44 protein-coding genes, 1 tRNA gene and 3 pseudogenes are annotated in these 55,398 nt (G+C 57.4%); 13 read left to right on the plus strand and 35 right to left on the minus strand.

Annotated features, from left to right (window positions below; translation table 11 throughout):
- Positions 1-220: 220 nt before the first annotated feature.
- Positions 221-616: a TIGR02611 family protein gene (locus HMPREF3011_RS06660; protein WP_038628495.1), complete on the plus strand. Its 396-nt coding sequence runs from the start codon at positions 221-223 to the stop codon at positions 614-616.
- Positions 617-667: 51 nt separating this feature from the next.
- On the opposite strand, the gene HMPREF3011_RS06665 is transcribed toward HMPREF3011_RS06660, so the two are convergent.
- Positions 668-1,717 (minus strand): co-chaperone YbbN, encoded by a 1,050-nt coding sequence (locus HMPREF3011_RS06665; RefSeq protein WP_070841310.1) that lies wholly within the window; start codon positions 1,715-1,717, stop codon positions 668-670.
- Between the two features lie 84 nt (positions 1,718-1,801).
- Positions 1,802-2,107, minus strand: coding sequence for a thiamine-binding protein (locus HMPREF3011_RS06670; RefSeq protein WP_049172056.1), 306 nt, complete (start codon positions 2,105-2,107; stop codon positions 1,802-1,804).
- Positions 2,108-2,138: 31 nt separating this feature from the next.
- Between HMPREF3011_RS06670 and mce the strand changes: the two genes are divergently transcribed.
- Complete coding sequence (gene mce, locus HMPREF3011_RS06675; RefSeq protein ID WP_005509354.1) at positions 2,139-2,591, plus strand: methylmalonyl-CoA epimerase; 453 nt, start codon at positions 2,139-2,141, stop codon at positions 2,589-2,591.
- A 364-nt stretch (positions 2,592-2,955) separates the two neighbouring features.
- Here the strand turns inward: mce and nucS are convergent, their stop codons facing one another.
- From nucS to rho, 16 genes are all read right to left on the minus strand, one after another.
- Positions 2,956-3,648, minus strand: a complete 693-nt coding sequence (gene nucS / locus HMPREF3011_RS06680; protein WP_005509457.1) for an endonuclease NucS — start codon at positions 3,646-3,648, stop codon at positions 2,956-2,958.
- Between the two features lie 77 nt (positions 3,649-3,725).
- Positions 3,726-4,229: a DUF2550 domain-containing protein gene (locus HMPREF3011_RS06685; RefSeq protein ID WP_070841311.1), complete on the minus strand. Its 504-nt coding sequence runs from the start codon at positions 4,227-4,229 to the stop codon at positions 3,726-3,728.
- A gap of 217 nt (positions 4,230-4,446) precedes the next feature.
- Positions 4,447-4,818 (minus strand): F0F1 ATP synthase subunit epsilon, encoded by a 372-nt coding sequence (locus tag HMPREF3011_RS06690; protein WP_016422459.1) that lies wholly within the window; start codon positions 4,816-4,818, stop codon positions 4,447-4,449.
- An 11-nt stretch (positions 4,819-4,829) separates the two neighbouring features.
- Positions 4,830-6,269: a F0F1 ATP synthase subunit beta gene (atpD, locus tag HMPREF3011_RS06695; protein WP_038628477.1), complete on the minus strand. Its 1,440-nt coding sequence runs from the start codon at positions 6,267-6,269 to the stop codon at positions 4,830-4,832.
- Positions 6,270-6,271: 2 nt separating this feature from the next.
- Positions 6,272-7,252 carry a F0F1 ATP synthase subunit gamma gene (locus HMPREF3011_RS06700; RefSeq protein ID WP_038628474.1) on the minus strand — a complete coding sequence of 327 codons (981 nt, stop codon included), beginning with the start codon at positions 7,250-7,252 and terminating at the stop codon, positions 6,272-6,274.
- A 53-nt stretch (positions 7,253-7,305) separates the two neighbouring features.
- On the minus strand, positions 7,306-8,949 hold the full coding sequence (atpA, locus tag HMPREF3011_RS06705) for a F0F1 ATP synthase subunit alpha (protein ID WP_005509387.1): 1,644 nt from the start codon (positions 8,947-8,949) through the stop codon (positions 7,306-7,308).
- A 54-nt stretch (positions 8,950-9,003) separates the two neighbouring features.
- A complete protein-coding gene (locus HMPREF3011_RS06710; RefSeq protein WP_070841312.1) occupies positions 9,004-9,822 on the minus strand; it encodes a F0F1 ATP synthase subunit delta in 819 nt (272 codons plus the stop codon).
- Positions 9,823-9,827: 5 nt separating this feature from the next.
- Complete coding sequence (locus tag HMPREF3011_RS06715; protein WP_070841313.1) at positions 9,828-10,391, minus strand: F0F1 ATP synthase subunit B; 564 nt, start codon at positions 10,389-10,391, stop codon at positions 9,828-9,830.
- 31 nt (positions 10,392-10,422) lie between these two features.
- Entirely contained in the window at positions 10,423-10,677 is a 255-nt protein-coding gene (locus HMPREF3011_RS06720; protein ID WP_005509463.1) for an ATP synthase F0 subunit C, read from the minus strand.
- Positions 10,678-10,818: 141 nt separating this feature from the next.
- Complete coding sequence (gene atpB, locus HMPREF3011_RS06725) at positions 10,819-11,613, minus strand: F0F1 ATP synthase subunit A (protein WP_016422455.1); 795 nt, start codon at positions 11,611-11,613, stop codon at positions 10,819-10,821.
- A 390-nt stretch (positions 11,614-12,003) separates the two neighbouring features.
- Complete coding sequence (locus tag HMPREF3011_RS06730) at positions 12,004-12,453, minus strand: Cg1360 family ATP-synthase-associated protein (protein ID WP_005509564.1); 450 nt, start codon at positions 12,451-12,453, stop codon at positions 12,004-12,006.
- Positions 12,450-13,682, minus strand: coding sequence for an MraY family glycosyltransferase (locus HMPREF3011_RS06735; protein ID WP_246821549.1), 1,233 nt, complete (start codon positions 13,680-13,682; stop codon positions 12,450-12,452). Before HMPREF3011_RS06735 ends, HMPREF3011_RS06730 begins: the two co-directional genes overlap by 4 nt.
- Positions 13,683-13,764: 82 nt before the next feature.
- On the minus strand, positions 13,765-14,421 hold the full coding sequence (locus HMPREF3011_RS06740) for an L-threonylcarbamoyladenylate synthase (RefSeq protein WP_005509411.1): 657 nt from the start codon (positions 14,419-14,421) through the stop codon (positions 13,765-13,767).
- A 31-nt stretch (positions 14,422-14,452) separates the two neighbouring features.
- A complete protein-coding gene (prmC, locus tag HMPREF3011_RS06745; protein ID WP_070841314.1) occupies positions 14,453-15,403 on the minus strand; it encodes a peptide chain release factor N(5)-glutamine methyltransferase in 951 nt (316 codons plus the stop codon).
- Complete coding sequence (gene prfA / locus HMPREF3011_RS06750) at positions 15,390-16,463, minus strand: peptide chain release factor 1 (protein WP_038628459.1); 1,074 nt, start codon at positions 16,461-16,463, stop codon at positions 15,390-15,392. The genes prmC and prfA overlap by 14 nt, the downstream gene beginning before the upstream one ends.
- Positions 16,464-16,577: 114 nt before the next feature.
- The gene (gene rho / locus HMPREF3011_RS06755; RefSeq protein WP_038628456.1) at positions 16,578-18,560 is read right to left on the minus strand and encodes a transcription termination factor Rho; all 1,983 of its coding nucleotides are present in this window, start codon (positions 18,558-18,560) and stop codon (positions 16,578-16,580) included.
- Between the two features lie 514 nt (positions 18,561-19,074).
- Between rho and HMPREF3011_RS06760 the strand changes: the two genes are divergently transcribed.
- The gene (locus HMPREF3011_RS06760) at positions 19,075-20,793 is read left to right on the plus strand and encodes a long-chain fatty-acid--CoA ligase (RefSeq protein ID WP_038628455.1); all 1,719 of its coding nucleotides are present in this window, start codon (positions 19,075-19,077) and stop codon (positions 20,791-20,793) included.
- Between the two features lie 45 nt (positions 20,794-20,838).
- Here HMPREF3011_RS06760 and thrB read toward each other — a convergent pair whose 3' ends face one another.
- From thrB to argS, 4 genes and pseudogenes are all read right to left on the minus strand, one after another.
- Entirely contained in the window at positions 20,839-21,765 is a 927-nt protein-coding gene (thrB, locus tag HMPREF3011_RS06765; RefSeq protein ID WP_038628453.1) for a homoserine kinase, read from the minus strand.
- Entirely contained in the window at positions 21,766-23,100 is a 1,335-nt protein-coding gene (locus HMPREF3011_RS06770) for a homoserine dehydrogenase (protein WP_070841315.1), read from the minus strand.
- Positions 23,097-24,514: pseudogene (gene lysA, locus HMPREF3011_RS06775) on the minus strand (diaminopimelate decarboxylase). The gene HMPREF3011_RS06770 and the pseudogene lysA overlap by 4 nt, the downstream one beginning before the upstream one ends.
- Before the next feature lie 65 nt (positions 24,515-24,579).
- On the minus strand, positions 24,580-26,181 hold the full coding sequence (gene argS / locus HMPREF3011_RS06780) for an arginine--tRNA ligase (protein ID WP_222867213.1): 1,602 nt from the start codon (positions 26,179-26,181) through the stop codon (positions 24,580-24,582).
- Positions 26,182-26,444: 263 nt separating this feature from the next.
- On the opposite strand from argS, the gene HMPREF3011_RS06785 reads away from it, so the two are divergent.
- The 3 genes from HMPREF3011_RS06785 to HMPREF3011_RS06795 are packed head-to-tail and all read left to right on the plus strand — an operon-like array spanning position 26,445 to position 29,541.
- Complete coding sequence (locus HMPREF3011_RS06785; protein WP_038628447.1) at positions 26,445-27,233, plus strand: (Fe-S)-binding protein; 789 nt, start codon at positions 26,445-26,447, stop codon at positions 27,231-27,233.
- Complete coding sequence (locus HMPREF3011_RS06790) at positions 27,233-28,807, plus strand: LutB/LldF family L-lactate oxidation iron-sulfur protein (protein WP_038628445.1); 1,575 nt, start codon at positions 27,233-27,235, stop codon at positions 28,805-28,807. The genes HMPREF3011_RS06785 and HMPREF3011_RS06790 overlap by 1 nt, the downstream gene beginning before the upstream one ends.
- A gap of 2 nt (positions 28,808-28,809) precedes the next feature.
- Positions 28,810-29,541 (plus strand): LutC/YkgG family protein, encoded by a 732-nt coding sequence (locus tag HMPREF3011_RS06795; RefSeq protein WP_038628444.1) that lies wholly within the window; start codon positions 28,810-28,812, stop codon positions 29,539-29,541.
- A 149-nt stretch (positions 29,542-29,690) separates the two neighbouring features.
- Here HMPREF3011_RS06795 and HMPREF3011_RS06800 read toward each other — a convergent pair.
- The 10 genes from HMPREF3011_RS06800 to HMPREF3011_RS06845 form a co-directional block, all read right to left on the minus strand.
- A tRNA-Arg gene (locus HMPREF3011_RS06800) sits at positions 29,691-29,763 on the minus strand.
- A 93-nt stretch (positions 29,764-29,856) separates the two neighbouring features.
- Positions 29,857-30,648, minus strand: a complete 792-nt coding sequence (locus HMPREF3011_RS06805; protein ID WP_038628441.1) for an ABC transporter ATP-binding protein — start codon at positions 30,646-30,648, stop codon at positions 29,857-29,859.
- Positions 30,648-31,823, minus strand: a complete 1,176-nt coding sequence (locus HMPREF3011_RS06810) for a FecCD family ABC transporter permease (protein ID WP_070841316.1) — start codon at positions 31,821-31,823, stop codon at positions 30,648-30,650. The genes HMPREF3011_RS06805 and HMPREF3011_RS06810 overlap by 1 nt, the downstream gene beginning before the upstream one ends.
- Before the next feature lie 30 nt (positions 31,824-31,853).
- On the minus strand, positions 31,854-33,056 hold the full coding sequence (locus HMPREF3011_RS06815) for an ABC transporter substrate-binding protein (RefSeq protein WP_038628435.1): 1,203 nt from the start codon (positions 33,054-33,056) through the stop codon (positions 31,854-31,856).
- Positions 33,057-33,225: 169 nt separating this feature from the next.
- Complete coding sequence (locus HMPREF3011_RS06820; protein ID WP_038628433.1) at positions 33,226-33,678, minus strand: MarR family winged helix-turn-helix transcriptional regulator; 453 nt, start codon at positions 33,676-33,678, stop codon at positions 33,226-33,228.
- Between the two features lie 69 nt (positions 33,679-33,747).
- A complete protein-coding gene (locus HMPREF3011_RS06825) occupies positions 33,748-34,239 on the minus strand; it encodes a MarR family winged helix-turn-helix transcriptional regulator (protein ID WP_038628431.1) in 492 nt (163 codons plus the stop codon).
- A 14-nt stretch (positions 34,240-34,253) separates the two neighbouring features.
- Positions 34,254-36,911 carry an ATP-binding protein gene (locus HMPREF3011_RS06830; RefSeq protein ID WP_049180812.1) on the minus strand — a complete coding sequence of 886 codons (2,658 nt, stop codon included), beginning with the start codon at positions 36,909-36,911 and terminating at the stop codon, positions 34,254-34,256.
- 3 nt (positions 36,912-36,914) lie between these two features.
- Complete coding sequence (locus HMPREF3011_RS06835; RefSeq protein ID WP_038628425.1) at positions 36,915-38,090, minus strand: metallophosphoesterase family protein; 1,176 nt, start codon at positions 38,088-38,090, stop codon at positions 36,915-36,917.
- Between the two features lie 2 nt (positions 38,091-38,092).
- A complete protein-coding gene (locus HMPREF3011_RS06840) occupies positions 38,093-39,151 on the minus strand; it encodes a hypothetical protein (RefSeq protein ID WP_038628422.1) in 1,059 nt (352 codons plus the stop codon).
- Complete coding sequence (locus tag HMPREF3011_RS06845; RefSeq protein WP_070841317.1) at positions 39,151-42,390, minus strand: DEAD/DEAH box helicase; 3,240 nt, start codon at positions 42,388-42,390, stop codon at positions 39,151-39,153. The genes HMPREF3011_RS06840 and HMPREF3011_RS06845 overlap by 1 nt, the downstream gene beginning before the upstream one ends.
- 592 nt (positions 42,391-42,982) lie before the next feature.
- Between HMPREF3011_RS06845 and putP the strand changes: the two genes are divergently transcribed.
- The 3 genes from putP (at position 42,983) to HMPREF3011_RS06860 (ending at position 45,853) form a co-directional block, all read left to right on the plus strand.
- Complete coding sequence (gene putP, locus HMPREF3011_RS06850; protein ID WP_080972811.1) at positions 42,983-44,506, plus strand: sodium/proline symporter PutP; 1,524 nt, start codon at positions 42,983-42,985, stop codon at positions 44,504-44,506.
- Positions 44,507-44,638: 132 nt separating this feature from the next.
- Positions 44,639-45,244, plus strand: coding sequence for an HNH endonuclease family protein (locus HMPREF3011_RS06855; RefSeq protein ID WP_235191244.1), 606 nt, complete (start codon positions 44,639-44,641; stop codon positions 45,242-45,244).
- Between the two features lie 108 nt (positions 45,245-45,352).
- Positions 45,353-45,853: a hypothetical protein gene (locus HMPREF3011_RS06860; RefSeq protein WP_038628410.1), complete on the plus strand. Its 501-nt coding sequence runs from the start codon at positions 45,353-45,355 to the stop codon at positions 45,851-45,853.
- 197 nt (positions 45,854-46,050) lie between these two features.
- Here HMPREF3011_RS06860 and HMPREF3011_RS06865 read toward each other — a convergent pair whose 3' ends face one another.
- Entirely contained in the window at positions 46,051-48,198 is a 2,148-nt protein-coding gene (locus tag HMPREF3011_RS06865) for a DEAD/DEAH box helicase (protein ID WP_038628407.1), read from the minus strand.
- 579 nt (positions 48,199-48,777) lie between these two features.
- On the opposite strand from HMPREF3011_RS06865, the gene HMPREF3011_RS06870 reads away from it, so the two are divergent.
- Positions 48,778-49,842: a bile acid:sodium symporter family protein gene (locus HMPREF3011_RS06870; protein WP_141737470.1), complete on the plus strand. Its 1,065-nt coding sequence runs from the start codon at positions 48,778-48,780 to the stop codon at positions 49,840-49,842.
- Here HMPREF3011_RS06870 and HMPREF3011_RS06875 read toward each other — a convergent pair.
- Positions 49,839-51,221: an MFS transporter gene (locus tag HMPREF3011_RS06875; protein ID WP_070431928.1), complete on the minus strand. Its 1,383-nt coding sequence runs from the start codon at positions 51,219-51,221 to the stop codon at positions 49,839-49,841. The genes HMPREF3011_RS06870 and HMPREF3011_RS06875 overlap by 4 nt on opposite strands.
- Positions 51,222-51,341: 120 nt before the next feature.
- Here HMPREF3011_RS06875 and HMPREF3011_RS06880 point away from each other — a divergent pair, with 120 nt between their 5' ends.
- The 3 genes and pseudogenes from HMPREF3011_RS06880 to HMPREF3011_RS11430 all read left to right on the plus strand — a co-directional run bounded on the left by HMPREF3011_RS06880 (position 51,342) and on the right by HMPREF3011_RS11430 (position 54,663).
- Positions 51,342-51,734: a (deoxy)nucleoside triphosphate pyrophosphohydrolase gene (locus tag HMPREF3011_RS06880; protein WP_038629499.1), complete on the plus strand. Its 393-nt coding sequence runs from the start codon at positions 51,342-51,344 to the stop codon at positions 51,732-51,734.
- Positions 51,735-52,048: 314 nt separating this feature from the next.
- Positions 52,049-52,561: pseudogene (locus HMPREF3011_RS11425) on the plus strand (DEAD/DEAH box helicase family protein); the annotation flags it as partial.
- A 149-nt stretch (positions 52,562-52,710) separates the two neighbouring features.
- Positions 52,711-54,663, plus strand: coding sequence for a DUF3427 domain-containing protein (locus tag HMPREF3011_RS11430; protein ID WP_256381047.1), 1,953 nt, complete (start codon positions 52,711-52,713; stop codon positions 54,661-54,663).
- A gap of 98 nt (positions 54,664-54,761) precedes the next feature.
- On the opposite strand, the pseudogene HMPREF3011_RS06890 reads toward HMPREF3011_RS11430, so the two are convergent.
- Positions 54,762-55,398: pseudogene (locus HMPREF3011_RS06890) on the minus strand (S1 family peptidase); the annotation flags it as partial.

Consider the following 55,398-nt stretch of genomic DNA (forward strand, 5'->3'; position numbering starts at 1 on the left):
GTTGGAAGATTACCACCTTCCGAAAAATCTCGTTGCACTGGGGCGCAACTTTTGTGCAACAATGGATTAAATATAGACATGATTAAAAATAGTCAATGTCCAACGGTGCACCCAGGCAGTTGAACTGCACATTTGATGTTTGTTGTGTCAACGATGCCTTGTTTTGAGACCGCTGCTAGGAGTACTACACGGCACCGAAAATCGGAGGAAGTGAATCGCAATGGAAGAAAAGGTACATCGCTTGATGGACCGCATGCAGATTCGCCATGCCCATATGCGTAACACCTGGTACGGACCGGTGCTCTCCCCAGTTCTTCTCGTCGCAGGCTTCGCACTGCTCATTGTTGGCATTATCATTTTGCCAACTCCTGCCCCCGGATGGCTCTGCATCTTTGTTGCACTGGGAATTCTCTCGTTGGTCCACCCACCGACACGTCGCCTGAACATCTGGTTGGCAGCAAAATTGGACGCCTTTTACGCCTGGTATGCGCAGCGCCATGTGGCAATGAAAGCAACGCTTTTCCTGTTGCTGATGGCGTTTATGGCCGCTGTAATGGGCAGCGTCTACTACTTCATGGCTCCGGATGCCTGGCCGTACACCGACGCTTCTAGCTAGGAGCCTGAGCGCTTTCCAGGCTCCTAGTACAGTGCCCCTAGTCCAGTACTCCTAGTACAGTGCGCTAGCCATCCTCCGGCGTGCATCCAATGCCACTGGATCTGCGGTATCGAATAGCACAAGCAGCTCTAGTAGACGCGACTTGATGGCCTCACGGTCATCGCCAAACACCTGCGGGAGCAACTTCAACAAACGATCGAGCGCCTTCGCTGGATCGTCGACAAGCATCGTGACATCCGCGGCATCGAGGGCGAGCGCGACGTCCTTCGGCGCTGCGTCGGCTTTTGCCATTGGATCTGCACTGCGATCAATTTTGGCAGCGCGGGCGAAGAAGGACACATTCGCGTGAGCGCGCTTCAGAACCTGATTTGCGGGCTCGGACTGCAGCATAGCGTCATACAACTCCAACGCCCCGTCGAAATTGCCCTCCTCGAGCAACTCTTCGGCCTGCTCCAAACGCGGGTCATCGGTGGGTACGGGATTGCCGAAGAAGTCAGTCGGCTCGGGAGCCTCCGGCTCGCTGCCCTCCCCAGCCATACGAGTTCCCGCCGGCAACCCCTTGAGACGCCCCCGAGTGGCCTCCATAACCTGCGCCAGCCACTGCTCCAGCCAATCCCTGGTTTTCTCGCCTACAAACATGCCAATGGGACTGCCCATAGCCACGGCCGTGACTGTCGGCACTGCCTGCACACCGAATGCCTGGGCCAGCTGCGGATGCTCCTCAGCATCCGCCCACGCCAGAATCCAGTTCAAATTGGCCTCACGGGCCATGCCTTCTAGCTCAGCCCGAAGACGTAGCGAATCAGCTGCTCCCGCCATGCCGATTAAGACAATTACCGGTACCTGCTCCGAGCGCAGAACGACTTCTGCCTCAAGGGTCTGCGGGGCAATCTCCACCACAGGAGGAAGCCCGTCTCCCTGATCACTGGTTGCCCGCTCGATCTCCTCTCGGCGCTTACGTTCGGCTTCGGCGCGCTGGTGGAGCTGCTCCAAATCAACCGTACCGGGCGGTGGTGGCGGGGTCGAGCACTCGCGGTGACCGTGTGCTCCATGCGAGTGACCATGAGAATGGCCATGTGCGTGACCATGTCCAGCTGGCATCGTCAAAGGGGTTCCTCTCCAGTGTCGTCGTAAAGCCTATGTAAAGACCTATGTAGAGCCTACGTGTCCAATCCGAACAAGAGACTAGTCGGTGGCTTTCAGCGCATCCTCGACCGCATCCACTTTCGCACGCAGCTGCCCGGTGTATCCGTTGCGAATGTCCGCTTTGATGACCAGAGAAGTACGCGGACTGACACGGCTGACTGCTTCCGTGGCTCGCTTAATGACATCCATCACCTCATCCCATTCGCCTTCAACAAGGGTGAACATGGCATTGGTCTCGTTGGGCAGGCCAGATTCGCGCACAACACGCACGGCTTCAGCAACGGCCTCAGCCATTCCCTGCTCAGGATCGGAGAAAGTGGGGGCAACAGAAAATGCGACAATCATGGCGCCGATAATAGCGAGTACCCTGGAAACTATGAGTGAGACACAGATTCCCGTTCCCCATAAGTACGTAGTCGCTGTTGATCACGTCGGCGTCGCAGTCCCGGATTTTGATGCCGCTATTGAGTGGTACCGCGCAAACCTTGGTTTCATCAACTACCACGATGAAGTCAATGAAGAGCAGGGTGTCCACGAGGCCATGGTCGGCCCGGCCGACAAGGTTGAAGGTGGCACTCTGGTTCAGATTCTCGCGCCACTGAATGACCAGTCCACGATTGCAAAGTACCTGGACAAGAAGGGTCCAGGAATCCAGCAGTACGCAGTTCGTGTCACTGATCTGGAGGCGCTGATGGCGCACCTGAAGGAGCAGGGCACCCGGGTGCTGTACCCGGAGCCGAAGATCGGTACCGCAGGTTCGCGCATCAACTTCATCCACCCGAAGGATGCCGGTGGCGTCCTGCTGGAGCTCGTTGAGCCGGCTAAGTAAATCTATCCCCAGCGGCGCGTGATAGTGCGGTGAGCTCTATTGCGCCAGCAGTTGGTGTGCCAATGGCGCCGGTCATCGGCGCCTGCACCATAATCCTGCGGCCATGCCACGATGTGCGAGGTCCCGGGCATGATTTCCTGGTCGCACCCCGGACAGCGATAAACCTTGTTCGACTGGCCAGCGCTGATGTTACGCACCGCAAAGTCCACGTCCTGCCAACCGGCAGGCCCAGATTCAGTGCGAGTGTTTTGGAAAGAACTGCCAAATGCGGGCAGGCTGCCGCGATTCTGGCCGTGGTTATTACGCCCGCCGCGTTGATTACCTCGTTGATTACCGCGCCGCTTGTGGTTTCGCCTAGGCATGGCTAGAACAACCGCAATTCATTGGACTCCAGGCCACGCAGGGCGTCGTAATCCACGGTCACACAGCGAATCCCACGATCCTCTGCCAGAGTCTTGGCCTGTGGCTTAATCTCCTGGGCAGCAAAAATCCCTTCCACCGGTGCCAGCAGCTCATCGCGGTTCAGCATCTCCAAGTAACGGGTTAGCTGCTCAACACCATCGATACCGCCCCGACGCTTAACCTCGACTGCAACGGTGGCGCCGTTTTCATCGCGGCCAAGCAGATCCACCGGTCCGATCGGGGTTGGGTATTCGCGCCTAATCAGGGTGTAGCCCTCGCCAAACGTTGTGAACTGATCTGCAAGGAGTTCCTGTAGATGCGCTTCTACCCCGTCCTTCTCCAGGCCAGGGTCCTCTCCCAGTTCGTACGTGCTATCAGCCAGCACCTTGCCGATAGTGATACGAAGTTGCTCGCCCTTCTTATTCTCAACGACCCAGAGCTTTTCACCAGTGTCTTCCCCCGACTCGTCGAGAATATCCTTCTCCGTCAGCGTGCACGGCGGTGTCATCCAGTTCAGAGGCTTATATGCACGGTCGTCGGCATGCACAGAAACTGACCCATCTGCTTTCACCAACAGCAAGCGCGGGGCATGAGGCAGATGGGCATTCAAGCGACCGACATAGTCAACAGTGCATTCAGCAATCACAAGGCGCATTCCCCTACCCTAACGTGACTGCCGCGCGGGAGAAAACAATACCCACTAGAGCCTTAGCAATAGCCTGTCGTAAGAGACTAGTACTGACTTCCCCGGCCACGGTTATAAGCCGAACGGAAGCGTCGCTCAATATCTGTAGGAAACTCACGAGTCTGGCGTGACGACGGCTTCGACTCCACCCACGCCACCAGCGCAGTGTCCGAGGACGAGTCCACGGCAAACTCCCATTCGGTATTTTTCCCCGCTTTAATCCTGACTACCCGAAGCCCGGGCGCGAAAAAACCCGCCTCGATGTCAGTCGGATCTCGGCGATCCACAATAGTGACATCGTGACGGGCAAATTCGGCATCACAGCCAGGACGCAGCGAACGTAGCTTGTACATCTTCAACGTCGACTCTGAATAAACAATGACACCATGGCGCCAATGACTGCCATCACCTGCAGGAAGGCGACGAGCAATAACAGGAGTACCTTTTGCATGCAGGCTGGCGAAACGCCACAGGGCAAGGACCCCGCCGACGATCAACATCGCACCGATAATCATGAACATGATTGACATCATGGTTACGCTTGAAAACACTATCTGCCAGCCTCGCATCCGGGTGAATAGACGACGAACCTTGGTTCAAAAGCGCTTTAGAGGCTTTTTACAAACCCTACCCGATTGTTGCACTGACATGAAAAATAACTAAGAAAAACGGGGCGGGAAGCTGGCAAGATTTCTCTTGCGAGCTCCCCGCCCCGTTTAAAGAAGCAGGAAGAATACGGTCGTGCGACCGGATGTTCAGGCGAAAAGACTAGTTGGTGGAAGCGCGACGAGCCGCGCGGACCTCCGACTCAGCCTGTGCCTTTACTGCAGGGTCATCCGAAGTCAGGTTGGACTCGGCCTCGGAGAGGTTAACCTCGTCAGCCCAGATTGCCTTATCCGCGAGGATCGAAACCTTCGAGGTAGACACGGAAATGAACCCACCCTGTACCGAAGCGACAAGAACCTTGCCGTCTGCGGTCTTGATGGTCACCGTGCCGTTGTTGACCAGCTGGCCAAGCAACGGCTGGTGTCCGGGCAGCACGCCGATCTCACCCTCGGTGGTCTGGGCAGAGACCAAGGTGGCCTTGCCCTTCCAGAGCGGTCGCTCAACGGCAACCAGTTCAGCGGTGATTTCAGCCATGAGGATGCCCCTTACTTCTTCTGCATTTCAGCGTACTTCTTCTCGACATCGTCGAGGCCACCCAGGCCGTCGAAGGCCATCTCCGGGTAATTGTCGAAGTCACCCTTGCAGATGCGGTCGAAGGCAACAATGGTGTCCTTCAGCGGGACGTACGAACCAGGCAGACCCGTGAACTTCTCAGCAACGAAGAAGTTCTGACCCAAGAATCGCTGGATACGACGTGCACGCTGCACGGTCACCTTGTCCTCCTCAGACAGCTCGTCCATACCGAGGATGGCGATGATGTCCTGGAGTTCCTTGTTCTTCTGCAGGATGTTAATAACCTGCTGGGCAACGCGGTAGTGCTCCTCGCCGACGATCGACGGCTCGAGGATACGAGAAGTCGAAGTCAGCGGGTTCACTGCCGGGTAAATACCCTTCGATGCAATTGAGCGGTCGAGCTCGGTGGTTGCATCGAGGTGGGCGAAGGTCGTTGCCGGAGCCGGGTCGGTGTAGTCATCGGCAGGCACGTAGACGGCCTGCAGAGAGGTAATCGAACGGCCCTTGGTGGACGTAATGCGCTCCTGCAGAACACCCATCTCGTCAGCCAGGGTCGGCTGGTAGCCCACGGCGGAAGGCATACGACCCAGCAGGGTCGAAACCTCAGAACCGGCCTGGGTGAAACGGAAGATGTTGTCAATGAAGAGCAGCACGTCCTGGTGCTGAACATCGCGGAAGTACTCTGCCATGGTCAGACCCGACAGCGCGACGCGCATACGGACTCCCGGAGGCTCGTCCATCTGGCCGAAGACGAGGGCGGTGTCCTGGAGAACGCCCATCTCTTCCATTTCCAGGAAGAGGTCGGTGCCCTCACGGGTACGCTCACCAACACCGGCGAAGACCGAAGTACCGGAGAACTCGCGTGCAATACGCGTAATCATCTCCTGGATCAGAACGGTCTTACCGACACCGGCACCGCCGAACAGACCAATCTTGCCGCCCTTAACGTACGGGGTCAGCAGGTCGATGACCTTAATACCGGTTTCGAGAATCTCGGTCTTACCCTCGAGCTGGTCGAAGGCCGGCGGCTCACGGTGGATGCCCCACTGCTCACCATCGCGACCCAGGCCCGGCTCGTCCAGGCAGTCGCCCATTGCGTTAAAGACGTGACCCTTGACGACGTCACCAACCGGAACCGAAATCGGCTTACCGGTGTCCTTGACCTCTGCACCGCGGACCAGGCCGTCGGTCGGAGCCATAGCAATGGTACGAACCATGTTGTCACCGAGGTGCTGTGCAGTCTCGAGGACAATGGTCTTGGCGACCGAAGGAAGGGAAACTTCCACGGTCAGCGCGTTGTAAAGTGCCGGCAGTTCGTTACGCGGGAACTCCACGTCGACGACGGCACCGATGACACGCACAACACGGCCCACAGCCGTGGTGGTGTTCTGCTCACTTAGAGCTGTGCTCATATCTAGTCACTTTCTCCGCTGTCGTCGAGCGCACCGGCGCCACCGACGATTTCTGTGATTTCCTGGGTAATCTGTGCCTGACGTGCCTGGTTAGCAACACGCGAGAGGTCCTTGACCAGCTCGGTAGCGTTGTCCGTCGCAGACTTCATAGCGTTACGACGGGCAGCGGACTCAGAGGCAGCGGCCTCGAGCATCACTGCGAACAGGGTGCGGGACACGTACTGCGGCAGAAGCTCTGCCAACAGGGTGTCTGCATCAGGCTCGAATTCATAGTCCGGCTTGAGGTCATCTGATCCATCGGACAGCATGTCCTCGCCCTGAGCAATCTCGACATCCTCGTACACAGGCTCAATCGGGAGCATCTGATGTGCACGCGGAATCTGAGAAAGCATCGACACGAATTCCGTGTAGACAACGTGGACCTGGTCGAAGCCCTGAACGGCCTCGCCGTTGGTGCCACGCAGGCCTTCGCGGTACTTGGCAGTGCCCTCGGCCGTAGCGTTGAAACCATCAATGAGGTGACGACGCACGTCGTGGGTTGCGGCGTAGTCCGGATCCTGGGAGAAGCCCTCCCACGTACCGGCGAGCTCAACACCACGGAAGTCGTAGTAGTCGGTGCCCTTACGGCCAGTCACGTAGAGAACGACCTCATGCCCCTGCTCTTCCAGAGCGGTACGCAGCTCTGCAGCTTTCTTCAGGACGTTGTGGTTGTAGCCGCCACACATGCCGCGGTCACTGGTGACAACCAGGACTGCAACACGCTGGTTACCCTCACGCTCTACGAGCATCGGGTGATCCAACGACGAAGCCGATGCGAGACGTCCGATGACCTTCTCGATTTCGTCGGCGTACGGCTGGGAGTCTGCTACGCGACGCTGCGCCTTAGTAATGCGCGAGGTTGCGATAAGCTCCTGGGCCTTGGTGATCTTCTTTGTCGAGTTCACCGACTTGATTCGGGCTCGAAGTTCACGAAGATTCGCCATGTCCTATTCCCTCCCTTCAATTGCGAAAACGGTCATTGAGTAGCTCAACCTGCCTAGTTCTGGGCAGTCTTGCGGGAGACCGTAATCTGCTGCTTCTTGAGCTCGCCCTCGTCGAGTGCCTCGACCGGAGCCTCGGAAGCCAGCGGTGCACCCTCAGAAGTCTGGAAGGACTTCTTGAAGTTAGCGGTAGCGGACTTCAGAGCAGCCTTGGACTCGTCAGAGAAGGCAACGCCGCCGTCAATCTGCTCGAAGACTGCAGGCTGAGTGTCCTGCAGGTGCTCAAGCAGCTCGGCCTCGAAGCGACGGACATCCTCAACGGGGACATCGTCGAATTCGCCCTCACCAGCGAGGTAGATGGAGGTCATCTGGTACTCGACCGGCTGCGGGTGGTTTTCCTTCTGCTTCAGCAGCTCAACCAGACGCTGACCGCGCTCCAGCTGACGCTTGGAGGCATCGTCCAGGTCGGATGCGAACATTGCGAATGCTTCCAGGTCGCGGTAGGACGCGAGGTCCAGACGCAGGTTACCGGAAACCTTCTTCATGCCCTTGGTCTGAGCGGCACCACCAACACGGGAAACCGACACACCGACGTTAATAGCCGGGCGGACACCCTGGTTGAAGAGGTCGGACTCGAGGAAGACCTGGCCGTCGGTAATGGAAATGACGTTGGTCGGAATGAAGGCCGACACGTCGTTTGCCTTGGTCTCGATGATCGGCAGTGCGGTCAGCGAGCCTGCACCCATGTCGTCGGAGAGCTTTGCAGCACGCTCCAGCAGACGGGAGTGGAGGTAGAAGACGTCACCCGGGTAAGCTTCGCGTCCCGGCGGGCGACGCAGCAGCAGCGAGATGGCACGGTAGGCCTCTGCCTGCTTAGTCAGATCATCGTAGATGACCAGGACGTGCTTGCCCTGGTACATCCAGTGCTGACCCAGTGCGGCGCCTGCGAATGGTGCAAGCCACTTGAAGCCTGCGGCATCCGACGCCGGGGCAGCAACGATGGTGGTGTACTCGAGTGCGCCCTGCTCCTCGAGGGTCTGGCGCACACCAGCAATGGTGGAGCCCTTTTGACCGATAGCAACGTAGATGCATCGCACCTGCTTGCTCGGGTCACCGGACTCCCAGTTAGCCTTCTGGTTCAAAATGGTGTCCAGGCAGACCGCGGTCTTACCGGTCTTACGGTCACCAATGATCAGCTGACGCTGACCACGACCAATTGGGGTCATTGCGTCGATGGCCTTAATACCAGTAGCCATCGGCTCTTCAACCGGCTGACGCTGCAGCACGGTCGGTGCCTGCAGCTCGAGGACGCGGTCCTCTTCAGCCTCAATGTCGCCCAGGCCGTCAATCGGCTGGCCCAGGGGGTTAATTACGCGACCGAGGAACTTGTCCCCGACCGGAATCGAAAGGACGTCACCCGTCCGCTTTACCTCGTCACCCTCTTTAAGCGACTCGAAGTTACCCAGCACCACAACGCCGACCTTGTCGGTGTCGAGGTTCTGAGCGACGCCAATAACGCCGCCCGGGAACTCCAGAAGCTCATTCGTCATGACCGACGGCATTCCCGAAACCTGGGCGATACCATCAGCTGCACTGATAACAACGCCAACCTCCTCGCGGGAGGCCTCCGGGGAGTAGCTCGAGGTGTAGTTCGCAATCGCGCTACGGATCTCGTCGGAGGAGATCGTCAGCTCCGCCATGTTCTTCCTGCTCTCGGTAATATTCTTCCAGTGATTAATCGTCTAAACCATCCGTCAGCCGAGGCCGACGCGCAGCTTCTCAAGCTTTGTTGAAAGGCTACCGTCGATGACCTCGTCGCCAACCCGGATGACCAGTCCACCGAGAATCGAGTTGTCGATCACGGTGTGGATGGACATCGCCTTGCCGTAGACTCGGCCGAGCTTGTCCGCCAGTGCTCGCTCTTGCTCGTCAGAGACGGCAGTGGCACTGGTCACGCGAGCGACGACGTGGTTCCGCAGGCCGGCGGCTAGCCGGGACAGGGAGTCAATGTCGTCCGCGGGGCGCTTGGATGGGCGACCAACAGCCTGCAGTGCCAGGGTCTCGGTCACGGAAGTGACCTTGCCGTACAGCACAGAGGCAAGGAGCCCACGCTTGGCTTCGGGGGTTGCGGCCTTGTCGGCCAGCAGCTGTTCAAGCTGCGACTGCTCAGCCAGGATGTGTCCCAGTTGGAACAGCTCAGACTCAACAGTCTCAAGCTGTCCCTGGCCTTCGGCAGAGCGAAGTAGGGCTCGACGGCCCAGCTCTACCAAACCCTCACGCATTTCACGCGGGGTGGACCATACCTGCGCGGCAGCATCCACGACGAGGTTAAGAGTCGTCTCAGATACCTTGCCCGCGAACAGGCTCCGGACAAGGCCGGAACGCTGTTCCGCAGTCGCCGAGGTGTCGGCGACAGCGACACGCAGGCCGCGGTCGGAGTCCAGGACCTCGACGATGTCGAAAAGCTCGGAACCAGTCTGAGCAGCCTGAGCAACAGCGACATTGTCACCACCGATAGCGGCGTCCAGTCGCTGGCTAAGAGCTGCCAGGGATTCGCGGCTTGCTGCGTGCATGTCGCCTACTTTCCGGCCGGGGCCACGGTGTCAAGGTTGGACAAGAAGTTGTCAATCGTCGACGAGTTACGAACGTCGTCGGAAAGCTGCTCGCCCAGAAGGCGCTCAGCAAGATTGATGGAGTTCTGGCCCATTTCCTTGCGCAGCTCTGCGACTACCTGCTCACGCTGGGCAGCGAGCTGCTTTTCACCGGACTCGATGATTCGTGCGCTCTCGTCATTGGCCTTGGTCGTAGCGTCTGCAATGATGCGCTGACCCTGTGCACGGGCTTCGTCGCGAATCTTTGCTGCTTCAGTACGGGCCTCTGCGAGCTGACTGTTGTACTTTTCCAGAGCGGCCTTCGCCTCGGCCTGTGCAGCCTCAGCGCGCTCAATGCCGCCCTCAATCCGGTCCTCCCGCTCGGTCAGGACCTCCTGGAACTTCGGAAGAACGAGCTTCCAGAAGAGAACCAGGATAATAACCAGCGGGACAACGGACCAGACGATGTCATAGGTCTTTGGCAGCAGCGGGTTGATGGACTCTCCCATCGGGAGGTCACCCGCAGCTAGCAAAAAGGTGAAATCTGTCATGGTTTACGTGTTCTCCGCCTGAGGTCCGGACTTAAACAAAAACGAAGCCTGCGACCAGGCCGATTAGGGCGAGAGCCTCAGTGAAGGCAATGCCCAGGAACATGGTGGTACGCAGCTGGCCGGCCATCTCAGGCTGGCGTGCCATACCCTCAACGGTCTTGCCGGCGACGATGCCGATGCCGAGGCCCGGGCCCAGGGTGGACAGACCGTAACCGATGGTCTTCAGGCCAGCGTTGGTGTCGACAGCCTGGACAGCGTCCTGAGCGGAGAGGATGACGTCGTTCATTATGAACCGTTCCCTTTCTTAAAGGATGGCCCCGGATTAAAGATTGTTCTAAGTAGGCCCGGGGCTTTTGTGGGTCAAGTGGGTCTTGCTATTAAATTTGCGAGGCCTTGTTGCCGAAGTTGCGGCCTCATTAGTTATGGGTTAGTGCTCGTCTGCGTGCAGCGACAGTTCGATGTAGACGGCGCTCAGCAGGGCAAAGATGTATGCCTGCAGGAAAATCACCAGCATCTCGAACAGCGTAAATGCTACCGCAGCGACAAGGGTCAACCCGGACAGGGCGGTCCAACCATTCAGCTGCCAGAAGAAGAAGTTCGTGGCACCGAAAAGCAGGACTAGAACCATGTGGCCCGCCAGCATGTTGGCCATCAGACGGATGGTCAGCGTAACTGGGCGGAGAACGAAGTTGGAGAAAATCTCGATCGGCACCACGATGAGGTGGAGTACCGGTGGCAAGTTCGGAATAACGACTGCCGACTTCACAAACTTGAAGAAGCCCATCTTCTTCGAGCCCGCGTAAATGAAGGCAACGTATGCGAACAGGGCCAGAACCAGTGGCATACCGATTCGGGCGTTCGGCGAAATATTGAGGCCAGGAATAATAGCCGCAATATTCATCGAGATAACAAGGAAGAAGATGGTGGCCAGAACCGGAAGGAAACGACGCCCCTCCTTCTTACCCAGAATCTCCTCCGCGATGTGGATGCGGACGAAGTCCAGCATCAACTCCGCAACGTTCTGCAGACCAGTCGGCACGAGCTTCGGACGACGCATTGCGACGACGAAGAACACGGCGACGATCACGGCCATCAAAAGACGAACAATCATCAGGCGGTCCATGGCGTACCAGTCGCCACTGCCACCTAGAATGAAGTCGCCAAATTGTTCACCCGGGAAATACTCCTCCTGCAAGTTGGGTGAGTGAAACTCACCCCGCATCTCGGCAAGTGTTGTAACGCTCAGCGTTCTCTCCCGTGATTGGGCCGCTAGAACTATTGTCAAGCGGTGCGAAGGACGTCATTTAACGTGTCGCGCCGCGGATTCCATTCGCTCATCAGCACGGCGCTCACGGGGACCGTACCTGTGGAAATGATAGTTATTTCGCTACAGGCCGTCTTACCCGAAACTCAGGATAACAGTTCTGACTCATTTTCCCCACCCGGTACACCCCCGCGTTTCCGACCCCGAATCCAACAAAGAGGCCGACCCCCTCTGTGGGTTTCGGCCTCTATTTGTGGCATCTTCTGCACAAACTGGACAATATGCTTATTACCTGCGGTTTTAGAAGCGTATTGCAGCCTCTCAGCAGGTCAACAAGTTATTAACGAGCTATTCGTCCTTCATTGGTTGCACATAAGTGAGGTTAGATTGCGACATTCCCCACACTTCTGCACCGAGTGTCACCATCAGAGTGAGTACAACAGTGACGAAGAAAGTCATGTTGTCATAAAACTCAAGATTTCTAATAACAACCAGGACACCGATTAGTACGACAATCTTCAACAACCAACCACCCAGTACAACGGCAAGCGTAACGGACGGCGAAGTTCGAGCAGTAAAGAGGATGCCTAGAACGGTAAGCAATACGAAGCTTCCGCTAATGCCCGCTCCAAGGAGTACGCCCCAGACACCGGGCATACCGTTTTTGCCACCCCAGACCAGCAGCGAAAGCACGGTAATCACAGCGAGCGCGATTGCGCCCGAGCGAGCAGCAGCCAGCAGCGGTCGCCGCGAATCATCGTATTTAGACTCGGGCTCCGGAGTTGTTTTTTCAGTCACGGTCGAAGATTGTACCTTCTGCGTCCACGTCGACGGCTTATAACCTGCCGGACCCCACTACGACTTCTGGGACGCGCTCCCCTTGAACGGTCGTCGGCAAGCGCATTGCGACGACGGAGGGTGAATACAACCGCGATGATAAGCAGGACCCCGAAGGTGAGAGCGACAAATTCAAAGGGGAAAATTGTAGTGGCAACGGCGGCGTACGCGACGACCGACACCCATAGGTAAAGCACTAGCACCACACGGCGATGACTGTGCCCCATCGACAGGAGGCGGTGGTGAATATGCATTTTGTCGGGCGAGAAGGGTGACTTACCCTGGCTGACGCGGCGAACAACAGCGAGAAGTAGGTCGAGCATTGGCACGCTAATTGCTGCGATGACGACCACAATCGGCGAGATCAGAGCGATGACGTCGGCAGTGCCGTACATGGAGGGCGCGATGCGACCCGACGCCGACACCGATGCAGCAGCGAGCAGCAAACCGATCATCATGGCGCCGGAATCGCCCATGAAAATGCGTGCGGGTTCGAAGTTGTGTGGCAAGAAGCCCAGACAAGCGCCGAGGAGACACGCGGAAATCATCGCGGGTGGATAGGCAGAGACAGTACCGCCTTGGTCATGGAGCATGACCATCGAATAGACAAGGATTGCAGCTGCGGCGATCATGCCGAGTCCAGCTGCGAGACCATCGATGCCGTCAACAAAGTTGAAGGCGTTAATCAATGCCACAGTAAATAGGACAGTCAAGACTGTGGACATGATTGGATCGAGAATGAGCGTAGTACCGCCACTAAAAGGGATATAGAGCAGATACCAGTTGACGCCCATAAATGACATCAAAAGTGCCGCCGCGACCTGCCCCACCAACTTCGTGAGGGCATCTAAGTCAAAGAGGTCATCCCAAATACCGACGATTAGCAAGAGCGACGCGGCCGCCACAACTGCCCTCATATCTGGAGTCATGGGCGGAAAACCACGGTTGAGGGCCGGCATCACCGAGGCAAGGGCGATAGCTGCGACCACCCCGGAGTACATCGCCACGCCTCCGAGCCTGGGCTTCGGAATATCGTGGACATCGCGCGTGCGGGGCGCATCCAACCAGCCCGAGCGAACCAGCACATAACGCACTACTCCAGTGAGCAAATAGCTGACAGCAGCGGAAACTAAAACGAGCATGGCGAGCTCGCGGATGGGCACACCTGCCCCACCCGACTGGGCTGCCAATAAGCTCATAACCGCCACTAGGTACTACTCACCCACACAATCGCTGCAGATACTAAACAGGAAAGACTTTAAGTAGCCAAGACTACTGCCCCAGCAGTCGCTCGGGCGTAGTACTCAATACCTCGGCAACCGCCGCTGCTGACACAGCGCCTTCGCGCAGAATCCGCGGCACTGGAGTCGAGATATCGACAATCGTCGATGGGGTGCCAATCGTGGCTTCGCCGCCGTCGACGTATACAGCCGCTTCCCCACCGAGCATCTGCTTGGCACGCACGGCATTGGTGGCCGGTGCCTGGCCGGAGATGTTCGCACTGGACACTGCCATCGGACCGGTGCGGCGCAGAATCTCGATGGCGATTGGGTGCAGCGGCATGCGCAGCATGACCGTACCCGCAGTATCACCAAGGTTCCACGGCAAGCTCGGTGCCTGGTTCACAACCAGCGACAGTCCGCCCGGCCAGAAAGCCTCCACCAGCGTGCGAGCAGCTGGTGAGTATTCGCGGACGAGCCCCTCAATCGTGTTCCAGGAACCCACCAGCACCGGTACCGGCATATCCGGGCCGCGGTGCTTGGCACGCAGCAAGGAGGCAACGGCTTGGTTATCGAAGGCATCACAGCCAAGGCCGTAGACGGTATCGGTAGGCATAACGACCAGCCGTCCTGCCTTCACAGCATCTACTGCTGCTGCAATTGCGCGTTCGCGGTTTTCATCTGTGCTGCAGTCCATAATCCTGCTCATCAGATTTTTGCTCCTGCTTCAAAGTTTGCTTTTAAGATGAATTCTTGCGTCCCACCGTAAAACGATCACGGCCTGCAAAGTCACGGCGGACCTCTACATCAGCGTAATCCCAGGTGTCCTTCAGCAGTGAACTGACATCGTCTCCCGAAGAGTCATCGTGCTCAATGCCGATGACTCCGCCCGACCGCACCAGCGCATCCACTAGGTTCATCATAGGTCGAATGACATCTAGCCCATCGTCGCCGCCAAAGACCGCAGAGTGCGGATCAGCTCTCACCTCGGGGGTAACCTCGGTGTCTTCGGGCACATATGGAGGGTTGGACACAACAATGTCGGTCTCGCCTACCCAATCTGCGAGCTCACCGCCATCATCAATCAGCTGATCATCCGTGACATCGCCAGCAATCAGACGCACACGCCCATCGCCGTACGTCTCGATGTTCTTCGCAGCCCACACCCGTGCCCGCTCAGAGAGCTCCACAGCCACCACGGCCGCTTCGGGTACGGCATCGGCAATCACCAACGCAAGCGCACCTGATCCAGTACACAGGTCAACGATTTTCGGCTTGACGACGCCACTTGCGACCAGTTCACGGGCTCGATCGATCGCCCACTGCGCAAGCAGTTCCGTCTCCGGCCGGGGCACAAAAACTCCGGGCCCAACCTGTAGTCCCAAGCTCATCATCGGCGCTGTACCGAGGATGTGCTGCAGTGGCTCACGAGCCACTCTGCGGGCCAGAATCTCGGCAAGATGCTTGCGACCGTCCTCATCGGTGTACGGTTCGTCTCCGCGAAAGATGATGTCTGCCGGTCCCGCATTGAGTGCGGCTGCAAATAGCGCCCGCGCGTCGGCATCCGGAGAAGCCAGCGCCGCGTCGTTAAGCGTGCGACGCGCATAGCGAAACAGCTCGCCGAGAGTACGGACGGAATCCGGTAACGTCGGCGAGCTATTTTCTGCGGGCGTGGGACTACTCGGCTTCAAGACGCTCAGCGCGCTCCGCGTCGTGGAGGGCCTTGAGCAGGTCATCCATGTCGCCGCCCAGCACCGAGTCCAGGTTATGAGCCTTGTAACCGATGCGGTGATCGGACACGCGGTTCTCCGGGAAGTTATAAGTGCGGATGCGCTCGGAGCGATCCATGTTGCGCACCTGAGACTTACGCTGGTCAGAGGCGGCCTCGGCGATCTCCTCCTCCTTCATCTGCTGCAGTCGAGCAGCAAGGACCTGCATAGCGCGGGCCTTGTTCTGAATCTGAGAGCGTTCCTTCTGACAGGTAACAACCAAACCAGTCGGCAGGTGCGTCAGACGAACCGCGGAGTCCGTGGTGTTAACACCCTGACCGCCCTTACCGGAGGAGCGGTAGACGTCGACACGCAGATCCTTCTCATCAATCTGGATGTCTTCGACCTCGTCGGGCTCCGGGTAAACCAGAACACCAGCGGCGGACGTCTGAATACGGCCCTGCGATTCGGTGACCGGAACGCGCTGCACGCGGTGGACGCCACCTTCAAACTTGAACACGCTCCACGCACCGTCGCGGGACGGAGTCTTAGCTCGGACGGACATAGTCATGTCCTTCACACCGCCGAGATCAGACTCGGACAGGCCGAGGATCTCGGTGGTAAAGCCGTGCTTTTCGGCATAGCGCTGGTACATGCGAGCGAGCTCACCTGCGAAGAGCGCTGCCTCCTCACCGCCGGCACCGGACTTGAGCTCCATCACGATGTCATCGCTGTCGTGCGGATCGCGCGGAGCCAGCAGGTCAGCGAGCTTCTCCTCGAGCTCCTCTGCCTCGGCAGCGAGACGCTCAGCCTCAGCTGCAAACTCGGAGTCCTCGTAAGCCATCTCGCGCGCTGCCTCCAGGTCATCCTGGACTTCAGTCAGCTTCTTGTGAGTCTGAATGACCGGCTGCAACTCATTGAAGCGCTTGCCGACCTTACGGGCAGCCTTCGGGTCGTTGTGCAGTTCGGGGTCAGCCAGCTGAGCCTCGAGCCCGTGATACTCGGAGAGGATGTCGTCAACTGCGGAAACCTGATTAGCCATTGAATATTCCTTCAGATTGTGATGGGTGAAATGCTGGTTGGTGCTGTGGTTTCGGACGGGGTGGCGCTGTCGCACCGCTGGCACTGTGGCACCGCCCCTTGTGGCTAACCCCAGCTAAAGCATGTCATCCACATCAACGTCGGCGGCCATTGGCGCAGAAGAAGCCACCTGCATCAGGAATTCCTTGTTATTTCGGGTCTTCTTCAGCTGCTTAATCAGCAGGTCGATAGCAGCCTGCGACTCCAGCGCGGAGAGGATGCGACGCAGCTTGTGCATAATGCGCGCCTCCTCGGTGCTGAGCAGCAGCTCATCCTTACGAGTACCCGACGGGTTGACATCCACTGCCGGGAACACGCGGCGCTCGGAGATTTTACGGTCGAGCTTCAGCTCAGCGTTACCGGTGCCCTTGAACTCCTCGAAGATAACGGTGTCACCTGCGGAACCGGTCTCTACCATCGCGGTGGCGATGATGGTGAGGCTGCCACCTTCTTCGATGTTTCGAGCAGCACCCAAGAAGCGCTTCGGTGGGTACAGAGCGTTGGAGTCCACACCACCGGAGAGGATTCGTCCCGATGCCGGCGAAGAGTTGTTGTACGCACGTCCAAGGCGGGTAATGGAGTCCAGCAGTACGACGACGTCCTGCCCCTGTTCCACCAGACGCTTTGCGCGCTCGATAGCCAACTCGGCCACTGCTGTGTGATCTGACGGCGGGCGATCGAAGGTGGAGGCAATGACCTCGCCACGGACACTACGCTGCATGTCGGTGACTTCCTCCGGGCGCTCGTCGACAAGCACGACCATCATGTAGCACTCGGGATTGTTCGTCGCGATAGCGTTCGCGATGTTCTGCAGGATCGTGGTCTTACCAGCCTTTGGCGGCGAAACGATGAGCGCACGCTGCCCCTTACCAATCGGCATAATCAGGTCGATGACGCGAGTGGTGAGGATCTTCTGCTCGGTCTCCAGACGCAGACGACGGTTCGGGTACAGCGGAGTGAGCTTAGCGAAGTTCGGGCGCTGCTTTGCCTGCTCCAGATCGAGGCCGTTTATGGTTTCGACCTTGACCAGCGGGTTGTACTTGCGACGATTACGGCCGTTGCCATGAGTGACCTGGCCTGAGCCATTCTCGCGCGGCATGCGGACCTGCCCCGTGACGGCATCGCCCTTGCGCAGGCCGTACTTACGAACCATTTGCGCGGACACCAGCACATCGTTAGAGCCCGGCAGGTAGCCGGACGTGCGCACGAATGCGGTCTTGTTATCTAGCACATCGACGATGCCAGCCACCGGCTGAAGAACGTCATCCTCACGGATCTCGTCCTGACCACCGTGTCCCCCACCGTTGTTATCGCGTCCGCGACGGTCGCGGCGATTGCGACGGTTGCGGCGGTTACGGTTGCCACGACCTTCATCGTCATGGTTGTTGCGATCGTTATTTCGATTGTTGTTGCGGCCACGACGGTTGTTGCGGTTGCCACGACCGTCATCGTCGTTGTCTCGATCGTGGTTGTTGCGATCGTTGCGGTTATTGCGGTCGTTGCGATCACCGCGTTCATTACGATCATTGCGGTTGTCCTTACGATCACCGCGATCACCGCGATCATTACGATTGTCGTTACGCTCACCGCGGTCGTTGCCGTTATCGGAATCGTCGCGGCTATCGTTACTGCGATCGTCCTGATTCTCCTGGTCGCGCTGACGAGCACGGTTACGACGATTTCGACGCTGCTGAGAGCGGGACATCTCCTCGCGACCATCCGCGTTGGCGTCGTCACGCTTGTCGTTGCCCTTGTCGCTCTTGTCGGCGCTCTTGCTGGAATCCCTGTCCGCGCTTTCCGACGGCGATTCCTTGGCATCCTTCACCTTGGAACCGGTATCCGCAGCCCCAGCCGCAGCCTTCTTCGCGCGGGATTTCCGAGCAGGCGCGGAACCAGCAGCCGGGGCACCATTCTTGATGGCCTCAATCAGCTCATGCTTGCGCATGGCGGAGATGCCGCGAATGCCCTTGCTGGAAGCGATTTCACGCAGTTCTGCCATTCGGAGGGCCGCAAGATTCTCTGGGCCGCCTGCCGTGGCAGTGGTGTCCGTATCGGTCACGGATGTCCTTTCATCGACCTTCCCTGCAGTCACTCTCTACAGGGGCTATGTCATTGACACTTTTTCGTTCTTACTGCCCGCCACCGCGTGTGCTCCGTCGTCGAACCTTTACCACGGGCGGAAAAATATCCGCAGCTGGCGGGAAATTATCGAAAAAGCCAGGCAAAAGGCCTCGACGTTGAAACTAAACCGAGGCATCTTGCCTACATTATTTCCGCATCTCAAACCCGAGCGTCCAGGTCGAAGATAGTTAGGAAATTTTAGGTCCACAGCACCGCAAGACTATGTAGTCGCACTACTGATTTATGTGTTTTCAATGTCACGTTGCGCCATCGCGTTGTGTGAGCAACAGCGAAGGTCAACGGCATGCGGAGTACATGAAGAAGTACGTATCTAACCGCGTATTGAAAACGACCTATTGCCCAAGGATAGTCACCAAATAGTCAGGTAGCAACACTAGTTCTCACCTGCGTTTCGCTAGGTCGCGCGGCTGCGAGTCGGTACTGTAGAGCTTATGCGCAGTACGATGCCTCATATTCCTCTCAATATCGCTCAGATTGTGGAATACGGTCGCACCATTCACGGTCGGACTCCGGTGACCTCCTGGAACAGTGACGGACCCGAGACCACCACTTTTGCCGCCATCGCCGCGCGCGCAAGTGCGCTGGCACATGCACTTCGAGATGAGCTCGGTATCGACGGCGACCAACGCATCGCTACCCTGATGTACAACTGCGCAGAACACTTCGAGGTCTTCCTCGGCGTTGCCTCTATGGGCGCAGTATTCCAGCCGCTGAACAAGCAGCTCATGCCGGATCAGATTGTGCACATTATCAATCACGCCGATGACCAGGTCATTATCGCGGACCAGACCGAGATTGAACTGCTCGCCGAAGTTCTTCCGCACTGCCCGTGCGTCCGCGCTGTCATCATTATCGGTATCGGAGATCTGTCCGACGTGGCCGAGCACCTGCCAGATGGCATCCCGTGGTACTCCTACGAATCACTCATCGACGGACGCCCTAGCCGCTTCGACTGGCCTGAGCTCGACGAAAACTCCGGCGCAGCCATGTGCTACTCGACGGGTACCGAGGGCGCACCTAAAGGTGTCGTCTACAGCCACCGCTCGCTGTACTTGCACAGCCTGAATATGCGCACCACTGACTCCTTTTCAATTTCGCACGGAAACCCGTGGCTGTGCTGTGTGCCCATTTATCACGTCCTGTCCTGGGGCGTGCCGCTGGCCTCCTTCATGTGCGGGGCATCGCTGATTTTCCCCGGCGCGGACCTCTCCGCGCCACGTCTGGCAGAAATCATCGAATCCTCAATGCCACGCGTAGCTCAGGGTGTGCCGACGCTGTGGATTAACCTCATGGCGCACTACCTCAGCAATCCTCCGAAGCGCATGAGTCTGCAGGAGATTTTCTCGGGCGGGTCCCCTGTTCCACCTGCGCTGATTCGACTATGGGAAGAGCGTTACGGTGTCGACGTCATCCACTTCTGGGGCATGACCGAGACTTCGCCTATCGGTACCGTGGCACGCCCTCCGTACGGAGCCTCCGGTGAGGCCCGCGAACGCTACCGTGTCAGCCAAGGGCGTTTCCCGGACATCATGCAGTTCCGCATTGTTGATGACAACGACCGCGTGCTCGACCTGCATGACCGCAACCAGGGGGAGCTGCAGGTGCGCGGCAACACGGTCACCGGAGGCTACTACAGCTCTCCGGAGGCTCAAGCTGGAGGCACCGCTCACTTCTTCCGCGGTGCGGAGGTCGACGAGGCTAGCGAACAGTTCACCGAGGACGGCTGGCTACGCACTGGCGATGTCGGCTCGATTACTCACGACGGCTACCTGACTATTCATGACCGTGCTCGCGATGTCATTCGCTCTGGTGGCGAGTGGATCTACTCTGCCCAGCTGGAGAACTTCGTAATGGAAAGCCCACAGGTACTCGAGTGCGCGATTATCGGCATGCCAGATAAAAAGTGGGGTGAGCGCCCGCTGGCAATTACGGTGCTGATGCCGGAAGTTGAACCGAGCAAAGAGACCGCGGAAATGCTCCGCGATGAGCTGCGGCCAAAGCTGCCGAAGTGGATGCTGCCGGAATACTGGGCCTTCGTGGACTCAATCGATAAGACCTCAGTGGGCAAGTTCGACAAGAAAGACCTGCGCTCGCACTTGAGCGCAGGCCAGTACAGCATCGTGAAACTGAAAGGGCCGGGCGAAAAGTAGGTGGTAGGCTAAGCCACCGGCTCGGCAGCTGTCCGCAGTAACGGCTTAGCCGTCGACCACGACCTTAACCGGCTCGCCGATTCCCAGCTCCATGACCTTGATGCCAGCCTCGCGGGCATCGTCCAAGATCTTCTCATCCACTGCAGTAGTTCCCAGAACCATACAGGTCGGGCCAGCGCCCGAGAGGAATGCCGCGTAGCCACGGTTGCGCAGGCGGTTGACCCACTCTGCGGTCACCGGCAGCACGTCGGAGCGGTACGGCTGGTGCAGGCGATCTCGCGTTCCCTCCCACAGCAGTTCCGGGTGGGACTGCAGCGCTGCGGTCATAACCGCAGTACGGGAGACATTGAAACGAGCGTCGACATGCGAAACATCGCTCGGCAGCACCTGACGGACCGCATTCGTGGAGGCGTGAAATGCCGGTACGAGTGCAGTCGCCTGAATGGATTTATGCACCGGAATGCTCACTGCTCGGTACTGAGGTGCAGTGCGACCATCGACAGGCTTGTCAGTCCAGCTGACCACTGCTCCGCCGAGGACGGATGCGCCAGCGTTATCCGGGTGGCCCTCGAAGATCGAGGATTCCTGGATTACCTGGTCGTCGGTAAGCGGGAAGCCGGCCAGACCGTTAGCTGCAGCGACACCAGCGACGGCGGCTGCTGCGGAAGAGCCCAGGCCGCGCGACTGCGGAATGGTGTTATGGCAAATAACCTTCAGCCCCGGTGCCTCGACACCTGCGGCGCGAAGGCCCGCGCGAATCGCGCGCACTACCAGATTAGACTCGTTGCGCGGCAGGTCGACTTCGCCCTCACCGTGAATCTCAACGACGACACCCGATTCGATGACCTCGACCTCGACAATGTCGTAGAGCGCGACGGCCAACCCCAGGGTGTCGAAGCCCGGGCCCAAGTTCGCTGACGAACCTGCAACCGTGACAGTGACCTTCTGCCCCGGGAAAAGCTCCTGTGCCATTTAGATATCCATTCCTTCGATACGAATGACGTTGTTGACGGCCAGAACCGCGTCGTTGGCGCGCAATTCGTCGACCGTTGCTTCCAAATCCTTCTCCAGCGCCTTGTGAGTCACGATGACCAGGCGAGCACCGTTGGCGCCCTCTTCCTGGCGGACGGTGCGCAGGGAGATGTTGTGATCAGAGAAGGTGCGAGCGACATCGGCAAGTACTCCGACTCGATCGTCGACGTGCAGGTCGATGTGGTAGCGGGTGCGAACGTCACCGAAGTCGAGAATCGGCAGGTTAGCGTAGGTGGAATTCCCCGGTGCGCGACCACCGTGGACAATGTTGCGAGCGGCGGCAACAAGGTCACCGAGCACTGCGGAGGCTGTCGGGTTACCACCGGCGCCGTTGCCGTAGAACATCAGGCGACCAGCGGCCTCGGCCTCAATGAATACAGCGTTGAAAGACTCACGCACAGTTGCCAGCGGGTGACGACGTGGAATCAGCGCTGGGTACACGCGGGCGGAAATGGACTCCTTGCCATTCTCGTCCGTGACCCGCTCACAGGTAGCCAGCAGCTTAATGGTGCAGTCTGCGCTCTTGGCGGCTGCGATGTCATCAGCGGTGATCTCGGTAATGCCCTCGCAGTGAACGTCATCAGCAGTCACGCGGGTGTGGAATGCCAGGCTGGCCAGAATAGCTGCCTTGGAAGCGGCATCGTGGCCCTCGACGTCTGCAGTCGGGTCGGCCTCGGCATAACCCAGGCGGGTGGCCTCTGCCAGCATCTCGTCGTAGTCCGCACCGGTGGAGTCCATCGCATCAAGGATGAAGTTAGTGGTGCCGTTGACAATGCCCATGACCGTATTGACAGTGTCACCGGCCAGCGAACGGCGCAGCGGCCCGACGACCGGAATAGCTGCAGCCACAGCAGCCTCAAAGAAAAGGTCGACGCCTGAGGAATCGGCAGCCTCAGAGAGCTCCTCACCGTGAGCTGCGACAAGTGCCTTATTGGCCGTCACGACCGACTTGCCCGCACGCAGTGCCTCCAGCACAACGCGACGTGGGTAATCAATGCCACCGATGACCTCGACTACCAGGTCAACGCCATCGCGCTGGACCAGCGAAAAAGCATCGTCGGTAAGAAGATCCTGATCCACATTCGGACGCGGCTTGGTCTTGTCGCTCACAGCAATACCAACGACCTCGACCGGGCCGCCGATGCGGCGCTCGAAGTCCTCAGCCTTCTCGTTGAGCAGGCGGTAAACCTCAGTACCGACTGTGCCAAGACCTAAAATAGCGACACCAACTTTGTGGCCCTCGCCCTTTCCAGGATTATTCGTTGCGGCAGTCATCGTGGCGTTTCACACTCCAGGCTTAGTAAGTCTTGTACGGTTTCTCGTCTTAATATTTGGGTCACTTGACCATCGCATACCGACACTACTGGTGGTCGCGTCAGCATGTTGTAGCGGCTGGCCATTGCGTAACAGTATGCCCCAGTAGCAGCCAGCGCGAACAGATCACCCTCAACAATGTCGTCCGGGTAGTTCGCGTCATTAATCAGAATGTCTCCCGATTCACAGTGCTTTCCGACGACACGGGTGGGAATCCTGGAACCTGATACTTCGCGATTAACGACGCGACCATCATAGTTCGAGCCGTAAAGCGCCGGACGAATATTGTCGCTCATTCCACCATCGACCGATACATAACGACGGGTCATGCCTTCATCGATGGTCACATCCTTCAAAGTGCCCACTTCGTACACCGTGACCATGGACGGGCCAACGATGGCACGACCCGGTTCAACAGCCACTGTCGGAGTTTCAATGCCGATACGCTGCGCAAGCTTGTCCACAGCAGTGAGGATCTCGTCGGCAAGCGGAGCAACGTCAAGGGGCTGCTCGCCTGCGGTGTATGCAATACCGAAACCGCCACCGAGGTCAAGGGTGTTGAAGTGTTTCGAGATTTCAGTGCCGTGGCGTTCGACGAGCTTTCCACCAGCGAGAACACGCGCTCGGCCGCGAGAATGAAACCGTCGGAATCGACAATCTGGGAGCCGATGTGACAGTGCAGACCAATCAGGCGCAGATTGTCGTCCTCTTCTACGAGGTTGGCAGCTTCCAGCGCTGAACCGGACGCGAGGGAAAAGCCGAACTTCTGATCCTCGTGCGCGGTAGCGATGAACTCATGGGTGTGTGCTTCCACACCGGGCTTCACGCGGACGAGCACGTCCTGCACCACGCCTGCTTCAGCCGCCACCTGGGACAGGCGACGCAGCTCCGAACGGGAGTCAAGCACAATTTTGCCGACGCCAGCTGAGATAGCATCGCGCAGCTCTGCGGTGGACTTGTTATTGCCGTGGAAGGTCATGTCCTTGGCTGGGAAGCCCGCAGCAAGAGCGATAGCCATCTCGTTGCCCGAGGCGACATCGAGATGCAGCCCCTCCTCCATTACCCAGCGGGCAATGGTCTTCGACAGAAAAGCCTTGGACGCGTAGTGGACATTCTCCGCGCCGCGGAAGGCCTTGGCCATCGAGCGGCAGCGGGAGCGGAAGTCCTGCTCATCGACGACAAAAACCGGAGTGCCAAATTCTTTGGCAATGTCGATCAGGCTCACTCCGCCAATTTCCACTGAGCCGGGATTCTCTTCGTCATTACCCCGACGACGGGCGGTAGTTGGCCAGACATGCGCTGGTAGTTCATTAAATTGAGTGGAATCGGGCCGGGTGTAGCCACCCAGCTCGAAACCATTGCCGTCGATAGGCACGAAACAGCTCTCTTTCTCCGTTACCCGGGCGGAGCAACGGGGTGTAGTTTTACGGGCGCGTTCGACTACATGCGCTCAGGTGCGGTAACACCGAGCAGCTGCAGAGCATTGGCCAGCGTCTGGCGGGTAGCCTCAGCCAGGCCGAGACGAGCACGGTGCAGCTCGGATACCTCTTCGTCGGCCTTAGGCAGAATCTGGCAGGTGTCGTAGAAGCGGTGGAAGACACCGGCGAGCTGCTCAGCGTAACGGGCAATGCGGTGTGGTTCCCGCAGGTCAGCAGCGGACTTGATGATCGCCGGAAACTCACCGATAGTGCGGATGAGCTCACCTTCACGGTCCTCTACCAGCAGGGAGAAGTCGGCATCTTCGCTGGTCACACCAGCCTCTTCGGCACGGCGGCCGATTGAGCACAGACGAGCGTGGCCGTACTGGACGTAGTAGACCGGGTTGTCGCTGGACTGCGAAGCCCACAGCCCCAGGTCAATATCCAGGCTGGAGTCCACGGAGGAACGGATTAGCGAGTAGCGAGCAGCATCGACACCGATTGCCTCAACCAGGTCGTCCAAGGTCACTACTGTGCCCGCGCGCTTGGACATCCGGACAGCCTTGCCGTCGCGAAGCAAGTTGACCATCTGACCGATGAGCACCTCGACACCGTCTGCGTTGTAGCCGAGCGCGGCAGCGGCGGCACGCAGACGTGCGATGTAGCCGTGGTGATCGGCACCCAGCATGTAAATGCACAGGTTGTGGCCGCGGTCGAACTTGTTCTTAACGTATGCGATGTCACCCGCAATGTAGGCTGCATCGCCGTCGGACTTGATGACCACGCGGTCCTTATCGTCACCGTAATCGGTGGACTTCAACCACCACGCGCCGTCAGCTTCGTAGAGTTTGCCGTTTTCCTTCAGGGAGTTGACAGCTGCTTCCACCTGACCGGACTCGAACAGCGAGTTTTCGTGGAAGTAAACATCGAAATCGGTGCCGAACTCGTGCAGAGACTCCTTGATGTGCTCGAACATCATGTCCACACCGATGACGCGGAAGTGCTCCTGGACCTCCTCCTCAGAGCCCTCGAGTGCCTGCGGATTCTTCTCCAGCACAGCAGCAGCAATGTCCTGGATGTACTCTCCGCCGTAGCCATCCTCCGGGGTCGGCTGGTTCCGAGCGGCGGCAACCAGGGAGTCGGAGAAGCGGTCAATCTGGCGACCGTGGTCATTGAAGTAGTACTCGCGGGTGACCTTGGCGCCCGTGGCGGACAGGACACGACCAAGAGCGTCACCGACTGCTGCCCAGCGGGTACCACCCAGGTGAATCGGCCCGGTCGGATTTGCGGAGACAAACTCCAGGTTCACGTCGAGGTTGGAGTTGAAATCGGCATGACCCCACTTCTCCCCCGCTGCCAAGACGTCCTCGACGATCTTGCCCTGGGCATCGGAGGCCAGGCGGATGTTAATAAAGCCCGGGCCTGCGATGGTTGCTTCATCGATACCCTCAGAGGCGCCGAGCGCTGTGGCAATTTCAGTTGCCAAGTCACGCGGCACCATACCGACACGCTTGCCCAGCTGCATAGCGATATTGGTTGCATAGTCGCCGTGCTCAGGGTTACGCGGACGCTCGACAGTCGGGTTTTCCGGCACGATAGAGACATCGGCATCGTGGGAAGTCAAAACCTCGACGGTGACTTTTCGGACTAGTACAGCAAGATCAGCAGGATTCACGATTGCCTATCCTATTAGGTCAATCGCAGTCGTGGAAACATCAGCCACCAAAAGATTCATTTGAGGGGCATCTGCAGGTCGTGGAGTCCGACTGCAACTAGCCATTTTCACGATCCAGGCGAATTTGCGTTGAGAACAGATTTAATCCGGGCCTAGGCGTAGCATTCAGGTAGGAAATTATTGCCTTATCCTCAACCCATTTTGGAGCGACCGTGAAAGTAGCACTTTTCGCGACCTGCATCGGGGACATGATGTTTCCGGATGCAGTGAGTGCGACAGCCAGAGTTCTCACGCGGCTCGGATGTGATGTGGTCTTTCCGCCACAGCAAACCTGCTGCGGACAAATGCACGTCAACACCGGATACCAGAAGGAAATCCTTCCTCAGCTAGACACCTACGCTGATGCTTTTGCGGATTCCTCGATTGACTACGTTGTCGCCCCGTCCGGTTCCTGCGCCGGCGCCGTTCGCCACCAGCATCCGATGATCGCGGGCCGCTACGGTACCCGTGCCCAAACCCATGCGGCACAGGCCTGCGCGAACAAGACGCTGGATCTCTCCGAGTTCATCACCGATGTCGCTGGTGTGACTGACGTCGGTGCTTACTTCCCCCACTCAGTGACCTACCACTCCACCTGCCACAGCTTGCGGGTGCTCAAAGTGGGTGACCGTCCGTGGCGGCTACTCAGTGCAGTCGATGGAATCGATTTGCGCGAGCTGCCCGGCGCGGCGGAGTGCTGCGGTTTCGGCGGCACCTTCTCGGTGAAGAATGCGGAGACTTCCGCTGCAATGGTTGCCGACAAGACAGCCAATATCCGCGCTACGGAAGCGGAGTTCGTGACCGCTGGCGATGCCTCCTGCTTGCTCAATATCGGGGGTGCGCTGCGTCGCCAGGACTCTGGCGTGCATGCCATCCATATGGCCGAGATTCTGGCCTCCACCAAGGAGACCCCGTTTGATGTGGACAACCGTCAAGAAGCTTCCCTGCGAGGTGAGCAGTAATGGTCGCAATTAACGTCGGCATGCCAGCCCTTCCTCCACGCGCGCCGCACAACGTCGGGCATCTGCGCGGTACGCGCGGGTTCACGGCCGCGGCGCACGAGGAACTCAAGAACACTCGCATGCGTGAAAATGTCGGTCATGCCACGCGTTCGATTCGTAAGAAGCGCGCGCATGTCGTAGCGGAGAAGAATGACTGGGAGCAGCTGCGGCTCGCGGGCAGCCACATCAAGCGCGATGTGATGGCGCGTCTGCCAGAACTGCTGGAGCAGTTCGAAGAGTCAGTGACGAATGCCGGCGGTCACGTCCACTGGGCGCGGGATGCCGCTGAAGCAAACCGCATCATTACGGATTTGGTGAAAGAGACCGGCGAAGAAAAGGTCGTCAAGATTAAGTCGATGGCCACGCAGGAAATCGGCTTGAACGAAGCGCTTGCCGACGCCGGCATCACCGCCCGCGAAACCGACCTGGCGGAACTCATCGTTCAGCTTGCCGACGACATGCCGAGCCACATCCTGGTTCCTGCTATCCATCGCAATCGCGAGGATATCCGCGAGATCTTCCTCAATGGAATCCCCGGAGTCGACCCGGATTTGAAAGCCAATCCGGCCGATCTGGCCGAGGCATCCCGTAAGTTCCTGCGCGAGCAGTTTATGGAGGCCAAGGTCGCGATTTCCGGTGCCAACTTCGGTGTGGCCGAAACCGGTACGGTGGCTGTCGTCGAGTCAGAGGGCAATGGCCGCATGTGTCTCACGCTGCCGGAAACACTGATTTCGGTGATGGGGATTGAGAAGCTGCTTCCCACTTTCCAGGACTTGGAAGTATTCTTGCAGCTGCTGCCACGGTCGTCGACAGGCGAGCGTATGAATCCCTACACCTCCCTGTGGACGGGAACCACGGACGGCGACGGCCCGAAGAATTTCCACATTGTGTTGCTGGACAATGGGCGCTCGGCCACCCTTGCAGATCCGATTGGGCGTGAAGCGCTGAAGTGCATTCGCTGCTCGGCATGCCTGAATATCTGCCCGGTGTACGAGCACGTGGGCGGGCACGCTTACGGTTCGGTCTACCCGGGTCCGATTGGTGCAATTTTGTCCCCGCAGCTCACCGGCATGGACTCCTACGATGATCCGAATGCCTCCCTGCCCTATGCATCCTCGCTGTGTGGAGCTTGCTTTGAGGTCTGCCCGGTGCGAATTGATATCCCAGCGGCGCTGCTGGAGCTGCGACACCGTAAGGTCACGGAGCACCGCCCGCCGGTGGAGGGCAAACTCTTTGCCACGCTCGGGTTCATCATGGGCAATCAGAAGCTGTGGGACATGAGCGCTAAGATGACCTCCCTCGCCCGCGTACTCGGGTTGAAGGACGGCGAGATTCACACCCTGCCACTTTTCCTCAGCGGGTGGTCGGATGTGCGTGATACTCCGATTCCGCCGAAGAAGCCGTTCCGCTCACTGTGGGGTTCGGAGGATTTCTCGGCGCAGCTGTCTCGTGAATCGGCAAATCAGGTTCCGACGAAGATTAATGGGCTGTCGGATGACAACAAGCAGCCCGACATGTCCGGCAAGGAGGCCTAGCGATGTCCCATTCCTCAGCATCCGCGAACATTGCCAAAAGCGAAATCCTCGAGCGTATCCGCAATGCTCAGAAGATCGCCTTCGAAGGCCGTGACTTGGCCTCTGACGCAGGCATCGTCACCGGCGAGCCCGGTACACATTTCAACATCCCCCGCGATTACGAACGCTCCTCCGACCTGACGGCCAAGGAGATCATTTCGCTTGCCGACGAACGCATCGCCGATTACAAAGCCGATGTGCGCCGCTGTGGGAGCTCGGCAACTGAAATCAATGAAGCTGTGAAGAAGGCAATTGCTGATGTCGGGGCTTCATTGATTGGTATTCCCGAAGGCCTAGACCGCGAGTGGGTTGCGGGGTTGGAGTCTGGTGGGGGTAAGGCCACCGCCGAGATTCGCGTCGATACAGGTTTCACCGCCGAAGAGCTGGACGAGCTCGACGCGATTGTCACCAGCTCTGCTGTTACCTGCGCCGAGACCGGCACCATTGTTCTGGACGGTTCGGCCACTTCTGGCCGCCGCGCGCTGACCTTGGTGCCGGATATTCACATCTGCGTTGTGCCGGCTTCCACGGTTGTCTACGGCATCCCGGAGGCAATTTCCCGTCTACGCGAGAGTGATCCCACCGCTCCCATCACCATGATTTCGGGACCTTCTGCAACCTCGGACATCGAGCTTGCCCGAGTCGAAGGTGTCCATGGGCCACGCACGCTGATTGTGATTATTGCTGGCCAGTAGCACCAAGGTGAATTGTCATGGGCGACTCGAATTCCTCCGCCAGGCTGTTCCGCTGGAAGAACGGTAACTAAACGTTTCCGCTAGGTGGCCGCTAAAACAAAAATCCCTCAAGCAACCAGGAAAAACCTAATCACTTGAGGGATAGAACGTGCCCCCGAGAGGAGTCGAACCTCCGACCTTCGGTACCGGAAACCGGCGCTCTATCCACTGAGCTACGGGGGCGTGTGGCACAAGTACAACAAGTGCAACGAGAAAAGATGTTACCACTTGGCTGGGGCGATTAGCGAAATGCCCCGCGCCCCAGCCAAATCTCCACTACGCGGCTTCAGAAACCTGGTCTTCCTCAATAGGACACACCACGGGCACGCCCTCGTCATCGAGTACGCGGGCTCGAATTCCATAGACGCGGGCCAAAAGGTCCGGAGTGAGAACGTCAACAGGACTCCCCTGGGCAACCACGTGGCCGTCGTGAAGCATGACAAGCTCATCGCAGTAGCGGGCGGCGAGATTCAGATCGTGGATTGCAACGAGTGCCAAGGAGCTCCGTGAGGCGACCTCCGCGCGGACGAGCTTTAGGAGTTCCACCTGGTGACGCAGGTCGAGGGCGGAGGTGGGTTCGTCGAGAAGCATGATCTCGGGATCGCGGACAAACATCTGCGCGACGGCGACGAGCTGCCGCTGACCGCCGGAGAGCTCGCCGACGAATCTGTCGGCAAGGTGTTCAATGCCAACCTTTCGGAGAGCCACCGCCGTGTGCTCAATCTCTGAGCCACGCACCCGCAGACGCCCGGCGCGCCGCCCGGAGACCAGTACCGATTCGAATGCGGTCAGCGAGGCGCTGGCCGGTAGATCCTGCGGTACGTAGCCGACGACTTCGCGCAGTTCGGAACCGATAACCCGTTCATTGTCACGGGTCAGAACAATCTCCCCGGACATGGGCTTTCGAATCCCCGCCAGCGTGGTCATCAGTGTGGACTTGCCCGCAGCGTTTGGCCCGAGCAAACCCGTCACCGTACCTGGCTTCAGCGTGCGTATTGACGCCCCGCGCAGCACCTTTCGCTTGCCATAGCCTGCAGCTACGTCATTGACATCGAGAAATACGCCCATTAGTTCCACACCGTCCTCTTACGCAGAAAAACCAAGCCGACAAAGAATGGGACACCGACGATTGCGGTAATGATGCCAATCGGCACTGCCACACCCGGCACCACCGTGATGGATACCGCATGAGCTGCCGCAAGCAGCGCCGCGCCCGCCGCCATCGATGCCGGGGCAAAGAAGCGCTGTTCTTCACCGACCAGCATGCGTGCAATGTGTGGGCCGACCAGTCCGATGAAGCCGATGATGCCGGCGAAGGCCACTGCGGTTGCTGCCAGCAGCGAGGCTACAATCAGCGTCGCAATGCGCAGCCTATCCACATTGATGCCCACGGCTTTTGCTCGGGCATCGCCAAGCCGCAACACCGTCAGCGCCCACGCATAGCGGATAGTGAACGGAATAGCGATTAGCAGCGCCGCCGCAATGATACCGTTGGCCACCCAGTTCGCGCGCTGTAGCGAGCCCATCGTCCAGAACACAATCTGCTGGAGCGCCTCGGTAGTCGCGCGGTATTGCAACAGCGCCAACAGCGCTTGGAATAGAAACACCAGACCAATGCCGAGCAGAATCATCGATTCCTTACCCGAGCCGCGCCATACCGACGCCGCCGCCACAATCGCCACAGCGACGACGGATGATACCCAGGCCACGGCCGCCAGGTTGAACTGCGCATGCGGAATAATCACCCAGCCCAGCACAATCGATGCCGCCCCACCGAACGCCGCTGCAGCCGAGATACCGAGCGTAAACGGCTCCGCCAGAGGGTTATCGAGGATTGTCTGCATCTGTGCACCGGCAAGCGACAGCGCTGCACCAATCAGCACTGCCATCACCGATGCAGGCAGACGCAGCTTCCACAGCACCGTACGAGTGGTTTCGTCCACATCATTCGGGCTCACGATGCCACGGACGACGTCCCCCACGCTCAGTGCCATCGGCCCCACAATCGTCGCCACCACAAACGCGCACACGGCCAGCCCCACCAGCACCGCAATGATGGCGATTTTCCGTGCCGAGCGTCGTCGGTACTGTCGCGCAGAGTCGTAGGTCGTGCTTGACGACGGACACTCGTGCTGTTCGGTGGCGGGCTGCGACTCTTGACCTCCACTGCCGTTGGAGGAGGTGGACTCGCGGGGGTCGTCGTCAAGCCCTGACGCGGGAGCGTGCAGATTGGTGTAAGTCATCGGATTCCTTCTTCGATGGTGGAAGATGGGTTACTTGGTCGGCTCCAGCGCGGTGAAGAAGGTGCCGCTGAGTTCGAAGGGCAGGTAGTCCTTGTGGAACTTGGCGAAGTCAGCGACCGGGTCGAGGTCAGCGAACTCCTCTGGGTGAATCCACTTGGCGAATTGCTCGAGCGCGAAGACGTTGTACGGCGAGTCGTAGAACTGGTGGAAGGCGGCGTACAGATCACCCTTCTTCGGCGCGGTCAGGGTGTCAAAACCCGGAGTCTTCAGCAGGCCTTCCAGAGTGCGCTGTGCGGTCTCTGGGGTGGCGGTGTAGCCGAGTTCGACGTGTGGCAGCACTTCCGGCTTCTTCGGATCGAGCGCCCAAGAACCACCGGTGGCGATGATCTTCTCCGGCTGGACGGACAGGACCTTCTCTGCGGTCACGTCGCCCGATTCGGTGTCGAGGAGGCTGTCTCCGAGGTTCTCACCGCCGGCTGCTGTGACAAGGTCACCGAGGTTGGACTTGTTGACGGTCGAGCAGCAATCCTTGAGACCGGCTGCTCGCCAGACGAAGGTCTTTGGCTTGTCTTCGAGCTTGGCGGCACGTTCGGTGATCTCGTTGACGCGCTTTGTGTAGAAGTCGGTGAACTTCTTGGCATTGTCCTGCTCATCGACGATCTGGCCGAGGAGCTCGACGGACTTGGCGGTATTCTCCAGGGGCTTTTGCCGGAAGTCGGTGAATACGTACTTCAGACCTGCCTGATCGAGCTTGGTGAGGAAACCGGACTGCTCCGCGGCCTTCTTGTGGTCAAGGGTCATGACGACCACGTCTGGGTCGTGGGAGATGAGGTTTTCAACTGTGACATCGCCCTTGGCGATATTGCCGATGGTCGGCATGTCTTTCAGCTCGGGGTTCGTCTCGAAAAGCTTGGTTTCAAACGACGGCGCGCCCGAATGCAAATCGCTGCCCATGGCGACAACGTGGTCACCCGGGTTTTCGTGGTCAAGCATCGCGGTGACAAACATGGCGCGGCCTTCACCGAGCACGACTCGTTCTGGCTGCTTGTCGAAGGTCACAGTGCGACCTGCGACATCAGTGACAGTGAGTTCTCCTTTGTTGTCGGCAGCCTCGTTCGACTCTGCGTCCGCACCGCATGCTGTAGCGACGAAGCTCAGCGCTGCACACCCGATTGCGGCCAGAGTTTTGGTCTTTGGCGCGGTTTTAGCCTTGGCGAAAATATTGACTCTCATGCGTTTCAGTTTCTGCCTTGTTTATTTCTGCGTAGTTTTTGGTACTTAGGGTGCACAAAGAGAAGTGAGCACTCACCCCTTTGCTTTAGGCACGCCTTACTTTACAACTTGAAACGTAGAGAAAAAAGCGCCCTGCTAGTGATTGTTTTACTAGCAGGACTTGGAAGTCTTATTTCCTTTCGAGAACCGACTGGAAGCACCTCAGCATCACTTCGCGGTCTTCATCAGCAAGTGGTGAAATAACTTCCTGGCGAACAGTGTCTACATAATCCGGCGCCGCCTCGGCAAACACGTGCCGACCAACGCCTGTTAAGACGACGACATAATCCGAATCCGGGTCTTCGCCGTGGTCTTCGGTGTGAATAAATCCGCGCTTTTCCAACCTGTTGGTATGTAGCAGCGCGCGGGGATGGTTCCACTTCAGTCGATCACAAATCTTGTCAACATGCAGAATCCCCTCCTCTACCTCATGCAGAGCGATGAGCAGGGTAAAGTCCGCGAACGTCAGCCCGGTTCGAGTGCGTAGGCTCCGCTCGATATTGCGCTCTACCTCGCGAAAAGCAGCTACCATCGACTGCCAAAAGAGCTGTTCATCATCACTCAGCCATTCAAATGAGTTCATACTGCTCTAGGCTAATGGTGAGAGCCTCGTAGCGGAGACAAATGAGAAAACACTCACAAAAACTTTTGGCTACTCTGCTTGTCCGTCGACTGAATCGGTGACCGTAGCATTGGCGGTCTCTGCAATCTTATCGAGCACAGCGGAAATCCCCTGATAGTCGATATTTTCACCGAGCACATCAAACAAAACATGGCGCACAAGCTTCACATGGTTCGGCGCCGCTTTCTCAATCACAGTTCGACCGTGTTCAGTAAGCGTGACATCGATACCACGGTTATCGCAGGCGCAGCGTTCCTTAGTTACTAGCCCGCGTCGCTCCATACGAGTAATTTGGTGTGACATTCGGCTGCGGTCCCACTCCAGGGATTCACACAGGGTGCGCATGCGCACTACATTGTCTTCAGCCTCGGAGAGAACAACCAGAACCGAAAAATCTGCAGTGGAAATATCGAGAGAATCTTGCAGCTGAAGGTCGATTGACCTGTCAACGGCCCGTTTAGCGTTCAGAATTGAGCGCCATAACCGCTGCTCTTCATCACTTAACCACGGAACATCTTGCATATGTACAGAGCCTACTATCTTGAAACCAAATCCTGAATTTTCATAAACTCCGCTCCTGTCACACGATCAAAGCGGGCTTCATCGCACGTCAGGACTAATACCTGCATATCGCGCCCCGCTTTGGCAAGAGCATTATTCATCCGCCGCAAACGGTGTTCGTCTGAATAACCTAATGCATCATCAATAATCACCGGAGCGCCTTGCCCGCCCTCCATGACACCGGCAACGGCCAAGCGCAGCAGAATGTCCAGCTGCTCCTGCGCTCCACCAGATAGCTCATCGACATCGAACTTGCCATCGGCATTGGACCGTGACTCAATCTGCAAGTCCTCATTCATCGTGAACTGAGTTCCCGCACCGAACACACCGCCACCGTACTCTTCGAGCTTGCGCAGCAAGGGGTCAGCCAGCGCATTCCGCGATGCCACACGTGCCTGTGTCATTACCTCCATGAGAGTCTTGGCGGCAGCTGCACGTCGACGCATTGAATTCCGATCTCGCTGTGTTCGCTCCACTACTCCCTCAGCTGCTGCCAGTTTCTCATTCGCGCTGTCGAAATAGTCCAAGTGCACCCGAATCTCTTGCCGACGCTTTTCCAGCTCAGCCAGGCGATTCTCAACTGCATCCCGTCGCTGCTTAGCGCCCGCGAGCGATGCTTCCACGTCGTCGGCATCCCGCTGCGCCAGCTTCTTCTGAGCCGCAGCCAGTTGCTCTTCTGCCGCCTCATAGTCCTTGCCTCGGTTTTCCACCGCAGCAAAGATCTCGGCGTCCGAGGCTTTTTCTCGCGTCGCCGTGAGCGAATCTTCGCGGACCTTCAGAACGGACCGAGCCCCTTCAAGCTCGCTGCTGGCCTTCGTATAGTTGGCGTGTGCAGGACGCTTCTCCAGCTTCGATAAGCGCATATCAGCACTGTCGCGCTCCGACTCGGCATCCCTACGCCCCACTGCAGCTTCTTCCAGCCGGGACTTTGCCGATACCAAGTCAATCTCCGTCGGCGCATCCTCGCCCGCAAGTTCCTGATACCGCTCGCCGTGTACTCGTGCTTCTTCCTTCGCATCATCCAACTCTGCTGTGAGCTGGTGATACTCCACACCGTCGGACACCGCAGTTATGGATGTCTCCACCTGGAATTTTGCTTTTTCCGCTTCCCGACGTCGTGTGTATGCCTTTTGTGCTTCCGCGACGGAATCAGCGCCTGCAACCTCAAGCTGTTCTTTGAGCGATGTCTCTGCTTTTTCTAGCTTGCGCTGCTGCGAATCTGAGCCGTCTCCGGGCTGTATAGCAACCGTGACGTCGCCGACTTCGATGGCCAATGGCTTAGTAACCGCGCGTTGAACTGTCTCAGCCTCCGGAGCTAGCCCCACTTTCTCGCCGTCGACCGTGACCTCCTGCGCACTACTAGCCGAGAGCTGCACACTCGGGCTCGATGCCTCCAGCACAGCGGCGGCTGTTGCAACTTCGCGTTCGCAGGTCAACAGTTTTTCCATTACCTCTTCGGTAACGGAATTCCGAGTAATTATCTCCTTGTGCTCTGCCAATTGCGCGCGGAGCGCATCGAGTTTCTTCACTCGCTTCGACAGAGCTTCAACCAAACCGCGCTTCTCTCCCAATGCAACTTCAGCTGCGGCCAGTTCTTCTGCCTTTCGAGCTTCGCGGTACGTGTTTACAACCGCATCGCGATCTTCCTGCGCCTTCTTTAAAGCTGCGACCTCCTTATCGAACGCTTCCTTAAATTCAGCAACTTTCTTCTCTGCGGCAGAATGCTGATCCTTGGCTTCTTGTGCCTGCTGAATGAAAGCTTCGCGCTCTTGCTGAGCCTGTTTAGCTAAGTCCAGCTGCTGCTTCGCCGCTGCAGAGACCTCCTGTGCCTGGGAGACGGCAACCCTGAACTTTTCGAGTTCTTCTAGTGCCTGGCCCCAGTGCTCGACTTCGTTTTGGGCTTCTGGCAACGATGCCCGCTGCGTTTGCTGGCTTTCTTCATTACGAGCAGCTTCCTCATTGAGCGCTTCGAATTCCCGGACCTTTTTCGCCGCTTCGTCGCGCACCTGCTGGGCTTCCGCCAGCTCCTTGTCTACGTCGGTAAGCTGCTTGCGCTCTTTGCCATTTTTTTGGAAATAGTTGCCGTATTCGGCTTCAACGGCTTCAAAAAGGCCTACCTCTTCTGCGGTTTCCGCGCGCTGCCCCGATGCCGACTGCAATGCGCTAGTGACTTGTACATAACCGCCCAAGGAGAGGGTCTTTTGTGCTTGCCCCTGTTCAGCAACGAAAACCTGCCACAGGTTCTTGGTATCTGCATTGTGCATTCGGGCGGCCAGCCACTCCTCCGCCTGGTCATCTTTGAGAACCTCGGCTGTCGGAGAGTGGACGGTGACGATTGTGCCGGTGTCCTTGGTGCCACCAAAGATCTTGTCCAGCGTAAATTCGTAGCCGTCAAGCTCCAGCCGGAGCTTAACCTGCGGCTTTTCCTGGCTGGAGTGACTGTTCAGACTAAGCGCTTCGCTTGACCTGGACTTCCATTTTGTCGTCAGTGCAACGTGAATAGCTTTGGCGATTGTCGTCTTACCCGACTCATTTTCACCGGAAATCACTACCACGCCGCGCTCGGCGAGCCCTGTGATTGAGAGTGAATCAATCGCACGTACATTGTGTAATTCGATGTCGTGAAAACGCATGATTTATTCCTTCTCTCCGGCTAGGCGGGCCAGCAAGCGAAGCGCATCAGCTGCTGCGGTGGTTTCAGATTCTGATAGGGGGCTACCGCTCTCGGTTCGCCCTTTACTCAAGACCGTTAGTTTTTCTGCAGCTATGAGCGGATAACCGGTGAGATTGAGATTAGAGATATCTCCTTCGGACGGAACCACCGTTAAATCGGAGCCACTTTCCCGGCGATAAAGTGCAGCGAAAAGCTGTTGGTACTGCTCAAGTCGGTTTTCAAAGGTAGTCGACTCTGACAGTGTCACGGTTCCTCGCAATGAATACTTCACCGCTGTGTCTGTCTTCGCCTCGATACCGTCCAGTTCAGCAAAGAACTCATCGAGGTCTTCCGCGCCAGTGATATCCATGTCGATGGCATGAAAAGCCCACTGCCCCACTCGGTGGGAGGCCACGGTAACTGAGCCCTTTTCGGGGTCGTCCTCTGCGATGTCGACGACTAGCGCATTGCCGGAATCCCGTTCTTTGTCGTCATACGCTGTGGTTTCGTGCGCGCCGGAGAAATAAACTCTGCCAGCATGGTCAAGTTGGCTCGTGGAGTGGGAATCCCCCAGCGCCACATAGTGCAACGCCCCACGGTCAATAGCCTGTTCCAAGCTGGTCAAATCAATGGTGGCTCCCGCATCAGCACCAAAGCCTTCTACTTGGCCGTGTGCGACCATCACTCGGATTCCATCGGCCGGCTCAAGCTCCGTGGCTATTTCCGCCACGATGTCGTCTGCCGAATACTTGCCGTGTACTGGCACACCGATGAGTTCCACCCCGTCACGGATGGAAATGGGCTCGCTGTCGCGAATTACGTAAACTCCTCGGTCTTCCAAAGATTCGAAAGCGCTACGTCGATAAATGGAAGAAGCATCAAGCGCATCATGGTTGCCGGGCAGGAGATACACCGGCACGGGTAACTTGGCGATTCGCTCAAGAGCCCGCAAGAACACCTTGTCCGGCAACGTATTGGAATCGAACACGTCTCCAGCGACGACGATGAACTCAGCGCCTTCGCTGGTCGCCAACTCACCGATGCGGTCGATGGCGTTGAGGCGACTTTCGTGGAACCTAGCTTGGGCTTCACCGCCATCGAGCTCTAGGAACCACCGAGTCATTCCCAGTTGCCAATCTGAGGTGTGAATGAATTTCATGACTAGCGCTCCTTTTGTTCCAGGCTCAGCGATTCCTGCAGATGTTGCCAACAATCTTCCAAATCGGCGACTGCACGAATGGTCTCTCTCGAAACTACGCAGGTTGGCTGCAATGCTTCATGCAGCAAACTACGGTCGGTAACTGTTAGCGGGTCAATAACCTCGAGCGAAGGAACACTGACTCGTTCCAAATCATTGCCCCAGTAGTCGGCTTCGACCGCGAAAAGCTCGGCAACCTTTTTCTGCTCGTTGTCACCGCCATCATTTCCACCAGCGTCACCCGACTTCTGGGTGGTTTTATTGGGATCTTCCCGAACCTCGCCGCCAAGCCCGAGGCGCTTTGGCGCAGTCCGGTTTCGCAGCTGTGTTAGTTCCTGAAGCCGGCGTTGCAATTCGCGCTGCGGATAATCGCGCAGCTGCATTAGCGACAGCGGATCACGGTCGATATCAGCGACAAGTTGAGCGGCGACTGCAACGGTGTGCTTACACACAGGTGCTGGGTCCGGGCAGGTGCATTCGCTATAAATGTGCTCTTCACCATCGCACAACAGCATTTCCATCTGCTCATACGGCAACTCGCCGTGCTCAAACTCCGTAAAAGCCGACGGATTGTTCACCAACCACCGCAGTACGTCGTCAGTTTGTTTCTGCTCCCGCCGTGGGAACCGAATAAAGACTGAGAATGGTTCCGGCTGGCTGCCCTGCACTTCCCCGATGATGTAACCATCCGCGATTCGAAGCCCGAGCACATTGCCGTCGAACCTGTACTTCTCGCCTCTGTGAATACGACCCGAATCGGCACCACGGATGATGAACTCCCACACCCACCGGGCAAAAGTAGTACGTGGCTCGACCGCCACACGCGCTGAGGTTCCACGTCGCTGCTGCCCGGTAAATGCACCAGCCCAGTCCTGGGTGGCCAGGAGCTTTTCAATCGTCGAGCTGGTTGCTGGTGCGCTTCGCGCCGTAGTCCTTTTACGACCGCGCTTTCCAGAGGGGCCCTTGCCAAACTCGGCAAAGATGACATTGTCGCCCCATGTCACGTCTCCGTCACCGGCCATTAGTACCACCTCTTCTGGACTCTAAACGGTGTCACATTGTTGGGAATCGAATCGTCATCCGAGGTTGCGGAATCCAATGCCGTGGCCTCCGGGTTCACCCCATCGGTCACCGTCCCACCGGACTTTGACTCCGCTGCGTCCATCGATTCACGCAGTGACTGAATCTTGTCCTTGTCCAATTGCCACAGTGACCGCAAACGGTGAAAGTCCATCTCCGTCAGCTTGGTTTCACCAGCGCGCACAACTGCATCCGCCAATTCTGCTTTTTCAAAAATCAGCTCGTCGATGCGTTCTTCAAGCGTTCCAACACTGACCAGCTTGTGCACATGGACGTCTTTACGCTGACCGATGCGGTAGGAACGGTCCGTGGCCTGGTTTTCAACCGCTGGATTCCACCACCTGTCAATGTGAATGACGTGGTTGGCGGCAACTAGGTTGATGCCGACACCTGCCGCGAGAGTCGACAGCAAAATGATTGGCGGACCGTCCGGGGCATTAAACTCTGCCACTACTTTCTCGCGCTGTGCTGGGGTCATTGCCCCTTGAATAAACGGAATGTCCACGCCCAAGCGCTTGCTGAAATGAGGGGCAAGCATCTTGCCAAACTCCACGAACTGCGTGAACACAAGCGCGCGTTCACCGTTTTGCACAATCTCATCGACGAGCTCTTCCAACCGTGCGACCTTGCCCGAGCGATGCTGCCCATGATTAAGCAGCCCCGAGCCGTCGTGCTGGTAGTGCGCTGGGTGGTTGCAAATCTGCTTCAACTTCATGATGCCGCCGAGGATGATGCTCTTTCGCCCGAAGCTGCCAGAACGATTCCGCTTCGAGCGCTTAAGCTTGTCCTCGATATCCTTCACGGCCTCCTGATACAAGAAAGCCTGCTCCGTCGTGAGAGGAACCATCTCCACCTGCTCATTCTTCTTGGGCAGGTCCGGCGCGATAGCTGGATCCGACTTGAGTCGGCGCAGGATAAAAGGTGCTGTAATCGACTGCAATTGCAGTAGCATTTCCGCATTCCCATCACGCTCGATGGGAATCGCAAACTTGTTGCGAAATGCATTCGCCGAGCCCAGCATGCCTGGATTACAGAAATCCATGATGGTGCGCAGTTCGCCCAAGTCATTTTCCACCGGAGTACCAGTCATGGCGATGTTGTGTCGCGAGCCCAGGCTCCGCAGCGCTCTGGATACCTGTGCGTTGGGGTTCTTAATTGCCTGTGCTTCGTCAGCAATCACATGATCCCACTGCACTTGGGCGAGTTCGTTCACATCGCGGGTAGCAACACCATAGGTCGTCACAACAACATCGTGTTTTCCGATAAATTCTTGTAGTTCTCCACCATGAGGGCGGTTTGAACCATGCAGCAGCCCAACCTTAAGCTCTGGAGTGAACTTAGCCGCTTCTGCTGCCCAATTGCGCAACACACCTGTCGGAACCACCAGAAGCGAAGTCCTGTGCTCTTGAGCCGTAGCATCTGCTTTCCGACGGCAGCGCTCATACTCCAACAGCGCCAGAATTTGCACAGTCTTACCGAGCCCCATGTCATCAGCGAGAATGACACCAAAGCCGCGGTTGGACATATCCGTCAGCCACTCCACACCGCGCTGTTGATACTCCCGCAGCTCACCGACAAAACTCGGTGGCACCTCGACGGACTCTGCGAGGACCGTGGAACCGTCTGAGTACTTCGACACCAACGCCTTGAGCCAAGAGGGATCCCTGGGGGCGACTGGCACTGCTGCTGGAGCTTGCGACTCTAAGCCACCGTCGAAGACCAGCTCTTTCAGGGTGGCTTGCCCCTTACCGGTTTCCTCCCCGGCCTTGGTCTGCTCCACCAAAAACTTCAGGGCTTCCCTAGCTACCTCTGGGTTCGCGTGCACCCAATGGTCTCGCAGATGCACTAGCCCCGTACTCGATGCAGCGAGCTCACGCATTTCCGCTTCCGTCAGTACGGCATCCCCCACGGCCAGCTTCCACTCGTAATCAACCAGTTGGTCAAATCCGAGTTTCGGTTCCGAACGGCGCCCAGCAGGCCCCGTCGGATCTAACTGGATGACTTCAGTGTGCAACTGCAGGGTGGTCTCCACTGACTTCCAGTTCGGCGGCAGCATCACATCGATATCAACCTTTGCCAGCTGCGAGATGCCATCAGTCATAAGCTCTATCAGCTGCTCTGAGGTCAGCAGCAGATCCAAGCCCGGGTGGCCCGCTGCCTTCGCATATTTGAGCGTTGGGAATGCCTCCTGTGCAGCCAATAGCTGCGGGCGAAGCAGCGACAGCACGGACCGGCGACACATTTCTGGATTCAGGTGCTCCGGAGCTGCGACGCCGATGCGGTAGTACATCCGCAATGGCCATAGAGTCTCATGTTCCACCGCAGCTGAACGAGGATTGAAGCGAGTTACTGAGCCCCCTTCTTCATCCGCTCGATCCTGCAACTCCAACAGCTGCGGAAGATCCACATCCGGCAAGTCTTCCAGCTGGCCTTCAAAACCAACAGGTTCCTGCACCATTAGCTGCAGACGAACATCCTCACCATCGGCCGACAGTCTCCACTTTGCCAGTGACTGCGCCACCCCCGGCGTCGCACGCCCCAGGGACTGAGACTGCAACAACGACCGCACGAAACTCTGACGCTGTTCTGCCGGTTCATCCAAATCGGCCAGGAGCGCGTTGGTGACCCAATGAAACATCCGATTGATGAAGTCCTCAGCCACCGTGGCACCTCCGTTATCAATCAACACCGGTGGTGTACGGGAAATGACCTGACTCTGCCAAGCAATCTCACCCAGCCCCTCCGACATCCGCCACGTCGGCCACCACTCATTGTCTTCCCATGTCAGCGCCACCAATGCCCGCCCAGAGCGTGCGAAAGCATCCAATCCCTGTACAACATCCACAAAGAACCGAAGATCCGGTGCCATCGCCGCCGAGGCAACTTCCTCCTGCAATTGCACCAGTGCTGTCACCGCAGCCCATGGCGGGAACACCCATGTGGGTACCGCTTTCTCTACTGCCCGCCCCTTCGGTGTGCGCAGTTTTAGCGTCAGTTGCGCTCGACTCCCCTGGTCCAGCACTGCAAAAAGCCGACGCTGATGCGCCGGGACTTCCAGCAAATCCACGTCCGCAATAATCCGGTGCCCCTCTGGCCGCTCCACCCATAGGTGAAGACCCGAATCATCTTTCCAGACCGCGTGCAGCAGCAACGGCACCGCTGACTTAGCAACTTGATCCATTACTTCCTCCCCACTGCTTGCTCAGTCATCGCCTGCTCAGTCATCACCGTCTAATCACCCGGCGACTTCGCCACCAGATATTTGTTCAATGAAGATTCTGCCACGCACCCCGGATCAGCTTTTCCACCACACCACAACATTAGCACGCTTGTTCGAATTATGTATCTTGCAAAAACTACTCCCCTTCTGCCCAAATACCCCTTTTCCCAGGTAATTTGTCGCACTTAACCGATTTTTAAAAGCTTTTTCAACGCTTCTTATCTTGCAATGCAGCGCATCACATGAAAACGTCGTATAGGCCACAAGAATTAAAAATGTGTGACTCGTGCAATAGTTCTGCCATGGTTCGCATGTGCCAGTAGGCTCCGATGACTGTCGAAGATAGTCCGGAAGCTGAAGCTGTGTTGAATCGCGAACCGCAGGTTCCACCGTGGACGTCGGCCACTTTTTGGCTCGATGCTGCCGCGTCGCTGTGAACGTCGTCAAGCAGACTTGATTAAGCGAAATTGAGTTGTGCGCCGAAAATGCTTTTGGTGCGCTAGGTAGTGCGCGAGTCCGACTGTACGACTAATAAATAATGAGGAGTTGCCCTGTGGACCAACACACATGGTTCATCATCGCACTAGTCATTTATCTGCTGTTGATGGTCTACATCGGTTGGACCGGATGGAAAAAGACTGCAGAGTATGACGAATACATGATTGGCGGCCGCGGCCTACATCCGTTCGTCGCGGCACTGTCAGCGGGTGCATCGGACATGTCCGGCTGGCTGCTGATGGGTCTGCCCGGCGCGATTTACCTTTCGGGTCTGAACCAGACCTGGATTGCAATCGGCCTGGTCGCAGGCGCATGGCTGAACTGGAAGTTCACCGCACCACGCCTGCGTAGTTACACCAAGATTGCTCGTAACTCGATTACCGTGCCGTCGTTCCTGGAGAATCGTCTGCACGATACATCGAAGGTGCTGCGCGTTGCCGCAGGCCTGATTATTTTGCTGTTCTTCACCTTCTACGTGTCCTCGGGCATGGTGGCAGGTGGCCGTTACTGGGAGTCGACGTTCGGTGGCAACTACCTCGTCGGCATGCTGTTGGTAGCGGCTATCACTGTCGCGTACACCCTGTTCGGTGGCTTCCTGGCTGTGTCTTACACAGACACGGTGCAGGGCATCATTATGTTCATCGCGCTGCTGACGGTTCCGACTGTCGGCATCATCTACCTAATCAACAATGGCAACTCCGCCTCGGACATCTTCAGCTTTGCTGCTAACAACCCCTACCCGGGCAGCGAGGGACAGCCGGTCGAGACCTTCTTCGATCCGTTCGCTGGCATTCCGCTAATCACGATTATCGGTCTGCTCGGTTGGGGTCTGGGCTACTTCGGCCAGCCGCACATTATCGTTCGCTTTATGGCTCTGCGTAGCGCGAAGGACGCAACCGAGGGCCGCCGCTGGGGCGTTGGCTGGCAGGCACTGTGCATGCTCGGCTCCGTCCTCGTGGCGCTGACTGCAACTGTTTTCTTCACTACGAACCCAGATGCTTCGGTCACTGATGCGTCTTCCTACGAGACCATCTTCCTGGACATGACCCGCATCCTGTTCCACCCGCTGATTGCAGGCCTGATTCTGACTGCAGTACTGGCAGCAATCATGTCCACCATTTCCTCGCAGCTGCTGGTGTCTTCCTCCGCGCTAATCGAGGACTTGTTCAAGGCAATGGTCAACAAGTCCCTGCGTCCGAAGACCTACATGGCTCTCTCCCGCGTCGCGGTTGCGCTGATTGCCATTATCGCCGCAATCATCGCTGCGAACCCCAACAGCTCCATTCTGGATCTGGTTGGCTTCGCGTGGGCTGGCTTCGGCTCGGCATTCGGCCCGGTGCTGCTGGCCGCCCTCTACTGGTCGCGCCTGAACACGCCAGGTGCTGCTGCCGGCATGATCACTGGTGCGGTTGTCTCCTTCGCATGGGGCATGAGCTCGCTCAGCGACACTCTCTACGAGATCGTCCCGGGCTTCGCCGCTGCAACTGTCGTGATGATCATCGTCACGCTGGCTACGAAGGAACCGAATGAGAAGATCAAGGAAGAGTTCGACCACGCAGCAAAGCAGGCTCTGGTCTAACACTTCGATTTAGGCTTGGCCTCCGCTAGCCCCACAGGCTAGCCCCGGCGCATACCTACAAGGAACCGAAAAAGTATTTTTCGCGCCCAACTAGGTATGCGCCCTTTTTTATTTGCCATCCTAGCCGCCGTCTTGACCGCCGCCTTTGTCTCATCCTTTGCACTTACGCGAGTTCTCGTCACATCCTCCCCCGCTGGGCCGGACGCCGAAGCCGTCGTCAAGCAACTGCGCACTGTGCGCGTCGTCGCAGGCCGCCCCACCGTCACCGGGTACAAGCGCGAGCGCTTCGACGTCTGGGCAGGTTCTGCCGATTGCAATACACGCCATAAAGTGTTGGCGGCGTGGTTCGGGGGCTCTGTATGTTCGCTTGACGACGGCGCCCTGCGCGAAATCCCCGACCCTTACACGGGTGACCCGGTGGGTGCGCATGAGGTCGATATCGACCACATTTATCCGTTGGCAGCGGCGTGGGATTTCGGAGCCTACGCCTGGGATGCCGAGCGGCGTCGGCGATTTGGCAACGATATCGAGGCCAACCTCGCGCCCACCCGAAGTGCGGTCAACAGGGATAAAGGAGATGCCAGCCCGGCGGAATGGCTTCCCGAAGATGCGAAGGCGTGTGACTATTCGCAGCGTTACTTAGCGGTGGCCATTAAATGGGACCTGCCCGTATCTTCGGCAGACTGGACGGCGCTGGCAGCTGCGTGTGGGATCCGCGCTGGGAAAGGCACGAAATAGAGAAAATAGTGCGAGCACGTTAAGTTAAGGACTGGTCTTAATAAGGAAATATCCAGGCCACTCCTCGCTTGAACGCGAGGCCTACATTCAGTCGTGGAAAGGTAATACGTGCAAAACGTAGTTCTTATGGTTCACGTCCTAGCGGCAATTCTGCTGCTTGGACCGGTGACTGTCGCAATTTCGATGTTCCCGAAGCTCGCGCTTGCAGCCCGCGGCGGAGAGGCTGGAACGGTCGGCTCCGCGCGCACCATGCACGCCATTTCGCGCACCTACGGCATGTGGTCGCTGCTCGTGCCGCTGCTCGGCTTCGGTGTCATGTTCACCGATGTGTCGACCTACATGAAGTCCGGGGCAATGCACGCCGCAATCCTGCTGGCAATCATCGCCTGGGCACTGCTGTTCTTCCTGATCATTCCGCGTCAGCGTCTGATGATGGCCGGCCTCGGCATCGCTGATGAAGACGAGGATGTTGACGATCCGAAGTTCATCGAGCGTCGCAAGAAGGCTGACGAGCTCGACTGGGACAAGCAGAAGGGCCAGCTGGCCATGTTCTCCGGCATCTTCTCCCTGCTGTGGGTTGTCGCCGGCATCCTGATGTTCTTCATCTAAGGATTGAGCTCTAGCGCTTAGGCCCCGCGCCTACGCACACGCTCAGACACAATAAACTGCCGGTGCGCCTGTACGTTTCGGCCCGACTTTTAGGGCTGGGAAGTACATGCGCACCGGCAGTTTTTTTATTTTCTAGGTCAGCGCCACGGACAGTGGTCGCCTGACGACGCCCCCCCCTGCTCGCCTGCCTAACAGGTCTAGCGGCGTCCGCCTCGGTAACCACCGCGGCGGTCATCCCGGTCACCACGGTAGCCACTGCGCCCGCGTCCGCGACCACGACCGCCGAAACCGTCACCGTCATCGAAGTTTCCACGGTAGCTACCCCGGCCACGTCCGCCACCACGGCGGTCATCGCGGCCACGACCACCACGGTATCCTCCGCGACCGCGACCGCCATCACGACGATTGCCACGGTAGCCACCACGGCCACCGCGGTAGTCATCGCTGTCGTCGACCGAGGTGCCGTCGTCAAGCTTCAGCCCAATGAGCTGGCCGGAAATGCGGGTATCGGAGAGGTTGTTGATGACTTCTTGCGGCAGGTTGGCCGGCAGTTCGACCAGGGTGTGGTCGCCACGGATGTCGATGTGTCCGAAGTCCTTTGATGACAGGCCGCCCTCGTTGGCGATGGCGCCCACAATGGCACCCGGGCGGACGTGCTGGCGACGACCGACGCTGATGCGGTAGGTTGCGGTGCCCTCGCGTTCGAATTCGACCAGGTCGGCGCGCTTGCCCTGACCGCGCTCACCACGGGAGCGACCATCGCGGCCACGGTTGCGGTCGCGGTCGAAACGATCACGGTCACGATCATGACGACGGCCACGCGGTGGCTCCTTCATCAGGAAGTCGCCCGACTGTGCCTGCGCAGCGATAGCAGCGGCGATATCGACCAGCGGAGTGTCGTGCTCTTCAGCGTACTCCTCGATGAGCTCGCGGAAGACCGGAACCTGCGAATCAGCAAGTGCCTCAGTCAAATCATCAGCGAACTTCTGCTTACGGGAGTCGTTGACCTCATCGACGGTCGGCAGCTTCATCTCGTGCAGCTGGGACTTGGTCGCACGCTCAATCGAGCGCAGCAGGCGCCCCTCACGCGGAGTGACAAACAGCAGCGCCTCACCGGAGCGGCCAGCGCGACCGGTACGACCAATGCGGTGGACGTAGGACTCGGTGTCGTGCGGAATGTCGTAGTTGACCACGTGGGAAATGCGGTCAACGTCCAGGCCACGAGCAGCCACATCGGTTGCCACCAGGATGTCCAGGCGGCCGTCCTTGAGCTGATCAATCGTGCGCTCACGCAGGGTCTGCGGGATATCGCCGTTGATGGCGGCAGCGGAGAATCCGCGGGCACGCAGCTTCTCAGCGAGCTCCTCGGTCTCGTGCTTGGTACGCACGAACATGATCATCGCTTCAAATTCCTCGACCTCGAGGATGCGGGTCACCGCGTCCAGCTTGTTGCGGTGGCTGACCATCAGGAAGCGCTGGCGAATATTGTCCGCAGTGCGAGTCTGGGACTTGACGGTGATCTCTTCCGGCTCCCTCAGGTACTGCTTGGACAGGCGACGAATCGAAGCCGGCATGGTAGCCGAGAACAGTGCGACCTGCTTGTCATCCGGAGTGTCGGCAAGAATGCGCTCGACATCCTCCTGGAAACCCATCTGCAGCATCTCATCGGCCTCGTCCAGTACCAGGAAGCGCAGGTCGGAGATGTCCAACGAGCCCTTTTCCAGGTGGTCAATGACACGACCCGGCGTGCCGACGATGATCTGTGCACCTCGACGCAGACCCGACAGCTGCACTCCGTAGGACTGACCACCGTAGATTGGCAGGACCTGAATCTTGCCCAGGTGATCAGCAAACGACTGGAAGGAATCCGCAACCTGCAGTGCCAGCTCACGGGTCGGAGCGAGCACCAGCGCCTGCGGTGCGCGGACGGAGCGATCAATGCGAGCCAGAATCGGCAGCGCGAACGCCGCGGTCTTACCAGTACCAGTCTGAGCCAGGCCGACGACGTCGCGGCCGCTCATCAGAGTCGGGATAGTTGCAGCCTGAATTGGGGAAGGAGTCTCAAACCCAACCTTGCGAACTGCATTGACAATGTCATCCGGCAGCTCGAGCTCATCGAAGCCGACGGTGTCGTCATCGTTGTCGTGTTTGTTCTTTTCGGCCTTCTTTTCGGCCTCGGCAGTCTTTTCTACCTTCTCGGTCTTTTCCTCAGCGGCCTTCTCTCCGGCCACTGGTGCTTCCCCGGCCACTACATCCTCGGCCTTCACAATTGCGTCCTCGCGCTGGTTTTCGCGCTGATCCTCGCGATTTTCCTCGACGCTGCCATTCATTTCATTATTAGCCATTTGGGGCTCTTCCTGGGCCTTTTCGCCCGCACACTCAATATTCAACAGTTGATTACTCACAGTTGGGTCGCACATACATGACCCGCCCAATTTACGTTCTTGTTTTCAGTGCTCTCACGTCGGAATTGCGATGACATCGCTTCTCTTGCACATACTTCGAAAAATTGCGCCCAAACCCAATTCAGCTTTTACTTCCGAGGAGGGGCGCCCATCATGCACTATGCACTCTCAAGCGTTTCACCAGCGAATTTATACCGCTGCCAGATTCTCTGCGACATTGTCGTCAGGATTTCACACCGACTGCCCAGACTACGCCACCGTCGGTCAAAAAACCATTTCCCGTTAGCAAGGCCACAACACTAGGTGGTCGATTTCTTGGATGAGGCCCGGCGCTGGGGCCGACGTCAAACGAGCACATTGCACCCACTTCGGGGTATCTATTTTGCAATTGCATGGGGTGAGGTAGTTAACATTTTCCCTACACGTTTGTACACATATCTGCTATTTTCCGCCGTGGAACACCCACCGTTCGGCGGATTTTTGCAATTTCGCAACGTATAAACCCAAGGTCGCTAGAGAATGTCCAGCAATAACAACGCACCAGAAACGCAGCTGTCTTCGCCCCGACAGTCCCCGCTAAAACCACATTCTCCCGAGGAGATTTCTGGGAATGGCAAGCAGGAAAATAAGGCACCGTCGAAGCTCTCGGCGATAATTGAGGTTCTCGGATTTCCGGGCTTTATTTTGGCGGGTTCGGCGCTGGCATTCTTCTTCCCCGCCCCGTTTACTCCGCTGACGGACTACATCACATATTTCCTGATGATCATCATGTTCGCGATGGGCCTCACCCTGACCATTCCGGACTTTAAGCAGGTCGCTAAGCGCCCGTTGGCGATTCTCGTCGGCGTCATTGCGCAGTTTGTCATCATGCCGCTGCTAGCAATTGCCGTGGCGAAAGTGCTCGGGCTTAACCCGGCGCTGGCCGTCGGTCTGCTGATGCTGGGCTCCGTCCCAGGCGGCACCTCATCGAACGTCATCGCTTACCTGGCACGCGGTGATGTCGCGCTGTCCGTCGCTATGACCAGCGTGTCGACGCTGGTCTCGCCGATTATGACGCCGTTTCTCATGCTCGTGCTTGCCGACGCGCACACGGAGGTCGACGGCCTCGGGATGGCGTGGAGCCTCTGCCAGACAGTCCTCCTGCCTGTGGTTGGTGGCCTGATCATTCGCTTTGTGGCCGACTCGTTTATTAATAAAATCCTGCCGATTCTGCCGTGGATTTCCATCCTCGGTATCGGCGGCGTGGTCTTCGGTGCCGTGGCCAAGAATGCGGAGAGCCTGGCGCACATTGGCCTCATTGTGTTTGTGGCTGTAATCATCCACAACGTGCTGGGCTACGTGCTCGGCTTCTTTGCAGGCCAGCTGGTCGGGATGCCGACTGCGGGCAAGCGCACGGTGGCCGTGGAGGTCGGTACGCAATCCGAGGGTCTGTCTTCCGGTATGGCGGCGAAGTTCTTTACCCCAGAGGCCGCGCTTCCTGGCGCGGTGGCCGCGGTGGTGCACAACATTACTGGCGCTATCTATGTGACTATTTGCCGAAAGCTCGATGAAGGCAAGGAATCTAGCAAATCCGCTTCTGTTTAAGCTGTTTTCGCTTTGGCTTCTTTTGCTCCGCTGTTCGACGAGTGGGCTGGTAGAGTCTCGCGCCCGAATATCCAGCCCACCATCGCGACCAGCGAGATGACACCGCAAACAAGGAATCCGGCCTTGAACCCTGCGGCATCCACGATTGCGCCGACAATCAGCGGGCCGGAGATCGCTCCGAAGTCCTGAGCCATTTGGAAATTGGCGAGCACCTTTCCACCTTGGCGGTTGGCGCCGATGACGTCGGCAAGCACGGCCTGCTGCGATGGATTAATCATGCCAGCGCCGAAGCCGGCGAGGACTGAGAGAATCAGTAGCGGAATGGCGCCGCTGCTAAATCCGATTGCGCCAGTGAATACGCCGTTGATAAACAGGCCTGTGATGAGCAGTGGACGACGGCCGATGCGGTCGGACAAACGACCGGAAAACTGAAGTGCCGTAACATTGCCGAGCGCGAAGGCCGTCAGCGCGAAACCAGCTGTGGCAGTGGCAGCTACTGCCACATCGCTGCCCGGTTCTGGGGCGCCGACATGGGAGAACGTTGCCGCAGCGAACAGCGGGACAATCGCGACGCGCACGCCGAAGTTCGACCAACCGTTGGCGAAGGCTCCGACTAGTGCGCTTCGATATGCCGAGTCCCGGATTGCCTCGGAGAACTTCAGCACTGGAGTCGTGCGCTTTGGCACTACGTGGCGAAGATGCTCCGCGCTCAGCGACATGCCGACCACAATCGTTGCCACAATCAGCGCGCCACCGTAGATGAAAAACGGCACTCGCATGCCCCATGCGCCCATTGCCGCACCAATAATTGGGCCAAAGACATTGCCCAACAGGAAGGCTGTGCCGTAGGCGGCCGAGCTCTTACCGCGGATCTCCGGCGGTGAAATCCGCACAATCAGCCCCATTGCCGAGACCGTAAACATCGTCGAACCGATGCCTCCGAGCGCACGAAACGCCAGCAGTTGCCAATAAGTCTGCGCAATACCGACAAGCAAAGTCGAGAATGCGACAATGCTGATGCCGGTCAGGTACGTGCGTCGATATCCGAGCTTCTCTACCAGCGAACCCGATGCCGGCGCGAAGATCAGCCGAAAAATGGAGAACGAACTGACCACGAAGCTGGCCGCGAACACACCCACATCGAAGCTGCGTGCGTACTGCGGAAGAATTGGAGCAATCAGCCCAAAGCCCAGCGCGATGATGAACGCGGCGCTGACCAGAATCCAAATCTCTCGCGGAATCGGCTGTTTTGTCCGGTCTAATTCACTCGACTGAGGACCCAGACCTTGTGATTCGCTTCCCACCTCCGATGCGATAGCCGGCTGAGATTCGCACTTTGCTTTACGACGAAGCAGGCCGCGCGAACGGGAAGCTGACAAGGTAACGGTCCTTTCTACTGTGCAAAAGAGAAAATAAAAAGCCCAGGAGTTCACCATAGCCCGATCTGCAAACAGTGACGATTACTAGAATGAGGCGCAATGACAGAACGCGGAGTTGAGATGAAAAAACGAATCGAAGTTGTAGGTGCGGTTCTTACCTACGAAGGAAAAATCTTCGCCGCCCAACGCGGCCCAGGTCGCTCGATGGAAAACTATTGGGAATTTCCCGGTGGAAAGATCGAAGAAGGTGAGTCCCCTCGTGAGGCTCTAGCCCGTGAACTAAGAGAAGAGCTAAAACTTGAAGCTGAGATTGGGAACCACATTCTCACTGTCGACCATGAGTATGACTTCGCCGTTATCTCACTGGCGACATACTTTTGTTCCGTTTCTTCTCCCGAAATCAAGCTAACGGAGCACACTGAATATCGTTGGTTAGAACCGGCCGAACTTTATTCCGTTGATTGGGCGCCAGCGGACATCCCTACAGTCGACATTCTTGTAAACGAACAATAATCAATACAAGCGACGCAGCGTGCATTTAGTATGCTAAAACAATGATGAATTCCCTGGTCGGAGACCTGCGATACGGCTTCATCGATAAAAACATCGTTGCCGACAAAAAATACAATCCCCGACTCATTCGCAACGATGAGTCGGCCACTATGTACAATGCGCTCCGCGAGGAGCTACGCACCGCTACGAGTTTCATATTTTCAGTAGCATTTATTTCTCCGGCCGCTCTTGCCATGCTGAAGGAGGATCTCCTTCAGTTTTCTGGCCCAATGACGATCATCACGTCGAACTACCTTGATTTCAATTCACCATCGATGTTCAGAGAACTACTCGAAATTGAGGGACTGAACGTCTACATCTACCCCGAGGATCATCACCGGGGTTTTCATCCAAAGGGATACCTCTTTTACAAAGAGGTTGAGCTTTCAGCCATCGTCGGCAGCGCAAATTTGACGCAAAAGGCGCTCCAGGAAAACGAAGAGTGGAATCTACACTTTTCCAGCCACCAGAATGGTGATATCACGTTCCAAATTGAGACGGCCATTGATATGCAACGTAACCGTTGCATCCCACTAACTCATCAATGGGTCGATGAGTACGAACAGAACCGCGTACCTCCAGTTTCGAAAAACACGCACACAAAGTTGCTGCCCGAGGGCCCAGTTATTGCCAATCAAATGCAGCAGGTAGCGCTGTCGAATATCGCTGACTTGAGGCAGTCAGGCGAGCGGAAAGGCCTCATAATTTCCGCTACCGGCACGGGGAAGACGATCCTTGCTGCACTAGCAGTTAAAGAAGCAGAGGCCGAGCGCGTCTTGTTCGTCGCCCACCGGGAACAGATTCTGGAAAAGACTAAGAGTGAATTCCGAAAGGTACTTGCTTATTCCGGTTCTGAGCTTACGGACGCCGACTTTGGACTCTTGGTTGGTGGGAAAAAAGAAACTGATGCACGATACCTTTTGCCTCAGTTCAATCCTTGTATTCCCAATCGACTTACAAAACCTTTTCTCCAGATGCCTTTGACTTCATCATTATCGATGAGGTTCATCGTGGCGCTGCTAATTCCTACAAGCCAGTTTTTGAATACTTCAACAGCGAGTTTGTCCTCGGCTTGACCGCAACTCCCGAGCGTCCAGATTCAGGGGACATCTTTCGCCTCTTTGATTTCAACGTTCCTTACGAAATCCGACTGCAAGCCGCTCTTGAAGCCGACATGCTCGCACCATTCCATTATTTCGGTGTCACCGATTTTGATGATGGAGTTCGAGCGATCGGTGATAAGACTGCATCCATCGATGCTCTCGTCGCTGAAGATCGTATCGACTATCTCCTGGAGAAGCTCCGTGTCTACGGGTTTCCTGAGAGAGTTAAGGGGCTCATGTTTTGCAGTCGGAAAGACGAAGCGAAAGCGCTGTCGGAGCAGCTCAACCAAAAGCAGCTCTTTGGCCGGCAGCTACGGACGAAGGTGCTTCTAGGTGAAGACTCAATCTCGACACGAAATGCTGTCGTTGCGGAGTTATCTGCAGGCGAACTCGACTACATCATCACCGTTGATATTTTCAACGAGGGCATCGACATTCCGGCAGTAAATCAAGTAGTGATGCTACGCGGCACCGAGTCAAACATCATTTTTACCCAGCAGCTGGGCCGTGGTCTTCGCAAAGCCCCAGGAAAAGACCACCTCCGAGTAATTGACTTTATTGGAAACTACAAGAACAATTACATGATCCCGATGGCTCTTTTCGGCGATTCATCTAGAAATAAGTCGAAGCTCAAGAGCAAAGTCGTTGATCCCTCCAATATCCCATCGGGCTCCACTGTAAGCTTTGATGAAATTGCCAAGGAGAAGATCCTTAAAGCCATCGATACAGCCTCGGTAGACACGATTGCTGAATTTAAAAAGGATATTCAACTTCTCCAGTACCGACTGAATCGTGTACCACGACTAATGGATTTTGCTCGGTTCAACCTCGTTGACCCTGCAGTGATCTCGACCAGGCGTACCAAGAATTATTGGGAACTCCTCCACCGAGTAGACAAAGCAGCAACAGGACCAACGGATAAGCAGAGTGAATACTTGAAGTTTTTGTCCCGCGAGCTACTTCCCGGAAAGCAACCCCAAGAGTTACTTCTACTTGACCAGCTTATTAAGCATGGTTCCATCACACGTGAAGAATTTTCTGACTTTCTCGACACAAGGGCTGTTTCTCACAGCGAGCTGGATCTCTCTGTTGTCGAACGAGTGCTCAACCTCGAGTTTTACCCGAAGCGGGCCTACGAAGAAATTAGATTGGTCCGGTACGATGACGAAACCTCACGTTACAGTCTGACTGAGGAATTTTTGACTTTGTACAACAAGTGGGATTCGACATATCCAAATAGCTTTCGAGAGCATGTGGATGACATCATTCAAACTGGTCTTTTCCTGTCCCGCGAAAATGATTATTTCGCGGGTGTGCTTCGCCGCAATCAACGCTATTCCAGAAAGGATGTTTCTCGTCTTTTGAGGCTTCGGTCGGATCAAACAGGCACGCTAAATGGCTACAAGATTGATTCCCACTCGCAGACGATCCCTATCTTCGTGAACTACCGTAAACACAAGGGGCTTGCTCCGAGCATTGCCTACGAAGATGAATTCATTGACCGTTCGACGATGCGCTGGTTTACACGTTCAAATAGGACCCTCAAGAGCCAAGAGGTCCAGAGCATCATCCAACACAAGTTCCCAATCCATTTGTTTGTGCGTAGGGATGATTTACCAGATGAAGGATTCACCTACCTTGGCGAAGTGACTCCCAGCGATCCACAACAAACGACAATGAAGGGGCTAAAAGACAAAGAATTAGATGTTGTCACAATGAAGCTTCACCTTGAACATCCCGTTCCCGACACATTCTTCGAGTACCTTCACGCAAAGCCGATTGACTAACAAAAGCTAAACCCCCTACTCCGCCACCATGGCGGAATAGGGGGTTAAACGGAGCGTCGTAAAGCGAACGCTCTATCTACGAGACTGCAGTGACCTGATTAGAACAGGCTCGGAAGACCTGCCTGCGAGGAGAGGTTGCTGACAGCCTGTGTTGCCTGAGCGGTCGACCCCGACAGCTCCGGAATGGGCAGCTCCGGGAGAGCTGGGCTCTCCGAGATGATGTCGGCAATCTCCGGCGGGACCTCGACGCCCTCTGGAAGCAGCTCGCCAATCGGACCCAAATCCGGCTCTTCCTGCGGGACGTGCTGGTTGGTGTACTGAACGTCCTCGTCAATCGTGCGGAACTCAGACTGCGGTTCAGTGGAGGTCTCTACCTTGAAGCGCTCGTTAACCTGGCCGTCTGGGATGTCGTACTGCTCTTCAAGAGCAACGTCAATCGGCTGGAAGCGGCTCAGCGGGCCAATACCCATGGAGTTAACGCCGATGGCCTCGCGAGTCTCTGGGTTGTAGGCGTTTCCGCCCGAATCGCCGTGGTCAATCGGAGCGATGGCCCAGACACCGTTGCGGACACGGAAGACCTGGAAGCCGCAACCGCGGCCAGTACGGGAACCGTCAGTGCACACGGGCTCACCGAAGTTGTCGACGGAAATCTCCATCGGGTCGAGAGTGCGCTTGTCCTCGATACCGACGATCTGGACCGGCTCGCCGTGGACGTTGCCGAACTCATCCACAGAG

The sequence above is a fragment of the Corynebacterium sp. HMSC074C04 genome, from assembly GCF_001838295.1.
Taxonomy (GTDB): domain Bacteria; phylum Actinomycetota; class Actinomycetes; order Mycobacteriales; family Mycobacteriaceae; genus Corynebacterium; species Corynebacterium amycolatum.

Excerpts from the sequence above, each read along its gene's own strand:
- HMPREF3011_RS06835 (WP_038628425.1), bottom strand. The coding sequence starts at position 38,090 with ATGAAATTCATTCACACCTCAGATTGGCAACTGGGAATGACTCGGTGG.
- atpA (WP_005509387.1), bottom strand. The coding sequence starts at position 8,949 with ATGGCGGAGCTGACGATCTCCTCCGACGAGATCCGTAGCGCGATTGCG.
- HMPREF3011_RS06820 (WP_038628433.1), bottom strand. The coding sequence starts at position 33,678 with ATGAACTCATTTGAATGGCTGAGTGATGATGAACAGCTCTTTTGGCAG.
- thrB (WP_038628453.1), bottom strand. The coding sequence starts at position 21,765 with ATGGCACAGGAGCTTTTCCCGGGGCAGAAGGTCACTGTCACGGTTGCA.
- HMPREF3011_RS06865 (WP_038628407.1), bottom strand. The coding sequence starts at position 48,198 with ATGGCTAATAATGAAATGAATGGCAGCGTCGAGGAAAATCGCGAGGAT.
- HMPREF3011_RS06845 (WP_070841317.1), bottom strand. The coding sequence starts at position 42,390 with ATGGATCAAGTTGCTAAGTCAGCGGTGCCGTTGCTGCTGCACGCGGTC.
- HMPREF3011_RS06720 (WP_005509463.1), bottom strand. The coding sequence starts at position 10,677 with ATGAACGACGTCATCCTCTCCGCTCAGGACGCTGTCCAGGCTGTCGAC.
- HMPREF3011_RS06770 (WP_070841315.1), bottom strand. The coding sequence starts at position 23,100 with ATGACTGCCGCAACGAATAATCCTGGAAAGGGCGAGGGCCACAAAGTT.
- HMPREF3011_RS06690 (WP_016422459.1), bottom strand. The coding sequence starts at position 4,818 with ATGGCTGAAATCACCGCTGAACTGGTTGCCGTTGAGCGACCGCTCTGG.
- HMPREF3011_RS06805 (WP_038628441.1), bottom strand. The coding sequence starts at position 30,648 with ATGGGCGTATTTCTCGATGTCAATGACGTAGCTGCAGGCTATGGCAAG.
- HMPREF3011_RS06740 (WP_005509411.1), bottom strand. The coding sequence starts at position 14,421 with ATGAGCAGGATTATGGACTGCAGCACAGATGAAAACCGCGAACGCGCA.
- prfA (WP_038628459.1), bottom strand. The coding sequence starts at position 16,463 with ATGGCTAATCAGGTTTCCGCAGTTGACGACATCCTCTCCGAGTATCAC.
- HMPREF3011_RS06790 (WP_038628445.1), top strand. The coding sequence starts at position 27,233 with ATGGTCGCAATTAACGTCGGCATGCCAGCCCTTCCTCCACGCGCGCCG.
- HMPREF3011_RS06840 (WP_038628422.1), bottom strand. The coding sequence starts at position 39,151 with ATGGCCGGTGACGGAGACGTGACATGGGGCGACAATGTCATCTTTGCC.
- HMPREF3011_RS06700 (WP_038628474.1), bottom strand. The coding sequence starts at position 7,252 with ATGGCGAATCTTCGTGAACTTCGAGCCCGAATCAAGTCGGTGAACTCG.
- HMPREF3011_RS06810 (WP_070841316.1), bottom strand. The coding sequence starts at position 31,823 with ATGACTTACACCAATCTGCACGCTCCCGCGTCAGGGCTTGACGACGAC.
- HMPREF3011_RS06825 (WP_038628431.1), bottom strand. The coding sequence starts at position 34,239 with ATGCAAGATGTTCCGTGGTTAAGTGATGAAGAGCAGCGGTTATGGCGC.
- mce (WP_005509354.1), top strand. The coding sequence starts at position 2,139 with ATGAGTGAGACACAGATTCCCGTTCCCCATAAGTACGTAGTCGCTGTT.
- HMPREF3011_RS06670 (WP_049172056.1), bottom strand. The coding sequence starts at position 2,107 with ATGATTGTCGCATTTTCTGTTGCCCCCACTTTCTCCGATCCTGAGCAG.
- HMPREF3011_RS06815 (WP_038628435.1), bottom strand. The coding sequence starts at position 33,056 with ATGAGAGTCAATATTTTCGCCAAGGCTAAAACCGCGCCAAAGACCAAA.
- atpD (WP_038628477.1), bottom strand. The coding sequence starts at position 6,269 with ATGAGCACAGCTCTAAGTGAGCAGAACACCACCACGGCTGTGGGCCGT.
- atpB (WP_016422455.1), bottom strand. The coding sequence starts at position 11,613 with ATGCGGGGTGAGTTTCACTCACCCAACTTGCAGGAGGAGTATTTCCCG.
- HMPREF3011_RS06795 (WP_038628444.1), top strand. The coding sequence starts at position 28,810 with ATGTCCCATTCCTCAGCATCCGCGAACATTGCCAAAAGCGAAATCCTC.
- nucS (WP_005509457.1), bottom strand. The coding sequence starts at position 3,648 with ATGCGCCTTGTGATTGCTGAATGCACTGTTGACTATGTCGGTCGCTTG.
- HMPREF3011_RS06660 (WP_038628495.1), top strand. The coding sequence starts at position 221 with ATGGAAGAAAAGGTACATCGCTTGATGGACCGCATGCAGATTCGCCAT.
- HMPREF3011_RS06880 (WP_038629499.1), top strand. The coding sequence starts at position 51,342 with ATGAAAAAACGAATCGAAGTTGTAGGTGCGGTTCTTACCTACGAAGGA.
- HMPREF3011_RS06710 (WP_070841312.1), bottom strand. The coding sequence starts at position 9,822 with ATGCACGCAGCAAGCCGCGAATCCCTGGCAGCTCTTAGCCAGCGACTG.
- HMPREF3011_RS06665 (WP_070841310.1), bottom strand. The coding sequence starts at position 1,717 with ATGCCAGCTGGACATGGTCACGCACATGGCCATTCTCATGGTCACTCG.
- HMPREF3011_RS06715 (WP_070841313.1), bottom strand. The coding sequence starts at position 10,391 with ATGACAGATTTCACCTTTTTGCTAGCTGCGGGTGACCTCCCGATGGGA.
- HMPREF3011_RS06830 (WP_049180812.1), bottom strand. The coding sequence starts at position 36,911 with ATGCGTTTTCACGACATCGAATTACACAATGTACGTGCGATTGATTCA.
- HMPREF3011_RS06760 (WP_038628455.1), top strand. The coding sequence starts at position 19,075 with ATGCGCAGTACGATGCCTCATATTCCTCTCAATATCGCTCAGATTGTG.
- HMPREF3011_RS06870 (WP_141737470.1), top strand. The coding sequence starts at position 48,778 with ATGTCCAGCAATAACAACGCACCAGAAACGCAGCTGTCTTCGCCCCGA.